Raw genomic sequence first — 54,568 nt, 5'->3', positions numbered from 1 at the left:
CTCCCCGGCGACCACGCCATCGCGCCCGTCATGATCGGTGACGCGGCCGAGGCGGCCCGCATGGCCGAACTGCTGCTGGAGCGGGGTGTGTACGTGATCGGCTTCTCCTACCCGGTCGTCCCGCAGGGCCAGGCCCGCATCCGCGTCCAGCTGTCCGCCGCGCACTCCACCGAGGACGTGGACCGGGTGGTCGACGCGTTCGTCGCGGCCCGCGCCGAGCTGGCGGTCTGACCAGCACGGACATGGGGCGATAATTGACCCCATGATCGAAGCGCGGCGGCTCCACATCCTCCGGGCGGTGGCCGACCACCGTACGGTGACGGCGGCGGCCGCCGCGCTCTATCTCACTCCCTCCGCCGTCTCCCAGCAGCTGACCGCGCTGGAGCAGGAGACCGGCCACCGGCTGGTCGAGCGGGGCGCCAAGGGAGTGCGGCTCACCCCGGCCGGCGAGATCCTGCTCAGCCACACCAACGCCGTCCTCGCCCAGCTCGAGCGGGCCGAGGCCGAGCTGGCCGCCTACGGCTCGGGGGAGGCCGGCACGGTCACCGTGGCCGCCTTCGCCACCGGCATCGCCGAGGTGGTGGCGCCCGCCGTGGCCCGGCTGGCCTCCTCGGCGCCGGGCATCCGGATCCGGGTCCAGGACGCCGAGGGCGACGCCAGCCTGCCGATGGTGCTGGACCGGCAGGTGGACGTCGCCGTCGCCGTGGAGTACCGGGGCGCCCCGGCCGCCGGTGACCCCCGGCTGACCCATGTGCCGCTGTACGCCGAGCCCTTCGACGCCGTCGTACCCGTCGGCCACCGCCTCGCCGACGCCGACGAGGTCCCCCTCGCCGAGCTGGCCAAGGACCCGTGGATCGGGCCGTACCCCGGCAACCCCTGCCACGACGTGGTCGTCCTGGCCTGCGAGAGCGCCGGATTCCAGCCCCGGCTGGAACACTCCTCCGACGACTTCCGCGCCGTGGTCGCCCTCGCCTCGGCCGACGCGGGCGTGGCCCTCGTACCCCGCTCCGCCCTGCGCGGCATGGACCTCGCGGGCGTCGTCGTCCGCCCGGTCGACGGGGTGGCCCCCACCCGCCGGGTCTTCGCGGCGGTCCGCCGGGGCGCCGAGGGACACCCGTTGATCCGCCCGGTGCTTGAGGCCCTGGGGCGGGCGGCGGGCGTGAGCCTTCCGTAACGCGGCCGTCTCGTATCCGGGATAACGTCCCGGATATGAGAACCGAAGCCCCCGACGTCGACGCCCGGATCGGCGCCCGGCTGGCCGAACTCCGCGCCGGGCACGGCTGGTCCCTGGGCGAGCTGGCCGAACGCAGCGGAGTGAGCAGGTCCACCCTGTCCCGGGCCGAACGCGCCGAGATCAGCGCCACCGCCTCCCTCCTCAACCGTCTCTGCCATGTCTACGGACGCACCATGTCCCAGTTGCTCAGCGAGGTCGAGGCGGCGCCGGCCCCGCTGGTCCGGGCGGCCGACCAGCAGGTCTGGCAGGATCCCGCCGCCGGCTTCGTACGGCGGTCCGTCTCCCCGCCGCACGGCGGCCTGCGCGGCGAACTGGTCGAGGGAAGGCTCACCCCGGGCGCCGACATCGCGTACGACCGCCCGCCCGTGCCCGGCCTCGAACAGCACCTGTGGGTCCTCGACGGCACGCTGGAGGTGACCGTCGAGGACGTGGGCCACGCCCTCGGCACCGGGGACTGCCTGCGGATGCGGGTCTTCGGCCCGACGCGGTTTCGCTGCCCCGGACCCGGAGAGGCGCGCTACGCGCTCGCGGTGGTGCGGCCATGACCGTGCTGCGCTGGAACGACGCCCAAGTACGCGAGCGGTGTCAGGAGTTGGCCGGCCTGCTGGCCGACACCGTGGCCGGGGGAGCCTCGGTCGGGTTCCTCGCGCCGCTCGGGCCGGCCGAGGCCGCCGCCTGGTGGCGGGAGCGGGCCGACGCCGTGGCGGCCGGACGGCTGGCGGTCTGGGTGGCCGTGGACGGCACGGACCGGGTGGCGGGCACGGTCGGCCTGGCCCTGCCCGACAAGCCCAACAGCCGCCACCGCGCCGAACTCGTCAAGCTGATGGTGCACCGCTCCGCGCGCGGACAGGGCCTCGGCCGCAGGCTCCTCGCCACCGCCGAGCAAGCGGCCGTCTCCGCCGGCGTCACCCTGCTCCACCTCGACACCGAGACCGGCAGCCCCGCCGAGCACCTGTACCGCTCGGCCGGCTGGACCCCGGCCGGCACCATCCCCGACTACGCGGCGAGCCCGTCCGGCGAACTGCGCCCCACCCCCCTCTACTACAAGCGGGTCGGTCCGCCCGCCGGGTGACTGTCAGTGGCGGGGGCTAGCGTGCGGGGCATGCCGGACGCAGAAGACGTACGCCGTGTCGCCCTGTCCCTGCCGGACACCACGGAGAGGACCGCCTGGAGCATGCCCACGTTCCGGGTGGCCGGGAAGATGTTCGCGACCCTCCCCGAGGACGAGACGTCCATCGCCGTGCGCTGCCCGAAGGAGGAGCGCGACGAACTGGTGCTGGCCGAACCGGAGAAGTTCTGGATCGCCGGCCACGAGGCCCAGTTCGCCTGGGTGAGAGCGAGACTCGCGGCGCTGGACGACGAGGCGGAGCTGCGCGACATACTCGCGGACTCCTGGCGCCAGGCCGCCCCGCCCCGACTCCTGGAGACCCACCCCGAACTGGGTGCGCCCGGCGCCCCCTGAGAACGGCCCGCGAAAACGGTTCGGCGGGCACCGGTGCGGCGTGGCATGATCCCGCGCGGCGCACGAGGTGAGGGCGGGGAGCCGAAAGGGGAGTACGCGGCATGACCGGTACGCGGGCACGGCGCGACGATGTCGCGGGGACGGGGCGGGGGCGCCGAGCCGGTGCCGAGGGCCACGCCGTCTGGTCGCGGGACTTCGCGTTGTTCTTCGTGGCCCGGGCCGTCGCCCGGCTCGGCGACACCATGCTGCCCGTGGCGCTCGCCGCCGGCCTGCTGCGGCACGGGTACGGCGCCGGCGCGGTCGGTCTCGCCATGGCCTCCGCGTCCGCCACCTTCGCGGGTCTCGTCGTCTTCGGCGGGGTGATCGCCGACCGGTTCAGCACCCGCGGGCTGATGATCGGCGCCGACCTGGTCCGGCTCGTCACCCAGTCCCTCGCCGCCGTCCTGTTCTTCTCGGGGCATGTGGTCCTGTGGCAGATCTGCGCCATCGGGATCGTGGGCGGCGTGGCCGCGGCCGTCTTCCAGCCGGGCGTGGCCAGCACCGTGCCCCGCCTCGCCCCCGACGTCCAGAGGGCGAACGGCGCGATCCGCGTCGCCGAGTCGGTGGCCCAGCTCGCGGGACCGGCCGCCGCCGGCCTCCTGGTCGGCTTCGCCTCGCCCGGCGGTGTGTTCGTCGCGCACGCCGCCACCTACGCGATCAGCGCCCTGTGCCTCCTGCTGCTGCGGCTCCCGCCACTGCCCGGGGGCGCCCGCGCCACCGGGCCCGGCCTGCGCTCCTTCCGGGCCGATCTGGGCGAGGGCTGGCGGGAGTTCCGGTCCCGGACCTGGCTGTGGGGCGTCATCGTCGTCTGGGGCGTGTACATGATCGCCACCTGGGGGCCGACGGTCCCGCTGGTGGCCGCCGAGGTCGTCCGGGACCACGGCCCGCGCGCCTACGGCCTGATCAACTCGGCCCTCGGCGCGGGCACCGTCGTCGGCGGCCTGTTCGCCCTCCGGCTGCGCCCGCGCCGCATGCTGCGCGCCGGGGCGCTCGCCCTGTTCGCCTTCTTCGGCTTCCCGGTCGCCGTCGGCGCCGGTCTCGGCGTGCCGGCCATGGCGGTGGGCGCGGCGGTGGCGGGGGCGGGCATGTCCTTCTGGGGCGTGATGTGGGCGACCAGCGTGCAGACCCAGGTGCCCGGCGACGTCCTCAACCGCATCCACGCCTACGACGTGGCCGGCTCCCTCGCGATGATGCCCGTCGGCCAGGCCCTCGCGGGACCGGCGGCCGCAGTCCTGGGCGCCGGCCACGTCCTGCTGATCGCCGGCGGGGTGAGCCTGCTGGTGGCCACGGCGCTGCTCTCGGTCCCGGCGATACGCGACCTCACCCGAGCCGACGCCCGGACCCCGGCGCGCTGAGCCGCCCCGGCGGTCACACGCGGGCCCCGGCCCCCTCCGCGGTGCGCGCGACCCCCGGTCGCCGTAATGGAGGCGCGACCACCGACCCGAGTGCGGTATTGTTTCCCTGCGCGTTTCGACCGGGGAAACCCCAGGTCAAACGGCACCGGGACGTGGCGCAGCTTGGTAGCGCACTTGACTGGGGGTCAAGGGGTCGCAGGTTCAAATCCTGTCGTCCCGACCAGCTTCTTGCGATGGTCGGAGGGTCGTCTTCTCAGGGATGAGGAGACGACCTTTGTCGTGTCCGGTGCTCTTCCGCTTGCGGGTCGGCCACCCCGGCCTCCTCCCCGGCCTTCTTGGCCCCCTCATTGAGCTCCCCGTCCCTCGTCGCGGCCTCTCCGTCGCCCGTCCCGGCCGCTCCGTCGCTCATCGTGGCTCCCCGTCGGCCTCCCCGGCGTCTGCGCCGGTCGTCCTGGTCGGCCCCCGGGTAAGGAGGGGGTGGTGGTCGCCGGTGGTGATCTTGGAGACCATATCGGCCAGTTGCCCGCAGGCCAGTTCGATCTCCCGCTGGGACTGGGCCCGTTCGCCGAGTATCGCGGAGAGCAGCAGCGCGGTCAGGGCGGCCGTACCGTTGAAGGCCTGCAGAGTGATCATGTTGGTGACCAGGTCGTGCCCGGCGAACGGACCCGACCTCCGCGCGGCGGCCAAGATCGCGAAGGTCGAGACGGCCAGCGCGCAGGGGGCGGCCCCCGTCAGCTGGAAGCGGAAGGCCGCCCAGAACAGCAGCGGGAAACCGAGGAACAGCAGCGGCGCGCGCCCGGTCTCCACGAAACCGACGCCGATGGCGGCCACCGCGAGCAGCAGCCCCTCCACCCACCGGACCGGCGGCACGCCACTCGGCCAGCGGGCCCTGCGCAGGACCAGCAGGACCGGGGTGACCACCAGGACGCCCATCGCGTCACCGGTCCACCACACCGACCAGGTCGGCCAGAATCGGTCGAGGCTCAGCGCACCGGAGAGCACCAGGGCCGCGCTGCCCGTCGTCGCGCTGATCAGCATCCCGGTGAACGCGCCCAGGAAGATCAGTGCCAGCGCGTCCCGCAGCCGGTCCAGTTCCTTGCGGAACCCCGTGCGGCGCAGCAGCGCGTAGGAGCACAGGGGCGCGAGGGTGTTGCCGGCCACGATGGCGAGCACGGCCGGGACCGACGGCCCCAGCGTGATGTTGACCAGAAACGCGCCGAGCGTGATGCCGGGCCAGAGCCGCGGGCCGCGCAGCAGCAGCGCCGCCACCGCGATCCCGCTCGGCGGCCACACGGGGGTGACCTGGCCGCGCACCAGTTGCTGGAGCAGGCCGAGCCTGGCCGAGCCGTAATAGAGCGCGGCGACGACGCAGACCTCCAGGGCGGCCAGGCCACCGCGCCGGAGCCGTTCGTGCCACGCCACAGTCATTGGGCGACCTCCGCTCGCCATCGCCTCGAAGCCATCATCCGTCCGATCCGCGGGTTCCGCCCGGCGGCGTGGTGAACCGCGGATCCGCTGGTCAGGCAGGCGGGGTGCGCAGGGCGAGGACGGCCATGTCGTCGTGGCCGTCGCTGGGGTGGTGGTCCGCCAGTGCCTGGACGAACTCCGGCAGCGGCAGGGCGGCGTGCGCGGCGGCGAGATCGGCGAGTTCGCGCAGGCTCTCGTCGATGGCATGGTCGGGATGCTCGACGAGGCCGTCCGTGAAGAAGATCACCGTGGCGGCCGGGGGCAGGAGACGGGAGTGCTCGGGTCTGGGCTGCCCGGTGTCCACGCCGAGCGGCAGCCCGGGCTCGGAGAACAGTAGTTCCGCCCGGTGCTCCGGGGCGATCAGCAGCGGCGGGACGTGACCGGCGGTGCTCCAGCGCAGCCGCCAGCCCGCCCCCTCCGGTTCGATGCGGGCCAGGGTGGTCGTCGTGACCGGGTTGTTGGTGATCGCCTCCAGGGTCCGGTCGAGCTGGGTGAGGACCGCCCCGGGCGGATTGCGATGGTCGAACAGCAGGGCTCGCATCATGTTGCGGGTGGAGGCCATGGCGGCCGCCGCCTGCAGATCGTGGCCGACCACGTCACCGATGACGACGGCCACGACGTGGTCGGGGAGCTGGATGGCGTCGTACCAGTCCCCGCCGAGCTGACTGGGCTCCGCGGCGGGCCGGTAGATGGCGGCGGCGGTGAAGGGCCGCAGGTCGGGGAGGGTGGGCAGCAGCAGCCGCTGGAACTGCTCGGCATCGATCCGGATCCGTTCGAACAGGCGGACGTTCTCGATCGCGATGCCGGCGGCGCTGGCCAGGGCGACCACGACGTTCTCGTCGTGCTGGTCGAAGGGCCGGCCGTCGAGCCGCTCGGAGAGGTACAGGTCGCCGTAGATCTCGCCGCGGACGCTGATCGCGACGCCCAGCAGCGTGCGCATGGGCGGATGGCCGGACGGGAAGCCGACGGAGGACGGGTGGCCGGGGATGTCGTCGACCCGCAACGGCTCCGGGTAGCGGATCAGATGGCCGAGGACGCCCCGCCCACGTGGCAGGCCGGTCTCGGCCAGCGCACGGCGTTCCGGCTCGGACAGGCCGTCCGTGATGAACTGCTCCAGGTCCGTCCCGGACCTGTTGAGCACGCCCAGGGCCCCGTAGCGGGCGCCGACCAGCTCCATGGCGGTGGTCACGATGCGGTGCAGCACCGCTGGCAGTTCCACCTCTCGGCTGATGGCCACCACCGCGTCCAGCAGGCCCTGCAGCCGGTCCATGGTGGACAGCAGGCCGCGTAGCTGCTCGTCGATCCGGCCCAGCTCGGAACGCAGGCGCGAGTGCAGGTCGGGCAGGGTCGGGTGTCTCGGCTGCCGGCCCTCCCGGTTCCCGGCCATCACGCGCGCCCGGTGGTCCGGTGTCCGGTCCCGGTGCCCGCCCGCCGGTCACGGCGGACCGGTTCGGACAGCCCCTGGATCGAGCGGTGCATACCGGCCTCCTGACACGATCCCCCGTGACGGCTGTGTCGTCCTTCGATTGTGGCATCGGCGGCCCCCGGCCTCAGCGGGAGCGGCCGGGTGCCGCGGCCGGAGGCGGCACCCGCCACCGGCGTCAGGACACCTGCCCCACATGGGCGAGGGCCTGCTTCAGCAGCACGCCGTGCCCGCCCGGCATCTCGCTCTGCAGGGCCGCCGAGGCGGCCTCCTGCGGGCTGAACCAGACCAGGTCGAGCGCGTCCTGCCGGGGGCGGCAGTCGCCGGTCACCGGCACGATGTACGCCAGCGACACGGCGTGCTGGCGCGGGTCGTGGTACGGCGTGACGCCGGCCGTCGGGAAGTACTCCGCGACCGTGAACGGCTGCAGGGAGGCCGGCACCCGGGGCAGGGCGACCGGGCCGAGGTCCTTCTCCAGATGGCGCAGCAGGGCGTCCCGCACCCGCTCGTGGTGCAGGACACGGCCGGACACCAGGGTCCGGCTCACCGTTCCGTCCGGGCCCATGCGCAGCAGCAGTCCGATGCTCGTGACTTCGCCGCTGTCGTCCACGCGCACGGGCACGGCCTCGACGTAGAGGATCGGCATCCGGGCCCTGGCCATCTCCAGCTCGTCCGAGGTCAGCCAGCCGGGCGTGGTTTCGGTCATGTCAGACATTGCTTGATCATACTTTCCGGGTGGGGCGTTCGCTGCGGTCGCGGGCCTCTTCGTTCGTGGGCAGTGCGTACAGTCGGCGGGCGTTGTCGCGGCCCGTCCAGGCCGTTACGCGCAGGGCGTCGGGCAGGCTCAGTTCGTCGGCGTCCACCCGGTCCTGGAGCAGTGCGCCCAGGGCGCGCCGGAAGGACAGCGCGCCCAGGTGGTGGAACTCGGCCACACCGTAGGCATCGGAGCTGTACAGCAGTTTGCGGAACGGGGTGATCTCCAGCGCCTCCTCCAGTACCGCCCGGCAGCGGGCCGGGCCGGTGTAGTGCAGGGCGAGGCCGACGTCCAGGTACACCTGTTCGAACACCGCCGACAGATAGGCGGCCTGGCGGTGGTACGGCCAGCAGTGCAGCAGCAGGACCGGGACCGTGCCGGCGGTCAGCCGCAGCCAGTCCGTGAGCAGCGCGGGGTCGGCGTGGTGCAGCCGCAGGTCGGCGTCGCCGAAACCGGTGTGCAGTTGCAGCGGCAGCCCCAGGTCGACCGCGGTCCACAGCAGATGCCGTACGAGGACCGGGTCGCCGAGGCGTCCGCCGCGCTCGAGCCACCGCCCGGCCGCCCGGGTCACCTCGCCGTCCGCGGGCCGCTCCGGGGCGAGGGCGAAGCCGGTGCGGTAGGCGGCCACCGACTTCACCGCGATCACCCCGGGCCGACGTACGGACTCCTCGGCGGCCGACCGGAACGCCTCGGCGTATCCGCCGGCCGTGACGCCCCGGGCCGCCACCTGCTCGGCCACCCGTTCGAGCCGTACCACCTCGTGGGCGGTGCCGCCCGAGGCCTCGGCCAGCTCGGCGGGGGAGGTGACGGGGTGCGGGGCGTAGCCGGTGTCGACGCAGAACGCCTCGGCGCCGGCGGCTGTCAGGAAGCGGCGGTTGACCTCCCGCCAGCCCAGCTCGCGGCGCCGGGCCAGGTAGTCGGCCGGTGGCGCGTGCCGGGGCAGGTCCAGCAGAGGCGCGCAGTGGCGGCGCACCGCCACGCCGACCGGGCTGTCGAAGGCCGACATGCCGGGCCAGACATCGCCCTCCGTGATCAGCGACTCGAACTCGGCGGGCGCGAGGTCGGCCGTGACGGCGCCGTGGCAGTGGTGGTCCACCAGCGGCAGAGCGGCGAGGGCCTCGTGGACCGGCCCGGGCGCTGCCATGGTCAGTACGTCCAGCGGTAGGCCGCCGCGACCCGCGCGTCGTCCAGGCCGTCCACCGCCGCCGCCTCCCCGAGCCGTACGGCGGTCACCGCGTCCGCGAGGACCGGGCCCAGCGCGGCCCGCAGCACCTCGTCGGCCCGGAACTCCTCGACGGCCCCCGGCAGCGACACCGGCAGGCGCCGCACGCCGAGAGCCGCCGCCTCGTCCGGGCCGTACCGGGCCGGATCCCCGGTGATCTCCTCGGGCAGCGTCCGGGACGCCGTCAGGCCGTCCAGCCCGGCGGCGATCACGCAGCCGAACGCGAGATACGGGTTGGCGGCCAGGTCGACCGGCTTGACCTCCATGTTCGCCTCCTGGGCCCGGCGGCCCGTCGTGCCGGTGACCATCCGCAGCGCGGCCTCCCGGGTCTCCCGGCCCCACGCGGCGAAGACCCCCGCCCACTGGGAGGGCCTGAGCCGCAGATAGCTGGCCGGGCTGGGCGTGGTCACCGCCGTCAGCGCGGGCAGACGCGCGAGCACCCCGGCCGCGAACGACTCCGCCTCGGCCGTCAGGCCGTACCGGCCGTCGCCGCCGGCGTGCAGGTTCACCCCCTCGCGCCAGCACGACAGGTGCAGATGGCCACCGTTGCCGACGCCCTCGGCGAGGACGGCGGGCGAGAAGGACACCCGCAGGCCGTGCCGCCGCGCCACCGCCCGGATCGTCTGGCGCACCAGCACGCTGCGGTCGGCGGCGGCCACCGGGTCCAGCGCGCCCACCGAGATCTCGAACTGCCCGGCGGCGTACTCGGGATGGATCTGGTCGACGTCCACGCCCTGGGCCGCGAACGCCGCGTACAGGTCGGCGGCGCAGTCGCTCAGCTCGACCTGCCGGACGGCGCCGTACGCCGGGCCGGAGGCCGCCGGGACGAACTCCCCGTCGGGCGCGTCACCGAGCCCGAACGCCCACTCGACCTCGATGGCCGCCCGGAAGGTGAGGCCGTGCTCCTCGGCGGCCCGCGCGACGATCCGGCGCAGGAAGGTGCGGGAGCAGCCGGGGTGGGACTCGCCCTCCTGCGTGATCCGGTCCACGGGCGCCCAGGCCCAGCCGGGCTGCCCGGCCAGCACCACCAGCCGGTCGAGATCGGGGTAGAGCCTCAGGTCGCCGTCCGGGGAGCCGAGGACGTCGGTGGTGACGATCGAGTCGTCGGCCAGGAACGTGTCGAAGACCGGCGACATGCCGACCCCCCAGGCCGCGGCCGCCTCCAGCCGGGCGGTCGGGATCGTCTTCACCCGGCCGACGCCCGCGGTGTCCACGTACGCGAGGACGATGCCGTGCACGCCCCGCGCGGTCAGCTCGGCGGTGAGCGCGGCGACCCGCTCCAGGTCGCCGGGCCGCCCGCCGGGCACCGGGTCGGCAAGGGTGGTCATACGTCCTCCTCGACGGGCTCGGCCCCGGCCGGCCGGGGCGGCGGGGCCGGGCTCGGCTCCGGTCCGCGGGTCCGCTCAGGGTTTCACGGCCACCGCGCCGAACTGCGGTACCGCGGCGGCGTCGGGTTCGGCGCGCCACTGCGAGCACGGCACCAGGCCCGGCTCGACCGGCTCCAGACCGTCGAGGAATTCGGCGATCCCGGCGCGGTCGCGGGCGGTGATCGGCGGGGTGGCGTTGGCGTTCCAGAACTCCATCGCGGCGATGTTGCCCTCGCCGCCCACCTCGGCGTCGAAGGTGGGGTGGGTGAGCACCAGGAAGCTGCCGGAGGGCACCGCCGCCATGATCCGCCGCACGATGTCCCGGGCCTCGTCCACGTCCAGGACGAAATTGAGGATGCCCAGCATCATCACCGCGACCGGTCGCTCCAGGTCCAGGGTCTCGGCCGCGCCGCGCACGATGGCTTCGGGGTCGTGCACATCGGCGTCGATGTAGTCGGTGACGCCCTCGGGGGAGCTGGTGAGCAGCGAGCGGGCGTGCACCAGGACGATCGGGTCGTTGTCGACGTAGACGATCCGGGAGTCGGGCGCGACACGCTGCGCGATCTCGTGGGTGTTGTCCACCGTCGGCAGGCCCGTGCCGACGTCGAGGAACTGGCGCACCCCGCGCTCGGCGGCCAGGTAGCGCACCGCCCGGCCGAGGAAGTCCCGGTCCGCCCGGGCCACCGCCCGGATCACCGGGAACATCCCGGCGACGTGCTCGCCGACCCGCTGGTCGACCTCGTAGTTGTCCTTGCCGCCGATCCAGTAGTTCCAGACCCGCGCGTTGTGCGCCACGGAGGTGTTCAGCCTCGCCGGTCCGGCGGTCGGGGAATGCCCCTCGCTCACGTATCCGCCCCTCTCACGTGCGGTTGCCCGCCGTCATTGTGCCGCCCCTTGATCGCGCTGTCCCGGGAAACCCCGGACCGTGACGGGCCGGGCACCCTCCGGTGTTCCCCGGCGCATGAGGAACACTGGCTCAGGTACCCCTCCCCGATCCGGAAGCAGGACATGCACGCCACGCCCGCGTCCCTCGCCGACGTCCCCGCGCCCGTCACCGGCTCCGCCGACATCCGGCTCGTCGTCACCGACATGGACGGCACGCTGCTGGACGACGCCAAGCGCGTCCCCGACGGCCTGTGGCCGATGCTCGCCGAACTGCGCCGCCGCGGCGTGCTGTTCAGCCCGGCGAGCGGCCGCCAGTACGCCACGCTGGCCCGGGAGTTCGCGGACGTCGCCGAGGGGATGGTGTTCATCGCGGAGAACGGCACCTACGTCGTCCGCGACGGCGTGGAACTCAGCTCCGACCCGCTGGAGCCGGCCGTCGCGGCGGACGTCGCCCGTACGGTACGCAGGCTCGGCGCGGACGGCGTCGACGTGGGCGCCGTCGTCTGCGGCAAGCGGTCGGCGTATGTCGAGCGGTCCGACGAGGCGTTCCTCGCGGAGGTGCGCAAGTACTACGTCGAGCACCGCGTCGTCGAGGACGTCACCGCCGTCGAGGACGAGGTGATCAAGGTCGCGCTGTTCGACTTCGGCTCGGCCGAGCACAGCACCGCCCCGGCCCTCGACGCGTTCGCCGCCACCCACCAGGTCGTCGTGTCCGGCGAGCACTGGGTCGACGTCATGAACCGCACCGCCAACAAGGGCGCCGCCCTGCGCGGCCTCCAGCGCGAACTGGGCATCACACCGGCGCAGACGATGGTGTTCGGCGACTACCTCAACGACCTGGAGATGCTGGACGCCGCCGAGTGGTCCTTCGCCATGGCCAACGCCCACCCGGAGGTCGTCCGCAGGGCACGCCGTCTCGCCCCGGCCAACAACGACAACGGCGTGCTGCGGACCATCGCCGAGGTGATCGGGATACCGCTCCAGCGGGCCTGAGTCAGCGCTTCAGCCCGACCGCGCCGTACAGCGAGACCGGTGCGGCGTCGTCGGACGCGTCCTTCGCGCGCCACCGGGCGACCGACACGATCCCGGGCGGCAGCAGTTCGAGTCCCTCGAAGAACACGCCGACCTCGGCCCGCGAGCGGGCCACCAGGGTGACCCCGCCCGCCGCGTACGCGGCGATGCCCCGTTGGACGTTCTCCGGCTCGAAGTCGGCCGTCATCATCGACAGCACCAGGCAACTGCCCGGGGCCAGCGCGTCGACCAGCGTGCGGACCAGGTCGTGGGCGCCGTCCTCGTCGGCGACGAAGTGCAGCAGGGCGATCAGGGAGAGGGCGACGGGGCGGCCCAGGTCCAGGACGCGGGAGGCCTGTTCGAGGATGGCGCGCGGATCGCGGGCGTCGGCCTGGAGGTACTCGGTCACGCCCTGCGGGGTGCCGCGCAGCAGCGCCTGCGCGTGGGCCAGCACGATGGGGTCGTTGTCCACGTAGACGACGCGGGCGTCCGGCGCCACGGACTGGGCGATCTGGTGCAGGTTGGGTTCGGTGGGTATGCCGGTGCCGATGTCCAGGAACTGGCGGATGCCCGAGTCCCCGGCCAGCGCTCGTGTGGCGCGGCGCATGAAGGCGCGGTTGGCGAGCGCCGCGCGCGGGGCGCCGCCGTCGATCGCCGCGATCTGCCGGCCGAGCCGTTCGTCGACGGGGTAGTTGTCCTTGCCGCCGAGGAACCAGTCGTAGACCCTGGCCGGATGCGGCCGGGTGGTGTCGATGGCCTGGGCGGCCGGCTCGGTCCCCGTCACGTGCTGCTCCTCCGCTCGACCGGCCCCCGTGGTCAGCCGGGGGATCGGGAGCAGTGTGACACGATCATGAGGCGCGGCGCAGACAGTCTTCGGCCACCTGTTCGTCCAGGGCCGCCCGCACCAACGCCGCCGCCAGCACGGCCGGTTCGGTGTCCCCGGCGAGCCGCGCCAGCCGGCCGGGGTCCTCCGGCAGGCCGAGCCGGCCGGCGCCGGACAGCGCCTTGCGGTCGAAGTACGGCGCGACATCCGGCCACACCCGCTGGGCCTCACGCAGGAAGATGTCGGCGCCGGCCGGCCCGATGCCCGGCTCCTCCTGGAGGAGCCGCTTGAGTTCGCCGGTGTCGCCGCCCGCCTCCTCGTGCAGCCGGCGCAGATCACCGCCCCAGCGGTCGGCCAGCAGCCCGGCGCCGTCGCCGAGTTGTGTTGCCGTGCGCTCGTCGTAGCGCCGGTAGCCGCCCCGCCCCAGCGCGTCCACCCGCTGCTGCCAGTCCGCCCCGGCCATGCGCCGGGGGCTGTCGAGGTGGTCCTCGTGCAGCGCGCGGGCCGCGGCCACGGCGACCGAGGCGCGGATCCGCGCGCTCAGCAGGAGGGAGAGCACGAGCAGCCGGTACAGCGGCTGCGGGGTGTCCCGCAGCCGGATGTCCGCCTCCTCGGCGTACGTCCGCCCGTACGCGGACACCAGCTCGGACACGACCCGTTCGTCGCGGTTCACGGCGCGTCCTACGGCTTGAGCGGGTCGTGCCCCAGCGTCATCAGCCGGTGCCGGCGGCGGGTGTCCTCCGGCGTCCGCTCCGGCTCGGGCTCGTTCTCCATGTCCACCAGGTCACCGACGGTGTCGACGACGCTGTGCATCACCCGGACGTCGTCGTCGGTCAGGTCGGTGCGCCGCTTCTGGAGGATGGCGAGGACGTGCTGTCCGGTGGGCGAACCCGCCTGGTCGGGCAGGGGCTCCACCTCTTCGTCGGCGTCCCGGACCCTGAGCCAGGAGGCGAGTTCCGCCGAGGTCATGTTCACCACGCGGTGGAAGTCCTCCCACAGCGCGTCCATCTCGAGTGCGTCCGCCATGGACTTCCCCTTCCGTGTGCGGGGGCCGGCTCACCTGCGGCGGGTCGGCCGTCCTGCGTCGGGCCGGTGCCGGATCACTTCTCGTCGCGGGGCCAGTTCTCGGCCTCGAACATCCAGCGCTGCTTCTCCAGGTCGGCCGTGATGGAGATCAGCAGGTCCTGGGTGACCGGGTCCGGCTCGTCGGTCGCGGCGATGTGCTCCCGCAGCCGGCCGATCGCCGACTCGAGGGCCGCCACCATCAGCGCCACCACCTCGGTGTCGCGCAGCCAGCCCTCCCTGGTGCCGGGCAGGGCGAGGGACGCGGCGACGGTCTCGGGCCGCCCGTCCGGCGGCAGGCCGAGAGCGGCGGCGCGCTCGGCGACCGTGTCGGAGTGGGCGCGGGCCGTATCGACCACCTCGTCCAGCTGGAGGTGGATCGAGCGGAACCGCGGCCCGACGATGTTCCAGTGGGCCTGCTTGCCGATCAGCGACAGACCCAGCAGGTCCACGAGAGTGTTCTGCAAGGCGGTACCGGTGATCTTGAGCGCCTCGTCGGACAGCGTGCTCTTCACCACGGTCATGGCGCTGTTCTCCCCTTCGTCGTCTTCATTCGTGACGTGCCGGTTGATGTCGTTCCGTCCGGCTTGATGCCGTGACATCCGGCTTCGTGGCGTCACGTCCGACGATGCGGGTGCCCGGCGTGTGCCGGGGCAAACGCGCCTGATCAGCGGGGGAGTGCCCGGTCCAGGAAGCGGATCAGCTCGGCGAAGACCTCCGCCCGGTTCGTCTCGTTGAACACCTCGTGCCGTGCCCCGGTGAAGATCCGTTCGGTCAGCCGGCCGCCGCTGAGCCGCTCCACGCCGACCCGGCTGCCCGGCAGCGGCACCAGCCGGTCCTCGTCACCGTGCAGCCACAGCAGCGGCAGCGGCCCGACGTCCCCGCCCTCGTCGACGGCCTCCAGGGTCCGGGTGAACGCCTTGAGCGTCGGCCGCTTCATCGGGCCGTGCCACACCAGCGGGTCGGCGGCGTAGGCGGCGCCCACGGCGGGGTCGCGGGAGAGCGCGGCGGGGCTGATCGGGGTGTCCGGGATCTCGTCCAGGGCGAGCAGCCGCCCGGGCAGCTCCCAGGCGCCGATCACCGGCCCGGACAGGACCAGCGCGCTCAGTTCGGAGCCGTACCGCTGGGCGTACCGGGCCGCGATCAGGCCGCCCATGGAGTGGCCGACCATGACGAGCGGCAGCCCGGGATGCGCGGTCCGGGCCAGTCCGGCCACCCGGTGCACGTCCGTGACCACGTCCTCGAAGTCCTCGATCACCACCCGCTCGCCCGCCGACCGCCCGTGCCCGACGTGATCGGGGCCGTACACGGCCGCCCCGTGCCCGGCCAGCACGCCGGCCAGCTCGTCGTACCGGCCCGCGTGCTCCCCGTACCCGTGCACCACGAGGGCCAGGTACCGCGGCTCCGGGTGCGGCCACTCGGTGACGGCGATGCCGCCGAGGTCGTGCTCTCGGACGTCGGTCATGTCTCCTCCAGCCGGTTCGGCGCGGGTCACGGGAGGATCTTCCCAGGGGGCGGGCGGTCGGGCTATAGTCCAAAACTAGCAGTGCTAATTAAGGGTGCTGCCGAACGGACCCAGGTCCGTGCTGATCCACATCGTCGTCGGTCAGGAGTCCCAGCCGTGCGTCCCGTCCACTTCGCGGCCGCCCGCCGCACCCCCATCGGCAAGCTGCGCGGAGCCCTCTCCACGGTGCGGCCCGACGACCTGGCGGCCACCGTGATCCGCCGTCTGGTGGCCGACCTGCCCGCCCTGGACCCGGCCCGCATCGACGACGTCTACTGGGGCGCCGCCAACCAGGCGGGTGAGGACAACCGCAACGTCGCCCGGATGGCCGCCCTGCTCGCGGGCCTCCCGGAGTCCGTGCCCGGCGCCACCGTCAACCGGCTGTGCGCCTCCGGCCTCGAGGCGGTCACCGCCGCCGCCCGCACCATCGCGGCCGGCGAGGCCGACATCGTGCTCGCGGGCGGCTCCGAGTCCATGAGCCGCGCCCCCTTCGTGCTGCCGCGCCCCGACGAGGCCCTGCCGCACCGCATCGAGACCCACGACACCCGGCTGGGCTGGCGTCTGGTCAACCCCGCCATGAAGGACCTGCACGGCCTGCTGGCCATGGGCGAGACGGCCGAGGAGGTCGCCGAGCGGTACGGCGTCTCCCGTGCCCGCCAGGACGAGTTCGCCCTGCGCAGCCATCAACTGGCCGCCGCCGCACGCAAGAACGGCCACTTCGACGACGAACTCCTGCCCGTGGAGCGCCCCGACGGCATCACCGTGGACCAGGACGAGTGCGTCCGCGAGGACACCTCGCTGGAGAAACTGTCCCGCCTCAAGCCGGTGTTCCGCGCGGGCGGCACGGTCACGGCGGGCAACGCCTCCCCGATGAACGACGGCGCGGCCGGACTGCTGCTGGTCAGCGAGGAGGCCCTGAACGAGCTGGGCCTGGAGTCCCTCGGCCGGTACGTCGCCGGTGCCTCGGCGGGCGTCCCCCCCGACGTGATGGGCATCGGCCCGGTCCCCGCCACCCGCAAGGCGCTGGCCCGGGCCGGCTGGACCATCGGCGACCTGGGGGAGGCCGAGTTCAACGAGGCGTTCGCCGCCCAGGCCCTCGCCTGCGTCGACGAACTGGGCATCGACCCCGACCTGGTGAACCCCACCGGCGGCGCGATCGCCCTCGGCCACCCGCTCGGCTGCTCCGGCGCCCGCATCCTCACCACCCTGCTGCACCGGATGCGGCGCACGGGCGCCGAGCGCGGGCTCGCGACCATGTGCGTGGGCGTCGGGCAGGGCAGCGCCATGCTGGTCGAGAGGCACTAGCAGGGCCGCGACGGGGGCAACGGGGGTCCCTGGCAAGGGGATCGGAAACAAGAGCCGCAGCAAGAACGGAGCACCACTGGCATGGCAACCCTGTCCGTCGCCGCCATCCTCGCCGAGAACGCCCGGCGCCGCCCCCACCGTACGGCCCTCGTCGAAGGAGACCTGCGGCTGTCCTTCGAGGAGGTGTGGCAGCGGGCCCGGGCCCAGGCGGGCGCGCTCGCCGAACTCGGCGTCCGACCGGGGGACCGGGTCGCCCTGATGGCGCCCAACACCGCCGACTTCCCGATCGCCTACTACGCGATCGCCGCGACCGGCGCGGTCGTCGTCCCCGTGCACCTGCTGCTGTCGCCGCCGGAGGTCGAACACGTCCTGAAGGACAGCGGGGCCACGCTGCTCCTGGTGCACCCGGCGCAGGCGGCGACCGGGCGGGCCGCCGCGCGGGCCCTCGGTGTCCGTGTGGCCGAGCTGGGCGACGAACTGGACGCCCTCGCGGCCGGGGCCGAGCCCCTGCCCTCGTACGTCTCCCGTGCCGCCGACGACCCGGCGGTGATCTTCTACACCAGCGGGACGACCGGCGTGCCCAAGGGCGCCGTGCTCAGCCACTTCAACCTGGTGATGAACGCGACGGTCAACGCCTTCGACGCCAACGACATCCGCGCCGACGACATCGCGCTCGGCGCGCTGCCGCTGTTCCACGCCTTCGGCCAGACGGTGTCGCTCAACTCCACCTGGCGGGCGGGCGCGACGCTCGTGCTGCTGCCCCGCTTCGACGCGGCCCGCGCCATCGAGCTGATGGTCAAGGAGGGCGTGAACACCTTCCACGGCGTGCCCACCATGTTCGTCGCGCTCGCCGCGGCGGCCGCCGACGCCGACGCCCTGCCCGAGCTGCGCGTGTGCGTCTCCGGCGGCGCGTCGCTGCCGGTCGCCGTGCTGGAGCGGTTCGAGGCCGCGTTCGGGGCCCACATCTACGAGGGGTACGGGCTGTCGGAGACCTCGCCCACGGCCACCGTCAACCAGCCGGTGTTCGGCACCAGGCCGGGCACCATCGGCCACCCGCTGTGGGGCGTCGAGGTGGAGATCGCCCGCGCCGAGGTGGAGGGGCGGATCGAACTTCTGCCGCCGGGCGAGCTGGGCGAGCTGGTCATCCGCGGCCACAACGTCTTCTCCGGCTACCTCGGCCGTCCCGAGGCCACCGCCGAGGCGCTGGTCGACGGCTGGTTCCGCACCGGCGACCTAGGCACCAAGGACGACGAGGGCTTCCTCAGCATCGTCGACCGCAAGAAGGACGTCATCATCCGCGGCGGCTACAACGTGTACCCGAGGGAGGTCGAGGAGGTCCTCATGCGCCACCCCGGCGTCGCCCAGGTCGCCGTCATCGGCCTGCCCGACGAACTGCACGGCGAGGAGGTGTGCGCCGTGGTCGTACCGGCCGGGGACGCCGCGCCCGACGCCGCCGGGCTCACCGAGTGGTCCAAGGAGCACCTCGGCCGGCACAAGTACCCGCGCCGCGTGGAGTTCAGCGACGCGCTGCCGCTCGGGCCGAGCATGAAGGTGCTCAAGCGGGAACTGCGGACCCGGTACGCCGGCCGCTGAGGCCGGCCGGACCCCGGTTTACCGGCCGTGGGGACCACCCCGCGGAAACGGTCCGACGCCGCCGGACGCGTGCACATAGCATCGGTCGCCGTATGAACACGATGACGCTCTGGCACATATCCGGCTGGGGGTTCGCCGCCCTCGCCCTCGCGGCCCTGCTGGTGGGCTTCTCCAAGACCGCCGTCAGCGGGGCCAACACGGTCAGCCTCGCGGTCTTCGCCGCCATCCTGCCCGCCCGTGCCTCCACCGGAGTGCTGCTGCCGGTCCTGATCGCCGGTGACGTGCTCGCCGTGCTCACCTACCGGCGGCACGCCCACTGGCCCACGCTGTGGCGGCTGTTCCCGGCCGTCGCGGCCGGCGTGGTGGCGGGCACCCTGTTCCTGGTCCGGGCGGACGACGCGGTCGTACGGACCTCGATCGGCGTGATCCTGCTGCTGATGGCGGGCGTCACGCTGTGGCGGCGGCGCCGGGCCGGGGCGGAGGCCGAGCCGGACGCGGTCACCAGCCGGGCAGGCCGGATGAAGGCGCGCTCGTACGGTGTCCTCGGCGGGTTCACCACGATGGTCGCGAACGCGGGCGGCCCGGTGATGTCGATGTATCTCCTTTCGGCGGGCTTCCGCAAGCTCGGCTTCCTCGGCACATCGGCCTTCTTCTTCCTCATCGTGAACGTGTCCAAGGTGCCCTTCAGCGCGGGACTCGGTCTGATCGACGGCCGTTCGCTGCTCCTCGACGCCGCGCTCGTGGTGTTCGTCGTGCCCGGCGCGTTGATCGGCAAATGGGCTGTGAACAGGATCAACCAGCGGCTCTTCGAACAACTGGTGATCGCGGCGACGATCGTCGGCGGTGTGCAGCTACTGCTGCGCTAGGCCCAGCAGCGCCGGGACGTCCGCGAAGGAGTCCACGACGTGGTCGGGAGTGCCGCTCGCGTTCTCGTGCGTCTCCGGCCGGTACTTCCCCGTCCGCACCAGGACCCCAGTGAGCCCGGCCCGCTGCGCCGCGAGGACGTCCGACTCGACGTCGTCGCCCACCATCAGCGCCTGGTCCGCACCCGCGCCGAGCCGGGACAGCGCGGCCTCGAAGAACGCCCGGGACGGCTTTCCCGTGACCTCCGCCTCGACCCGCGCCGCCCGCTCGAGCCCGAGCAGGAAGGCACCGGAGTCCAGTTGCAGCCCGGAGTCGGTCCGCCAGTACAGATTGCGGTGCATCGCGACCAGCCGCGCCCCCCGCTGCAACTGCCCGAACGCCCGGTTCAGCGCCGCGTAGTCGAACTCCGGCCCCGCACCGCCCACGACGACCACGTCCGCACGGTCGTCGTCGACCACGGTGATGTCACCCAGGTCCGCCCCCACGTCCCCGCTGTTGAGGAGGGCGCAGCGGGCGCCCGGGTAGTGCTCGGCGAGATGGACGGCCGTGGCGGCGGGCGCGGTCAGCACGTCCTGCGCGTCCACCTCGAAGCCGGCCCCCGACAGCGTCCGGGCGATCGACGCCCGGGAACGGGACGTCGTGTTGGTCACCAGGGCCACACCGATACCGGCCCCGCGGATCCTCGCCAGCGCCCGCACCGCACCCGGCAACGGCTTCCAGGAGACGGTGAGGACACCGTCGATGTCGATCAGGACGGCACGCACGGATTCCATGGCCCGACGGTAGCCGTCCACGCGGCGGACCGGCCCCCGCGACCTCGGTAGGCTCACCCCCATGTCCCCGCACGTCCTGATCCTCGGCGGCACCGCCGAGGCCCGCCGGCTCGCCGCGGACCTCGCCGCCCGCCCCGGTGTCCGGGTCACCACCTCGCTGGCCGGCCGGGTCGCCCGTCCGGCACCGGTGGCGGGCGAGGTGCGGATCGGCGGCTTCGGGGGGCCGGAGGGCCTCGCCGACTGGCTGCGCGCGCACCGGGTGGACGTCCTCGTCGACGCCACCCACCCCTTCGCCGAGTCGATCACGGTCAACGCGGCCCGTGCGGCGGCGGCCACCGGAGTCCGCGCCCTGGTGCTCCGCCGCCCCGGCTGGCGGCCGGAGCCCGGTGACGACTGGCACTTCGTCGACTCGCTCGACGCGGCCGCCGAGGCGCTGCCCCGCCTGGGCCGACGGGTGTTCCTCAGCACCGGCCGCCTGGGGCTCGCCGCCTTCCGCCACCTGACGGACCTGAGCTTCGTCGTCCGGTCGGTGGATCCGCCCGGGCCGCCGCTGCCCCCGGACACCCGGGTGGTCCTCGCCCGCGGCCCGTTCACGGTGACCGACGAGACGCGGCTGCTGCGCACCCACCGGATCGACGTCCTGGTCACCAAGGACAGCGGAGGCGAGGCGACGGCCGCGAAACTGACGGCCGCACGGGACCTCGGGCTGCCCGTGGTCGTCGTACGCCGCCCCGAACCGCCGGCCGGCGTCACGGTGGTGCCCGACGTGGCCGGCGTACTGGCGCGGCTGGGCCTCAGCTCTCCCCGGGGTTCCGGCGCAGCAGATACGTGTCCATGATCCAGCCCTTGCGCTCCCGGGCCTCGGCACGCACCCGCTCGATGCGGGGGCCGGCCTCGGCCAGCGGGCCGGAGACGAGGATCTCGTCAGGGGTGCCTATGTACGCCCCCCAGTAGATGTCGATGTCCTGCTCCGCGTACCGCCGGAAGGCCTGGTGCGCGTCCAGCATCACCACGACGTCGTCCACCCCCTCCGGGAACCCCTCGGCCAGCCGCCGCCCGGTGGTGATCTGCACCGGCCGGGCCACCCGGTTCAGCCCCGTGCGGTGCCGGGCCACCAGGGAGGAGACGCTGCTGATGCCGGGCACCACGTCGTACTCGAAGTGCACCGTGCCCCGCTCCAGCACCTCCTGGAGGATGCCGAGCGTGCTGTCGTACAGCGACGGGTCACCCCACACCAGGAACGCGCCGGTGCCGTCCTCGCCGAGCTCCTCGGTGATCAGCCGCTCATAGATGCCCGCGCGCGCGACTCGCCAGTCCTCCACGGCCGGGGAGTACGACGTCCCGCCCGCCGTACGGTCCCGCTCCGGGTCACGGGCCGTCACCACCCGGAATCCGCCCTCGGGCAGATGCGCGTCGAGTATGTCCCGGCGGAGCTGGGTGAGGTCGCTCTTCACCTCGCCCTTGTCGAGCAGGAAGAACACGTCCGTGCCCCGCAGCGCCTTGACCGCCTGAAGGGTCAGCTGGTCGGGGTCGCCCGCACCGATACCGATGACATGAATCTTTCGCACGCCCAGAGTCTGCCGCATGCCACTGACAGTGATCCCACCGCCTCCGCGGCGGCCGTGGGGGAGGCGGTCAGGAAACCAGCCGCGGCGCCTCGGCCGCCGCGTCGACGGGCCCCGGCCCCCGCTCCACCCGCCCGGCCAGCTCCCGTGCCCACACGGCGAGCCCGGCCAGATCGATCCCGTAGGGCCGGTCCTCACCCCGCGCGACCTCCCACTCCTCGACCGCGCCCGCACCGCGCCGCAACAGCCGCGCCCCGCCGGCGACGTTGCCCCGGCCCGCGTGCGTGAGCCCCACGGCGAGCTGGGCGAGACCGCGCCACAGTGTGCGCTCGTCCTCGGGCCCCGACTTCCAGGCGTCCTCGAACACCTCGTGGGCATGGAACGGACGGCCCGCGTCCAGCAGCGCCTGCGCCTCGGCGACCGTCTCCCGCGCGGTCCGTACGACCCCCTCCGGCTGCCGTTCGACCCCTTCCGCCCCGTACGGCAGCGGCCGCCCCAGCCCGTCCCGAGGCCGGGCGTTGCGCGCCCGCCCGTCCGCGTCCCGGTCCCGGCCGCCCGCCGTCGTACCCGCGTCTGTCATACGACCCATTGTCCCGGCCCCGCCCCGGGGCCTCTTCGGCGCACCCCCGCACGTGGGGTAAAGTGCTGTTCGCGCGATCACGCGGGTCACCGCGAGTGAGCGCATCGGGACGTGGCGCAGCTTGGTAGCGCACTTGACTGGGGGTCAAGGGGTCGCAGGTTCAAATCCTGTCGTCCCGACTTGCTGAACAGCAGGTCAGGGGTCGTTCGAGAGCAATCTCGAACGACCCCTTCGCCATGTCCCGGACCTGCGCGCCCCGCCTGCCGCGGCCCGGTCAGGCCGTCCGCTGCCGCCGGGCCGCCATCACCGCGTAGACGACGATCCCCGCGAACAGGAACAGCACTCCCTGGTACACCGCCGCGTAGCCGGCGCCCGCGACGAGCCACATCGAGAAGGCGGCCGCCACCGCGGTGACCACGGCGTCCCGCGCCAGCCGCGCCCGGTCGACCGACCCGCGCCGACCGGACACCAGGTGGAACACCTGGGCCGCGGTGGCCAGCAGGTACGGCACGGTCGCGGTGAACGTGGTGACGAGCACCAGCATGTCGAAGACCTTCGCCGAGCCCGCCGTGTAGTTGTACACGGTGAGCAGCGAGGCGAGGACGACGGTGACACCGACGCCGACGGTCGGCACGCCCCGGCGGCGGCGCGCGAAGGCGGCGGGGAACAGGCCGTCCCGCGCCGCGGCGTACGGGGTCTGGGCGCTCAGCAGCGTCCAGCCGTTGAGGCAGCCGGTCATCGAGACCAGGGCGGCGAGGGCCACGGCCCAGCCGCCCCAGCTCCCGCCGAACATGGCGTTCACGGCGTCCGAGAACGGCGCGGTGGACGTCACCAGACGGCCGTGCCCGACCGTGCCGAAGACCGCCAGGGTGCCCAGCAGGTACACCAGGGCGGCGCCGGCGGTGCCGATGACCGTGGCGCGCCCCACGTTGCGGCGGGCGTCCCTGACCTCGCCCGCGCTGACGGCGGCGGACTCCACCCCGAGGTAGGAGAAGAGCAGCAGGGCGGCGCACGCGGACACCGCGCCGATGGCGCCGCCGCCGGTGGCGTTGAACGGCCCGAGCTTCGCCGGGTCGAAGAAGAACAGTCCGCCGACCGCGACGAGCAGCAGCGGGACGAACTTCAGCGCCGTGGAGACGAGCTGTACGGCGCCCACGTAGCGGGTGCCGGCGAAGTTGGCGAGCGCGGGCAGCCACTGCAGGACCAGGGCGGCCAGGCACGCGCTCCAGCGGTGGTCGCCCACCGGGATCAGCACGTCGAGGTAGCCGACGGCGGCGACGGCGAGCGCGGCGTTCGACACCCAGGTGGTGATCCAGTACGCCCAGGCGGCGAGGAAGCCGGCGAAGTCGCCGAAGGCCTCGCGGGCGTAGATATAGGGGCCGCCGGTGCGCGGGTCGCGTTCGGCGAGCCGGCCGAAGACCAGGGCGAGCGCGATGGCGCCCACCGTCAGGACAGCGAAGGCGACCAGGCTCACGGTGCCGTAGGGGGCGACGGAGGCGGGGAGCAGGAAGATGCCCCCGCCGATGATGTTGCCCATGACCAGCGCGGTGGCGACGGGCAGCCCGAAGCGGCGGGCGTGCCGTCCGGTGTCGCCGTTCGGGTCCTCGGCGGGAACGGGGTGGGTTCCCGAGGGCGCCGGAGCGGACCGCTCGGCGGTCCCGGTGACGTGCATGGGTGGGTGTGCCTCTCATCGAACGGGTGTTCCCGGGATCGCCGGGACCACGCCATGGTCGGGGATGCCCAGGCCTGACGCAAAATCGCCGTTTTTTATCTCGTTGGACCCGTTCGATGACGAAAAAAACTGCTCGTATGAGGCCTTCGTACCGCCGGTCGTCCGTCAGCCCTTGTTGGAGCCCAGGGTCAGGCCGCTGACGAACTGGCGCTGCAGCGCGAAGTAGACGACCAGGGTCGGGACGGCGGTGAGCAGGGCGCCGGCGGCGACCAGGTTGGGGTCGGTGAAGTACTGGCCGGACAGGTTGTTCAGGGCCGAGGTGATCGGCATGTTCTCCCCGGTGGAGATCAGCACCAGGGCCCAGAAGAAGTCGTTGTAGATCCAGATCGACAGCAGGGTCGCCAGGGCCGCCATCGCCGGCTTGCACAGCGGCAGCGTGATCTGCCAGTACAGCCGCCACACCGAGGCGCCGTCGACCAGCGCGGCCTCGGTCAGCTCGTGCGGCAGCGAGCGCATGTAGTTGCTCAGCACGAACGCGCAGAACCCGGACTGGAACGCCACGTGGATGAGGACGAGGCCGAGCGCGGAGTCGTACAGCTTGCCGCTCGCGGTGACGCCGGGCAGATCCGTCAGCAGGTACATCCGGTAGAGCGGCGTGATGATGACCTGCTGCGGTAGCAGGTTGCCCGCCGTGAAGACCAGCAGCAGCGCCAGGTTGACCCGGAAGTCGAACCGGCTGACGTAGAAGGCGACGCACGAGGACAGGAACAGCGTCACCAGCACGGCCGGCACGGCGATGACCAGCGTGTTGACGAAGTAGTGCGTCATGTCCGACTGCTGGTACGCGTGGGTGAAGTTGTCCAGGCTGAGCTTGTCCGGCCAGGACACGTACCCCTTGGCGCTGGTCTCGCTGTACGGGCGCAGGGCCGAGAAGACCGCCCACAGCAGGGGCGCCAGCCACGCCAGGGCCGTGACCGCCAGGAAGACGTGCAGCAGGACCCGGGCCGGGCGCAGGGGGGCGCGCCGTCTGAGTGCGACGGTGGGGGCGCTCACGATCGCCGCTCCTTCCGGAAGGTGGCCACCAGGTACGGGATGATCACCGCGAGGGAGATCACCAGGAGGACCACCGCGATGGCGGAGCCGTAGCCGATGCGGCTGGACTCGCCGATGATGTTGTTCGTCACCAGGATCGACAGCAACTCGGTGCCCTGGGCGCCCTTGTTGAAGACGAAGACCAGGTCGAAGGCGCGCAGTGCCTCGATGATGGTGACGACGAGGACGACCGTGTTGGTCGGGCGCAGGGTGGGGAAGACGACGTGCCGGAACGACTGCCACTCGTTGGCGCCGTCCAGCGCGGACGCCTCCCGCAGGGACGGGTCGACGCTCTTCAGGCCGGCCAGGTACAGGATCATCATGTAGCCGGTGTGCCGCCAGGACGCGGCGACGAGCACCGCCCACAGGTTGAGATGGGGGTCGCCGATCCAGTCGATGTAGTGGCCCGGCTCGTTGGCCCCGACGACGCTGTTGATCAGGCCGGTGTCCGGGTTGTAGACGAGCTGCCAGACGAAGCCGATGCATGCCATCGAGATGACGACCGGCAGGAAGAACGCGGTCTGGTAGACCCGGCTGAACCGGATCCGCTTGTCCAACTGCACGGCCAGGAACAGCCCGAACGGCGTCGGGACGAGGATCAGGGCCGCGAACCAGATGACGTTGTGCTGGACGGCGGGCCAGAACTGCGGGTTGTCGCTGAAGAGTTGTTTGAAGTTCTCCAGCCCCACCCACTGGATCGAGTCGAACCCGATGCCGTCCCAGGTGGTGAAGGCGAGGAGGATCGAGGCGAGGGCGGTGACCCAGACCAGGGCCACGTGCAGGACCGTGGGGACGCCCGCCATGAAGGCGAGCGTGATCCGGTCGCGGCGGGTCAGCAGGCGCCGGTGACCCCGTGCGGCCCGCGTCGTCCCGGGCGCGGCGCCCGGAGGCGGCACGGTGGCCGCCTCCGGCGTCTTCGTCGTCGTGTCGGTCGTCATCGGGGCGCTCACGAGGACGCGAAGATGGTCTTCTTCTGGCGCTCGATCGACGACAGCAGGCCGTCCACGCCCTTGGGATTCTGGATGAACTTCTGCAGCGCGGGCTGCATCACCGTGGAGGTGAAGTCCGGCCGGCTGTCGCGGTCCATGAACTGGGTGAGACTCTTGGCGCCGCTGATCATCGTGTACGCCTTCTTCTGCAGCGCGGTGTACGAGGAGGTGTCCGCCTCGCTGGAGGCGGCCACCACGCTGGAGTCGGCCTTGAGGTAGACCGCCTCGGCCTCCGGGGTGCCGAGGTACTCCAGCAGCTTCACCACGCCCGCGTGGTTCTTCGGGGCCTTGCTGACCATGAAGCCGTCGGTCGGCGCCTCGACGGTGTCCTGGCCGTGGGCGGGGTTGATCTCGGGGAAGGCGAAGAAGTCGAGGTCGTCCAGGTCGGCCTTGTCCGTGAACTGCTGTCCCACGAACGAGCCGAGGAGGTACATGCCCGCCTTCTTGGCCACCAGGGTCTGCGCGGCGTCCTGCCAGGTGCGGCCCATGGCGCCGTCCTGGTGGTACGGGAGCAGCTCGCTCCAGTGGTCGAACACGGACTTCACCTTCGCGTCGGTCCAGGAGGCCTTGCCGGCCATCAGCTCGACATGGAAGTCGTAGCCGTTGAGCCGGAAGTTGATCTGGTCGAAGGTGCCCATCGCCGGCCAGGCGTCCTTGTCGCCGAAGGCGATCGGGACCAGGCCGTCCTTCTTCATCCGCTTGCACAGGGCGACCAACTCGTCCCAGGTGGTGGGGACTTCATAACCGTGCTGCTGGAAGACGCTTTTGCGGTAGAAGAGCGCCCACGGGTAGGTGTACAGGGGCACGAAGTAGTACTTGCCGTCCTCACCCTTGCTGAGCTTCCTCATGGCCTCGGGGAAGTTGCCCTCGATCTTCGCCCAGACGTCGTCGATCGGCGTCGCCAGCTTCTTCGCCGCGAAGAACTGCATGCGGTATCCGGCGAACCAGTTGAACACGTCGTCCGGGGTGCCCTGGAGGTAGGAGTTGATCTGCTCCTGGAAGGTGTTGTGGTCCTTCGTGTTCACGTCGACCGTGATGCCCGACCGCTTCCTGAACGTCGCGTAGATCTCCGCGAAGGCCTTCTTCGGCACGGCGTCGGAGGCGTTGGAGCCGAGGGTGACGGTCTTCGGGTCGGCGGCGGAACCGCTGCCGCCGCAGGCGGACAGCAGGGGTATGCCCGCACCGGCGAGGAGCGCGGCACCACCCGCTCCGCTGAGCAGCGAGCGACGGCTGGGCCCGGGGAGGGAAAGGCCTGAGGGGGAGAGGCGCATGGCGGCTCCTGAGGATTGCGGGGTCCGGCCAAGGGGATGAGTCGATCACCGAAAGGTCCTCGAAACCGCTCAGAAATCAACTCGACCGAACAGCGTGGGCGTAATAACAGCCCCCACGTCCGCTGAGCGTCAATAGGTCCCGCTCGCGCCGACCGGTCTCTTGCCCGAAACGTAATCGCCCCGGAGCGGCTTTTTGAAATGATGTCTTGACAAAGGATTGACAGCGGGCTTCGCAGGGGGGTTGGATCGCGTGCCAACGCAACAGCGTCCTTTCCCCGTAGCACAGTGAGGTGCACGAACGATGGACCGCTCTGCTCACTTCCGCTCCCGCCGACCGGCCCTCGTCGTGGCCATGGCCGTGGTCGCCGCGGCAGCCCTCACCCTCGCCGGCTGCTCCAGCGGGTCCGGGGGGAAGAAGGCCGAGGAGGGCGGATCGAACGCCTCCGCGGGCAAGGCGAACACCCCCCGGATGACCGTCGCCCTGGTCACCCACCAGTCGGCGGGCGACACCTTCTGGGACATCGTCCGCAAGGGCGCCGAGGCGGCCGCCGCCAAGGACAACATCAAGCTGGTCTACTCCGCCGACCCCAACGCCGGCCAGCAGGCCGGGTTCGTCCAGAACGCCGTCGACCAGAGGGTCGACGGAATCGCCGTCACCCTGGCGAAGCCGGACGCCATGAAGGACGTCGTCGGCAAGGCGAAGGCGGCCGGCATACCCGTCGTGGGCCTGAACTCGGGCCTCAGTGACTGGAAGAAGCTCGGCCTGCTGCAGTTCTTCGGGCAGGACGAGACGGTCGCCGGCGAGGCGTTCGGCAAGAAGCTGGACGAGGTCGGGGCCAAGAAGGCCGTGTGCGTGATCCAGGAGCAGGGCAACATCGGTCTCACCCAGCGCTGCGACGGCGTGAAGAAGACGTTCTCCGGCACCACCGAGACGCTGTACGTGAACGGCGCCGACATGCCGTCCGTGAAGTCGACGATCACGGCCAAGCTGAAGCAGGACAAGTCCATCGACTACGTGGTCACGCTGGGCGCCCCCTTCGCGCTGACCGCCGTGCAGTCGGTGGGTGACGCGGGCAGCAAGGCCCGGATCGCCACCTTCGACCTGAACAAGTCCCTGGCCGGCGCCGTCGAGAAGGGCACCATCCAGTTCGCCGTGGACCAGCAGCCGTATCTCCAGGGCTACTTGGCGATCGACTCCCTGTGGCTGTACAAGAACAACGGCAACTACAGCGGCGGCGGCGAGCAGCCGGTGCTGACCGGCCCGGCCTTCGTCGACAAGTCCAACGTCGACAAGGTGGCCGAGTTCGCCGCGAAGGGCACCCGCTGATGAGCGTGACCCGGGCCGCCGGGCCGGCCGCGGGCACACCCCCGGCGCCCGGCCCCGGGGCCGCGGACGGCCGCACCGCACGGCGCCCGCTGCCGCTGCGGCTGCTGGCCCGCCCGGAGGTGGGCGTCTTCCTGGGCGCCCTGGCCGTGCTGGTCTTCTTCCTGATCGCGGCGCCCTCGGTCCGCCAGGGCAGCTCGATGGCCACGGTGCTCTACCAGTCCTCGACGATCGGCATCATGGCCCTCCCGGTGGCCCTGCTGATGATCGGCGGCGAGTTCGACCTGTCCTCGGGCGTCGCCGTGATCACCTCCGCGCTCACCGCGAGCATGCTCAGCTACCAGCTGACGATGAACGTGTGGACCGGAGTCGTCGTCGCCCTCGCCCTGTCGCTGGGCATCGGGGCCTTCAACGGCTGGCTGGTGATCAGAACGGGGCTGCCGAGCTTCCTGGTCACCCTCGGCACCTTCCTGATCCTCCAGGGCGTCAACCTCGCCGTCACCAAACTGGTCACCGACAACGTCGCCAGCGACGACATCAGCGACATGGACGGCTTCGGCCAGGCCAAGAGGATCTTCGCCTCCTCCGTCGGCATCGGCGGCGTCCAGGTGAAGGTCACCGTCTTCTACTGGCTCGCCTTCGCCGCACTCGCCACCTGGGTGCTGCTGCGCACCAGGTACGGCAACTGGATCTTCGCCGTCGGCGGCAGCCAGGAGAGCGCCCGGGCCGTCGGCGTCCCGGTCACCTTCACCAAGATCACCCTGTTCATGCTGGTCGGCCTCGGTGCCTGGTTCATCGGCATGCACAACCTGTTCTCCTTCAACACCGTGCAGTCCGGCGAGGGCGTCGGCCAGGAGCTGATCTACATCTCCGCCGCGGTCATCGGCGGCTGTCTGCTCACCGGCGGCCACGGCTCCGCGATCGGACCCGTCTTCGGCGCCTTCATGTTCGGCATGGTGAACCAGGGCATCGTCTTCGCCGGCTGGAACCCCGACTGGTTCAAGGCCTTCCTCGGCGCGATGCTGCTCGGCGCCGTCCTGATCAATCTGTGGGTCCGGCGCACGACAACCCGGAGGTGACCTTCGATGACCACGAACGGAACCGGAACCCACGGCACGGCCCGGAAGGGCACCGTGCCCGCCACGGACGGCCCGGTCGTCGAGCTGCGCGGCGCGGGCAAGTCCTACGGCAACGTCCGCGCCCTGCACGGTGTCGACCTCGAGGTGCACGAGGGCCGGGTGACCTGCGTCCTCGGTGACAACGGCGCCGGAAAATCCACCCTCATCAAGATCATCTCCGGGCTGCACCGGCACACCGAGGGCGAGTTCCTGGTGGACGGCCGGCCGGTGCGCTTCAGCACCCCGCGCGAGGCCCTCGACCGCGGCATCGCCGCCGTGTACCAGGACCTCGCCACCGTCCCCCTCATGCCGGTGTGGCGGAACTTCTTCCTCGGCTCCGAGCGGACCAAGGGGCCTTGGCCGGTCCGGCGCCTGGACATCGCCCGCATGAAGGCGACGTGCGACCGGGAACTGCGCAACATGGGCATCGTCCTGGACGACCTTGAACAGCCCATCGGCACCCTGTCGGGCGGCCAGCGCCAGTGCGTGGCCATCGCCCGGGCCGTCCACTTCGGCGCCCGCGTGCTGATCCTGGACGAGCCGACGGCGGCCCTCGGCGTCAAGCAGTCGGGTGTGGTCCTGAAGTACATCGCAGCCGCTCGCGACCGCGGCCTCGGCGTCATCTTCATCACCCACAACCCGCACCACGCCTTCATGGTCGGCGACCACTTCAGCGTGCTGCGCCTCGGCACCCTCGAACTCAGCGCCGGGCGCGCCGGGATCACCCTCGAGGAGCTGACCAACCACATGTCGGGCGGTGCCGAACTCGCCGCGCTCAAGCACGAACTGGCGCAGGTGCGCGGCGTGGACGTCGACGGGCTGCCGGACGAGGAGGACCTCACCGCACCGGCGGCCGGCTCGCCGGAGGACACCTGCTGACAGCGCCGGCACACGCAACCGACGGACCGGACCCGTACGTCCAAAGGGGTGTACGGGTCCGTACGAGCCCACGGGGAGGCCGAGTTGACGAATGAGGCGCACCAGCCGAACGAGACGGACGAGAGCAGCGAACGGCGGGCGGCGGAACGGGAGCCGGCGCCGGACACCGCCGCGACGGCGCGCCGTGCCCGGTTCGGCACACTCCCGGAGCGGGTCCGGCCCGAGGACACGGTGGAGACACGGCCCGCCGCGCCCAGGGACCCGGCGCGCGACGCCTACGACCCCGACGAATGGCTGGTCCGCCACTGCCTCTGAGCCGCGGGCGACCTGTCAGCGAGCCTGAGCGGGCACGGCGCGGTCAGCCGGCCCGCACCTCCGCGACCGTCACCGGGCGGTGCTCACGGACGGACAGGGTGCACGCCTCGGCGATCCAGCCCGCCTCCAGGGCGTCCTCGATCGTGCAGGGGGAGGGGCGGGCGCCGGCCACCACCTCGGTGAACGCGGCGAGTTCGGCGCGGTAGGCGGCGGCGAAGCGGTCCATGAAGAAGTCGTGCGGGGTGCCGGACGGGAAGGTCACTCCGGGCTCGGCCGAGCGCAGCGGCAGCTTGTCCTCCAGGCCGACCGCGAGGGAGTCCTTGAAGCCGAGCAGCTCCATGCGGACATCGTAACCCCGGGCGTTGTGACGGGAGTTGGAGACCACCGCGAGCGTGCCGTCGTCCAGTGTGAGGATCGCGCCGATGGTGTCCGCGTCGCCCGCCTCCCTGATGTGAGCGGCACCCCGGTTGCCGCCGGCCGCGTACACCTCGGTGACCTCGCGGCCGGTCACCCAGCGGATGACGTCGAAGTCGTGGACGGAGCAGTCGCGGAAGATGCCGCCCGAGGCGGCGATGTACGCGGCGGGCGGCGGCGCGGGGTCCAGGGTCGTGCAGCGGACCGAGTGCAGCTTGCCCAGCTCACCACTGCGCACCGCCGCGCGGGCGGCCGTGAACCCCGCGTCGAAGCGGCGGTTGAAGCCGATCTGCACCGGCACCTCGCCGCCTCGGACGGCCTTGAGCACCTCCAGGCCCTCCGCCATGGTGCGGGCGACGGGCTTCTCGCAGAACACCGGGACGCCGGCCTCCACCCCGGCCCGGATCAGCGCCGGATGGGCGTCCGTCGCCGCCGCGACGACCAGACCGTCCACCCCGGCCGCGAACAGCGCGTCCGGCGAGTCCGCGATCCGGGCGCCGAACCGCTCGGCGGCGGCTCTGGCCGCATCGGCGAACGGGTCGGCGACGACGAGCGATTCGACGGCGTCAAGCCCCGAGAGGGTCTCGGCGTGGAAGGCGCCGATGCGGCCGAGGCCGAGGATTCCGATGCGCATGAGGGGGCAGCTCCTTGAGTGCGGTGGTGCGAGGGGGACGTGCCGGCCGGGGCCGCCCCGGTGCGTTCCGGTTCCGGTCTCAGCCGATCACCGGCCCGGGCGGCAGGTCGACCCACGTCCGGCTCCCGGCCGACAGCACCATGGCGTCCAGCACCGCGGCGCCGCGCACCGCGTCCGCGAGGGTGGTGCCGTACGGCCTGCCCTCCGCGATGGAGCGCAGGAAGCGGTAGGCCTCGATGACCTTCAGGTCGTCGTAGCCCATCGCGTTGGCGGCGCCCGGCTGGAACGCGGCGAACTCACCGGCGTCCGGGCCGACGTACACCGTGCTCACCGGCTGGTCCTGGTACGTCGTGCCGCGGCTCACCGCCAGCTCGTTCATCCTGCGGAAGTCCCAGAAGACCGCGCCCCGGGTGCCGTGCACCTCGAAGCCGTAGTTGTTCTGCTCGCCGACCGAGACCCGGCAGGCCTCCAGCACCCCGCGGGCACCGGAGGCGAACCGCAGCAGACAGCCGACGTAGTCCTCGTTCTCGACCGGCCCCGGCTCGCCGCCGAGGGCCCGCGCGTGCCCGGCGGTGGCGCCCGCCGGACGGGCCCGCTCGGGCACGAAGACGGCCGTGTCGGCGATCAGGGAGGCGATGTCGCCGAGCAGGAAGCGGGCCAGGTCCGCGCCGTGCGAGGCCAGGTCGCCGAGCACTCCGCTGCCGCCGCGCGCACGCTGGTAGCGCCAGGTCAGAGCACCGTCGGGGTGGGCGGCGTAGTCGCTGAACAGACGGATGCGGGCATGGGTGACCGTGCCGATCTCGCCGCCGGCGATCAGGTCCCGGGCGGCCTCCACGGCCGGCGCGTTGCGGTAGTTGAAGCCGACCGCGCCCTGGACGCCGGCCCCCGCGACCGCGTCGGCGACGGCACGGGCGTCCGCACCGGTCAGCCCCACCGGCTTCTCGATCCACAGATGCTTGCCGGCCTCGGCCATCGCCACCCCGATCTCCCGGTGCAGGAAGTTCGGCACGGTGACGCTCACGGCCCGCACCCGCGGGTCGGCGGCCACCTCGCGCCAGTCGCGGGTGGCGCGGGCGAACCCGAACCGTGCGGCGGCTTCCTCGGCCCGGCCCGGCACCTCCTCGGCGACTGTCAACAGCTCAGGGTGCAGCGGCAGTTGCGGATAGTGGTGCCCGACACGGGCGTAGGCCTGGGTGTGCACCCGTCCCATCCAGCCGAAACCGACGACGGCGACACCGAGCGCATCCACCATGAAAGCACCTCTGCTCATGCCTGGACCGGTTCAACCCCTGTCCAGGTCACCTTTGTGCGGACATGGCGAGCGTGTCAATCCGAACGCGGCCGCCCAGCCCGCACGGCGTCCCTCACAGAGTGATCGCGTAGGCCTTGCGCAGCGTCTCGTGCACGGTCCACGTCGTGCGGTCGCCCGCACGCAGCACGGCCAGGTCGCCGGGTCCCACCCGCAGCGTGGGGCCGTCCTCGACCTCGATCGTCGCGGACCCGCTGATGACCACGAACAGCTCGTCCGCCTCGGTGTCGGTGACCACGCCCGGCGTGATCTGCCAGACCCCGCGGAGCTGCCGGCCGTCCGCCGACTCCCACACCACCTTGCCCGTCACCTCCGGGTTCCCGGAGACGATCCGCTCCGGGTCGAGCGGCTCGGGTTCGAGTTGGGCGTCGGGGATGTGGAGTGCGAAGCTGTGCGTCATGCGGCGACCCTAACCAGCGGGGCCGCCGCGCGGCCGTCGACAGTGTGTGCGGCATCGGGCCCGGCGGACGGACACTTCGTCGCGCCACCCGTGGCCGACGCGACCACGGCAGCCCCCGGTCGGACGCGGGCGGCGAGGTCGGTGAGTGCACCCGCCCGGGTGCGGTAGGGTTGACCTGCGTGATCACGCGGCAGGGCCGCGTGGAAGGGCAACGGGACGTGGCGCAGCTTGGTAGCGCACTTGACTGGGGGTCAAGGGGTCGCAGGTTCAAATCCTGTCGTCCCGACTTGTGAGCACGCAGGTCCAGGGGCCGTATCGGAGTGATCCGATACGGCCCCTTGATCGTTTTTGAGGGCCCTGGCTGATCCGAACGCCGCACTTCCGTGCGTGTTGGTGCCGCGCGGTCCGAGGGGACGCGGTGCACGGGTTGGCGTCGACCGGCATGTGACGCGAAAACACGGGAGGCATCGCGTTGTCGACGGTCGGGGCACGCACCAACGCGACGACCCTGCCGATCGTCCTCGGCCTCTCCCTCGCTTTCGCGGTCACGGCCATCGATCCTCTGGTGCTCAGCCTCAATCTGCCGCAGGTGAGCCGGTCCCTTCACGTACCGCCGCAGCTCCTCGGCCTGCTGACCGGAGCGGCGACACTGTGTATGACCGCGGGAATCGGCGCGGCGGCCGGTCCCGTGCTGGGCGGCCTGATCACCAACTACCTCGGCTGGCGGGTGTCGCTCCTCATGGAGGCCGTCATCACCCTGGCCGTGGTGCTGTTCATGCGGCGGACGGTCGCTCCGGGGCGCACCCGTGCGCATCCCGGACAGCGCTTCGACGTCCTCGGGGCGCTGCTGTCGGCCACGGGATTCGGGCTGCTCGTCGTCGCCTGGGCGCGCTGGCCCCCATGGGGTTCGCGCTCGCGCTGCGCATTCCCCGCGCCGGCGGTCCCGGGCGCTGACAGGAGCGCTCCGGTGGCCTCGGGGACGGTGACGGTCGGTCGTCCGGTGAGGCGGACCTCGTCATGCGCTGCCGTGGCAGGGCCCTCCTCGGGTCCGAGGGCCGGCGCGGTCAGTCCCCGGCCGCCCACAGGCCGCGCACATGACCGAGGTGCCGGGTCATGACCTCGCGTACGGCCTTCTCGTCCCGCTCCAGCAGTGCGTCCAGGAGTTCGAGGTGTTCCTCGGCGGAGGCGAGCAGCCGGCCCGCCTCGACCAGGGACGTCAGGCCGTAGAGCCGGGAACGGCCGCGGAGGTCGGCGACCACCTCCACCAGGTGGGAGTTGCCGGCCAGGGCGAGCAGACCGAGGTGGAAACGGCTGTCCGCCTCCACGTAGGCGATGAGATCACCGGCCGCAGCCGCGGCGACGATCTCCCGGGCCGCCGGGCGCAGCGCCTCCAGGGAGATCCGGTCGGCCGTACGGGCCAGGTCCACCACGGTGGGTGTCTCGATCAGCGCGCGGATGTGCGTGTACTCGTCGAGCTGTTGCTCGGAGACGGCGGTGACCCGGAAGCCCTTGTTCGGTACGGTGTCGACCAGGCCCTCCTTGGCCAGGTCCAGCATGGCCTCGCGCACCGGCGTCGCCGACACTCCGAAGCGGGCCGCCAGCGAGGGCGCCGAGTAGACCTGCCCCGGCCGCAGTTCGCCCGCGATCAGGGCGGCCCGCAGCGCGTCGGCGACCCGCTCGCGGTAGCTGCTCCGCCGGCCGCTCAGGCGGGGAAGCACGGGTGCGTCCGCGTCCTGCGATCTCTGTGCCATGTCACGCATCATCGGAGTCTAGAGGACGAACCCCTCCGGGAAGGGATCGGAAGGATCGAGCAGGTACTGGGCGGTGCCGGTGATCCAGGCGCGGCCGGTGAAACTCGGCAGCACGGCGGGGAGTCCGGCGACCCGGGTGGTGCCGAGCAGCCGGCCCGTGAAGTGGGTGCCGATGAAGGACTCGTTCACGAACTCGGTGTGCAACGGCAGTTCGCCCCGCGCGTGCAACTGCGCCATGCGCGCACTCGTCCCCGTACCGCAGGGGGAGCGGTCGAACCAGCCCGGGTGGATGACCATCGCGTGCCGCGAGTGGCGGGCGGTGGCGTCCGGGGCGTGGAGATGGACGTGGTGGCAGCCGCGGATCGACGGGTCCTCGGGGTGCACCGGCTCCGACTCCGCGTTGATCGCCCGCATCAGCGCGAGGCCGGCCGCCAGGATGTCGTCCTTGCGGGCGCGGTCGAAGGGCAGGCCGAAGGCGTCGAGCGGGAGGATGGCGTAGAAGTTGCCGCCGTAGGCGAGGTCGTAGGTGACGGTGCGGCCGTCCGGGAGCGTGGCCTCGCGGCCCAGGGCCACCGCGAAGGAGGGCACGTTGCGGAGGGTCACGTCGCGCGCCGCTCCGTCCTCCACCGCCACCTCGGCGACCACGACCCCCGCCGGAGTGTCCAGGCGGATGGTGGTCACCGGCTCCACCGCCTCCACCATGCCGGTCTCGACCAGCACGGTCGCCACGCCGATCGTGCCGTGTCCGCACATCGGCAGATAACCGGAGACCTCGATGTAGATGACGCCCCAGTCGCAGTCCGGCCGGGTCGGCGGCTGGAGGATCGCGCCGCTCATCGCGGAGTGCCCGCGCGGCTCGTTCATCAGCAACCGCTTGATGTGATCGCGGTGTTCCCGGAAGTACAGCCGCCGCTCGTTCATCGTCGCACCGGGTACGGTGCCGATCCCGCCGGTGATCACGCGGGTCGGCATGCCCTCGGTGTGCGAGTCGACGGCGTGCAGGACGAGCTTGCTGCGCATACTCCGGCCTCTCTGTCGTGGCGTCGGGCTGGTCGGGCTTCTCGCCGCGGCGTGTGCGTCAGGCGAGCCCCGCGGCCACGGCCTTCTCGGTGGCGGCGCGGACGGCCGCCTCCTGCTCCGGCAGCAGCGGAACGCGCGGCGGGCGCACCGGTCCGCCGTACCTGCCGACCACGTCCATGGACAGTTTGATCGCCTGCACGAACTCCACCCGCGAGTCCCAGCGCAGCAGCGGGTGCAACTGCCGGTACAGCGGGAGCGCGGTGCCGAGGTCCCCGGCCGTCGCGGCGCGGTACAGCTCGGCCGAGGCCCGGGGGAGCGCGTTGGGGTAGCCGGCCACCCAGCCCTTGGCGCCGGCCACGGCGAGCTCCAGCAGGACGTCGTCGGCACCGATCAACAGGTCCAGTTCCGGCGCGAGTTCGGTGATCCGGTAGGCGCGGCGGACGTCACCGGAGAACTCCTTGACGCCGTGGATGTGGCCCTCGCCGTGCAGCCGGGCGAGGAGTTCGGGCACGAGGTCCACCTTGGTGTCGACCGGGTTGTTGTACGCCACCACCGGCAGGCCCGCCCGCGCGACCTCGGCGTAGTGCGCCAGTACGGACCGCTCGTCGGCGCGGTAGGCGTTGGGCGGCAGCAGCATCACGGCCGCACAGCCCGCCTCGGCCGCCTGCTCCGCCCACCGCCGGGCCTCGGCCGAGCCGTACGCCGCGACGCCCGGCATGACCCGCGCACCGCCGATCGCGGCGACGGCCGTCTCCACGACCCCGGCCCGCTCCTCGGGGGTGAGCACCTGGTACTCGCCGAGGGAGCCGTTCGGCACGACGCCGCCGCAGCCGTTCTCCACCAGCCAGGCGCAGTGTTCGGCGTAACGGTCGTGGTCCACCGAGAGGTCCGCGCGGAGTGGGAGCGCGGTGGCCACGAGGATGCCGCGCCAGGGGCGGCTCTGCTGGAGGGTCATGAGTGGTCCCCGATCCAATAGGGTGTGACATTTTACTGAGTCGCGGGGTCGCGGCAGGGGCCGCGGGAGTGGCGGCGGGTTGGCGGGCCGGTCAGTGCGGTTGTGGTTCCGGCGGTTCGGCCAGTACGCCGAGCGGTACCGGCCGGGCGAACGGCCGGCGGCCCGGTGTGAACGGGCAGCCGGTCAGTCCGGCCACCGCGGGGCCGCACATCCGGCCCTGGCACCAGCCCATTCCGGCGCGGGTCAGCAGCTTCACGGTGCGCGCGTCCCCGGCTCCGAGGGTGCCGGCCGCCTCGCGGACCTGCCCGGCGGTGACCTCCTCGCAGCGGCACACCGTCGTGTCGTCCGTCATCCGGTCGGCCCAGTCCACGGGCGGCGCGTAGACCGTGTCCAGTGCGGTGGAGAACGCCCGCAGCCGGGTGCGGGCCCGGGCGGCCGCGGCCCATGTGCGCGGGTCCGGGGTGGTGCCGTGCAGGCGGGCGGCGATCGAACGGCCGGCGATGTGTCCCTCGACGAGCGCGAGGTCCGCGCCACCGATGCCGGTGGCCTCCCCGGCCGCCCAGACGCCCGGCACGTCGGTGCGCTGCTCGGTGTCGACGCGGACGTCGGTCCCGGACAGGGTGCAGCCGAGCGTCTCGGCCAGGTCGGTGTGGGGCAGCATCCCGTGCCCGACCGCGAGGGCGTCACACGGAACGCGGCGGGTGGTGCCGGGCGCGAGCCGCCCGTTCCGGTCCAGCGCGGCCACGGTGACCGCCTCGATCCGGTCGGCGCCGTGCGCCTCGACCACGGTGTGCCGGGTCAGGGGCCGCACCCCGTACCTCAGCAACCGGGCCGCGTACCAGGCGCCTTCGGCGAGCTTTCCGGGGTGCCCGGCCAGTGCCGGAGCCATCCGCAGCAGTGCCCTCGGACCGGCGGACTCCACCAGCGCGGCCACCCGGGCGCCCGCCTCCGCGAGCCCCGCCGCCACGGGGAGCAGCAACGGACCGGTGCCGGCGACGACGACCGTACGGCCGGGCAGCACCAGTTGGCCCTTGAGCATGGCCTGTGCGCCGCCCGCGGTGACGACTCCGGGGAGTGTCCAGCCGGGGAAGGGCAGCACCCGCTCGTAGCCGCCGGTGGCGAGCAGCACCGCGTCGGCCCGGACGGTGACCCCCTCCTCCTGCGCCGGGCCGCGCAGGCAGTGCACCGCGAACCCTCCGGAGGCGGGGAGCCGCTCCACGCACCAGACATGATGATCGGTCAGGTGAGTGACGTTCCCGCCGGCGCGGTGCCGGTCCAGCGCGTCCCGCAGCCGGTCCCAGGTGCGCGCCCGAGGGCGCGGTGCGGGCGGGCGGCGCGCCGCCAGGGCGGCGGCGGGCCGCCGGTGGATCTGGCCGCCCGCCTGCTCGGCCGCGTCGACCAGGGTCACGCGCACACCGCGCGCGGCCGCGGCCAGAGCGCCGGCCAGCCCCGCCGGACCCGCCCCGACGACGGCGAGATGGGGTCGTTCAGCCATCCGCGTGTCCCGTCCCCTCCTGTGTCCGGATCACATCGCCCGGTTCGAGCGGGACCAGACAAGCCCGCTGGTTGGGACGCCCGTTGACGGTCACCAGGCAGTCGAAGCACACCCCGATCCCGCAGAACACCCCGCGTGGCCGGCCCCCGCCGCGCGTGCCGCGCCAGGAGGTCACGCCCGCCGCCCACAGTGCTGCCGCGACCGTCTGTCCCGGCAGCGCCGCCACGGGCCGGCCGTCGAAGGTGGCGCTGAACGCGGCGGCGGGATGCGCCCCGGCCGGCTGCGAAGGGGTCACGGCGTCTCGCCTCCACGCGTCGTCGGGGGAGTCCCGGGTGTCCCGAACCGGTCCGGGCGGAACGGGCCGAGATCCAGCTCCACCGCCTTCCCGGTCAGAGCCTGCGCGATCAACCGCCCGGTTCCGGTGGCCAGTCCGATGCCCGCGCCCTCGTGCCCGCAGGCATGCAGCAGACCGGGCACGCGCGGATCGGGGCCGATCGCAGGGAGGTGGTCGGGCAGGTACGGCCGGAAGCCCGCGTACGTCCGCAGCGCGCGCACCCGCTCCAGGAAGGGGAACAGGCCGATCGCACCGGCCGCGAGCGCTCGTACGGCCGGCAGGGACAAGGTGCGGTCGAAGCCCACCCGTTCGCGGGTCGCCCCGATCAGGACCGGCCCGGCGGCGGTGCCCTCGACCACCGGTGAGGTCCGGAGCGCGGCCGAGTCGCTCGCCACGTCGGCCACGTAGTCGGCGGCGTACACCTTGTGCCGGACCATCCGCGGAAGCGGCTCGGTGACCAGTACGAAGCCGCGCCGGGGGAGCACCGGAAGGTGAACGCCGGCCAGGGCGGCGAGTTCGCCGCCCCAGGTGCCGGCCGCGTTCACCACGGCCGGGGCGTGGATGTCGCCCTGGGTGGTACGGACCCCGCGTACCGCGCCGTCCCGCCCGCGCAGTACGCCGGTCACGGTCAGGCCCGCGTGCAGCCGGGCTCCCGAGGCGCGGATCAGGTGAGCGGCGGCGAGGGCCGGCATGACCTGCGCGTCCTGGGGATAGAGCACCCCGCCCGCGAGGCCGGGGGCCAAGTGGGGTTCCAGTTCCCTCAGTTCCCGGGAGTCGGCCCCGTCGGCCTCGACGCCGGCGGCCCGTTGGCGTTCGGCGAGGTCGTGCAGTGCGGAGAGTTCATCAGACGTCGAGGCGACGACGAGGCCGCCCTTGGGCTCGTACTCGATCGCCGGACCGAACTCGTCCGCGAGCCGCGCCCACAACCTGGCGGAAAGCAGAGCCAGTTCGAGTTCGGGACCGGGGTCCTTGTCGGAGACCAGCAGATTTCCCTCGCCGGCTCCCGTGGTGCCCCCGGCGACCGGACCACGGTCCACCACGTTCACGTCGAGACCCGCCCGCGCGGCGTACAACGCGCAGGCCGCACCCACCGCACCGGCCCCGACGACCACGACATCACAGGTCAGTCGCATCGCCACGCCAGTAATATGTCACATGACGCTCTCTCGGGACAGGCCTCCGGCGAAGGCGCGGTCCCGCCACGGGCCGTCAGTCCAGCGTGGTCGGGGTCGGGGAAGGGGTCTTGCCGGCGAGCACCTGCTGCAACCGCTGGGTGCCCTGCTGGACCGCCGTCTCCGTGCTGTCGTGATCGACGCCGGACGGGCCGCCGTTGGTCACCAGGATCCCCGACGAGCCGACCCGGACGGCGGCCACGTCCAGCTTGAGCGTGACGGGTTCTCCGTTCGAGGTGCCCTGCACCGTCAGGGTGAGGCCCTGCCTGCCGTCCCCCACGGCCGGCAGCGAACTGCTCACGACCTGTACCGTCCGCTTGCCGCCGTCCGAGCCGGTCACGGTGAACTGGTCGCAGGTGTCCGCGAGGCTCTTCATCCAGTCCAGGGACTTCTCCAGCGATCCCTTGCCGTAGTCGCCCACCTGGTACAGCAGCCGGGCGTCGCCCTGGGTGAAGCCGGTGAGCGCCGACGCTCCCGCCGGCCGGCCCAGCAGGGTGTCCGAGTACAGGCTGTCGAGCAGCTTCTGACAATCCTGGGAGCTGGTTTCGCCGTTCAGGAACGAGGCGACGTCGACCTTGCCGACCAGGAGCTTGTCGCGCCAGCTCGCCGCGTTGTTCACCTGCGTCCACGCGTCCTCGATGTCGGCCTCGGTGATCAGCGCGGCCTTCGCCCCGTTCGTGGTCAGCGCCCGCGTGGCCGACGCGGACGGGGAGGACGGCGAAGGGGAGGACGAGGACAGGGAGGACAGTGACGGGGAGGACGGAGACTGCTTCGCCGCCGGGGAGGCGGGCGCGGCCTCCGGGGACCCGGTGTCGCCCGCGCAGGCGGCGGTGACCAGCAGAGTCCCCGTCGCCAGCGCCAAGGTGAGAACACGTGCGGGGCGGGACGGACGGTGCATCGCGGCGGCCTCCTCAGAGCGCGGTACGTCCCTCCACATCAGCACCGGCCCGGCCGGCCGACGAGCGCAGTGCGGCGTTCGAGTGAACCCGTACCGGTCCGCCGTGTGGACGTCGCCTTGACGCCGCGGCACGCCCGATCGACACTCCAGGGAAAGGGAATCCCAGCGAACGGGTAGGGAATCATGGCGCGCCTCGAGACGGTGGCCGGCCGAGCGGGCCGCACGCCGCCCCGCGCACCCCTTCTCACCTCCCGCCTGCACATCGACCTGCTGCGCGTCTGCAGCGCGATCGGCCTGCACGGCTGACAGCAGGCGGCAGAGAGCTGACGGCCGACGGCCGACGGCTCAGTTGACAGCCGACCTCCGATCGCTGTCCGCCGACCGCTGCCCGTCGAAGGTTGTCCGCCGACCGCTGGAGGCCAAGCCGGTCCGCCCGCGCCCTCGTCGCACCCACGCCGTATTCGCCGCGCCCGCCTCCGCGCGCCCGCACCAGGGGAGACACATGTCCATCGCTCCGCTCGCCGCCGTCCCGTCGCTCCGCCGCCCCGCCCCCGTCTTCCGAGGCCGGATCGGCCAGGACGCGCGCAGCGGCCACTACGCCGTGCCGCACCGCTACCGGCTCCATCTCTCGACCGCCACTCCCGACGGGCTGCGCCTCGCCGTCGGCCACCGCCTGCTCGGGCTCGACGGCAGTTGTCCGGTGACATTCCTGCCCGCCGTGCCGGACCAACCCGACGGCGGCCACTCGGCGTTGCATCCGCTGTACGAGGCGAGCGCGCACCACTACACCGGGCCCGCTCTCGCTCCGGTGCTCAGCGACGACTGGTCCGGACGCATCGTCAGCACGCACGCCCCGGAGATCCTCCGCGACCTGGACCGCTTCCGCCCGAACGGCCGTGCCTCGCTGTACCCGAGCGGCGCCGAGAGCGAGATCGAGGCCGTGGAACGGCTCTGTGCCGAGGACATCCAGCGGGCGGCGCAGCGCGCCGGGCGGGCCGGCGCCGATCCGGCCGACCGAGCCGCCGCACTGGAACACCTGCTGGACACGCTGGGCCGGCTGGAACGGTACCTGGCGGGGGAGGAGTTCCTGGTCGCCGGCCGGCTGACCGCCGCCGACGTCGAACTGTGGGTGGCACTGGTCCAGTTGGACACCGTGCACCGCCATCGCATCGACGCCTCGGCCGTGCAGCGCGTCGCCGGCCATCCGGCGCTGTGGAGTCACGCCCGGCGGCTGGCCGCCCACCCGGCCTTCGCCGCCCACCTCGACCCCGACGGGATCGCCGCCTCGGCCGACCGGGCCGTACCGCCGCTTCGGGAGCGGGACTTCCTGGCCGGTCGCCTCACGAGGCTCCTCGCCGGGGACACGACGGCGAGGCCGGAGGACGTCTCCCTCCCCCGAAGGTGACGTCCCCCGACCGCTCCCCCTGGGCCCGACTGTGGCCTGGACCGCCAGAATGCCCTCCCCGATGGCCGAGCGCCTGAGTCGGGGGGTACTCAAGTCGCCCTGTATCAGAACTGAGTAGGCGCGCTCCTGTTCGTGTGACGACTGACGAACAGGACGCGAAGACGCTTGAACTGCCCTGGCCGTTCACCGGGCGGGAGGACGAACTGGACCGGGTCCGGCGGGCGCTGGCGGCCGGGCGGCCGGGCATCGTGGTGACCGGGCCGGCCGGCCGGGGCAAGACCCGGCTGATCAAGGAGGCGGTCCGGGGCCTGGACTGCGCCCGGGTGACCGGAACCCCCGAGACCCGGAGCATGCGCTTCGCGGCCTTCGCGCACCTGCTGCCCGACACGGTCTCGCTGCACCGCGCGGTGCGGCTCCTGTCCGGAGTGCGCCTCCTCGTCGTCGACGACGCCCATCTGCTCGACGAGGCCTCCGCCGCGCTCGTGCACCAGCTCGCCGTGCACGGAGGCACCCGGCTGGCGGTGACCGCCACCGACGGCGCGCCCGTGCCCGCCGCCGTCTCCAGACTGTGGACGGGGGAGCTGCTGCCGCGCCTGCCGTTGCCGCCGCTGCCCCGCGAGGACACCGACCGGCTCCTCGCCGCGGTGGGACTCGAGCCGCTCACCATGGGCCGGATGCACCGGCTGTGCCAGGGCGATCTGCGGCTGCTGCGCGACCTGCTGGGGGCGCTGCGCCGCTCCGACGCCCTGAGCGCCGTCCCGGGCGGTGGCGGATGGGCGTGGCGCGGACCGGTCCCGGTCACCGCGACCGTCCGTGAGCGCCTGGCCGCCGTCCTCGACCGGCCCGACCCCGACGAGCGCGAGACACTGCACCGGCTCGCGTTCGCCGAGCCCCTGCCGCTCGCCCTGGACGGCCTCGACCTGGACGTCCTCGAACGCCTTGAGCAGGAAGGGCTGATCGACGTCGGTGGCCACGGCTCGGTCACCCTCGCCCACCCGCTGCACGGCCCGGCCCTGCGCGCCACCGCAGGCCCGCTGCGGGCACGCCGGCTGGCCCGCACCCCGGACCGGTACGGGCCGGCTCTCTCGGCCGAACGGGCGGCGCTGGAGCGCAGGCTGGCGCGACACGACGTACGGGCCGTGCCGACGCCGGTCGGCGACTGGCTGCTGGCCGAGGGGCGGCCGGTCCCGGGCGGATACGCCGCCGTACGTGCCCGGTACGCCCGGTTGCGCGGAGAGCTGCGCGAGGCGGCCGCATGGGCACGCGAGGGTCTGCGCGCGGAACCGGAGGACACCGGCTGCCGTACCGAACTCGACTTAGCGGCAGACCAATTCGGCGACACCACGGGGACGGGGATGCGGGCCGCGGCGGCACGAGGCGACCTCGGGGGCGCCCTGGACCGGATCGCCGGGGACGAGGTGTTGGCGCTCTACGACGCCGTGCGGCTGGGGGCACCGGAGCGGGTCGCCGGGCGGCTGCCGGGCGACGGTGTGTTCGCCCGGCACGCCGACGCGCTCGCCCGCGGCGACGGCCCCGCCCTGGACCGGGCCGCCGAGGCGCTGGCGGAGCGCGGCTTCCTGCTGTTCGCGGCCGAGGCGCACGCACAGGCCGTACCGGCCCACCGCGACCCGCGCGCCGCCCGCCTCTCCCGCACCCGGGCGCTCGCATTGGCCCGCCGCTGCCAGGGCGCCCGCACCCCGGCGCTCTCCGGACTCGTCCTCGGCGAACTCACCGCGCGGCAACGGCAGATCGTCGCCCTCGCGGCGTCCGGCCTCAGCAACCGCCAGATCGCCGAGCGACTGACGCTCTCCGTCCGGACGGTCGGCAACCACCTGTACGGGGCCTACGCCCGCCTCGGCGCGAGCGACCGCGGAGCGCTGCCGTGGCTCACGGACCTGCCGGCGGCGGAACCCGCGTGACCCGGGGCCCGCACAGCGTGCGGGCTCCGCCTCACGCCGGTCCGAACGCCCTGAACCCCCTTGTCCGCGGGGTTGTTCACGGCGTGCGCCCCCGCCTCAAGCCCTCCCGAGTGCCACGGAACGGAACCCGCGCGACCGCAACGCTTTCACCACGGGCGGCCCGCCTCACGCCGCCCCGAACGCCGCGAACGCCCACCCCGTCGCCTGGTGGACCGCGTCGCCCGGCTGGGTGGCGCGGGCGTCGCGCAGGGACTCGGCCAGGGAGAGTCCCGCGTCCAGTCCCTTGTGCAGGGCGAGCATCAGCGGCACCACGGCCGCGTCGTTGACCGGCGCGCTGCTCGCCACCACCCCGGCCGTGCCCAGCGGCAGCAACGCGGTGACCAGCCCCAGCAGTTCGTCCGCGCCGACCGAGGCGAGCCGGGCGGTGTCGCAGCTGGAGAGGATGATCCGGTAGGGGCTGCGGGCCAGGCGCTCGAAGTCGTGCACGATCAGCGGGCCGTCGGCCATCCGCAGCGCGGAGAACAGCGGGCTGTCCGCGCGGAACGTACCGTGCGCGGCGAGATGCGCGAGGGCCGCGCCGTCCAGGTGCTCCAGCACCCGGGGCACCTGCGCCGCCGGTCCCTCCAGCACCGTAGCCGCGCCGTACCGGCCGGCCAGCTCGGGCACCTCCGCGCCGCCCGTGGCCAGGCCCGGGCCGCGGACCAGTACATGCCGGCCGCCGCGCGGCGGCGCGGTCTCCCGGGCCCGCAGCCAACTGCCCGCCGACGGCGACACACTGAGCACCCGCTCCCGCAGCGCGGGCAGCAGCGCCCACGGCACCCGGTGCAGCGCGCCCGGCGGCACGATCACCACAGGGCCGGACCCGAGATGCGCCGCGGCACCGCCCAGCAGCAGCTCCTCCAGACGCCGGCCCGCCGCCTCCACCAGCGGCAGCCGCGCCTCGCCGCCCGGATGCGCGAGCCGGCGCAGCCCGGCCTGCACATGCTCCGCCTCGGCCACCGCCTCCGCGAGCGCCCCGCCCGCGAACCGCCGGACCCGGCCCTGCCCGCAGAGCAGGATGTGCACCCGGCCGTCCACCACGGCGAGCTCGACCAGCCGAGCGTCCCCGAGACGGGCCAGCAGCCGGGCCGCGTCGAAGCGGTCGCCGTCGCCGGGCGCGTCGCCGCGCATGTGGTGGGTGCGGGAGCGGATCTCCCGTTCCAGCCGCCGCTGTTCGCGCTCCAGGGCGGGCACCGGGCGGCCCTCCATCCGCGCCTCCTCCGCGCGGGCCGCTATCTCCCGGTAGGCGGTGATGCCGCCGAGCAGCGCCGGATCGGCGGGCGGCCGGGCGGGCGGCGCGGCCAGCACGGTCGCCCGCCAGCGCTCGCTCCATTCCAGCAGCCGCCGCGGGCCGCCGTGCGCCAGGCTCACCTCCTGTGCGAGCGCGGCCAGTTCCGCCCCCTGCGCGGTGGCACGGGCCCGCAGCTCGGAGGCGCCGAGCGTCATCCGGTGGTCGTCGAGCACGCCCAGGCCGTGCCGGCAGGCCTGCAGCACACCGCGCCCGGAGCCGGCCGCCCGGGCACGCAGCGCCTGCGCCACCCAGCCCGTCACCCTGGCCCGCGGCGGACCGGAGTGCCGGCTGCGCGCGGCGGCCGCCAGATGCCGTTCCGCGTCCGCCGTCCGGCCCAGCGTCAGCGCGATCCGCCCGGCGAGCAGCGAGGCCTCCGGCGCGGCCGGCGAACCGAAGGAGGCCAGCCGCTCGGCGACCCGCGCCGCGTCCGCGACCAGCCGGCCCGACCCGGGCCCCGCCGCCGCCCGCGCCTCGGTCAGCACCAGCCGGGCGTGCGTCTCCCACCAGGTCCGCCGCTGCCTGGCGAACAGCCGTACGGCATGGGCGGCACGGTCGGTCGCGATGTCCGGCTTCCCGGCCGAGCGGGCGGCGTGCGCGGCGGCCAGCAGGAGCTCGGCCTTACGGGTGGACTGCCCGCCGATCCGGTCCAGCAGCGCGATCGCGGTGTCCGCCTCGGCGAGCGCCTCGGGGGCGAGCCCGGCGGCCATCAGCACCTCGCAGCGCCGCACGGACAGCATGAAGGTGGGCGTGCCGAGCTTTGCGTACCGCTCCTCGGCCTCGTCCAGCAGCCGCAGCGCGGCCGGGATGTCCCCGGAGCGGAACGCGGCGAGGCCCCGGCTCTCCACCGCGTCCGCCTTGTCGTGCTCCTGGCCGGTGGTGTCCCACAGCCGCTCCGCCGCCGTGAAGTCCGCGACCGCCCGGTCCACCGCGCCCAGCGCCAGATGCACCGTGGCCCGCAGGGTCAGCGCCCGCGCGGTCCAGATCCCGTCGCCGGCCTGCCGCAGTGCCGGAAGGGCCCGCCGTACGTCCTCCAGTGCCTCCCGGTGATGCCCCAGCACCCACCACACATAGGCCCGCCGGTACCGCACCCGTGCCCTGGTGTGTCCGCTGCCCCGCGCGACCCCCTGCTCGAACGACGCCAACCCCTGCCGGGTGCGCCCCGCGTGCACCAGTGCGACCCCCAGGGTCGCGAGGACGTCCGCCTCCCGCTCCGCCGACTCGGCGCGCGCGGCGAGGTCCCGGGCCCGGCGCAGATGCCTGAGGGCGATCCGCAGATCGCCGAAGTCCCGCTGCCAGATGCCGAGCACCTGGTGCGCGACGCTGGCGTGCAGCGGCGGCGGGCCGGTGTGCAGCAGGTGTTCCGCGCGTGCCCGGGCCTCGCCCGGGTCGGCGAACACCATAGGCAGCAGTTCGAGGACCGACTCGCTTCCCGCTGTCACCCCTCGCATGGTAGTGGCCTGCGCGAACCCGCCCCACGGGTTCGCCGTTGTCACTTGCGGCCGTACCCGCCGCACCCGCGGGCTGTATCAAGCTGTATCAATCGGTCGTCGGACGACTCTGACTGTCGGACACCGTCTCAGGGGGAGGACACACCATGGCACCTCAGCGATTCCACGAGCAGTTCGACCACATCCAGCGCGCGATGCCCGGCACCGCTCTGGCCATGGGGCCGGACGACGCCGCGGAGTTCCTCTACGAGAAGGGCGTCGTCCTCGCCCGCGACGGTGAGGAGGCCCGGCTGGTCGAGGACACCGTGCGCGGCCACTTCACCGACACCCAGGGCCTGGTCCCGGACCATGTGCGCCGGGCCGGCCCGGAGACCAACCGCACCGGCATCACCCGGATCCGGGTCGGCGACCCCGCCCTCGGCGAGGACGTCGTCCCGCACGCCCTGGGCGCCCTGCGGGAGGCCGAGGGCCGCCAGGGCCGCCGCCTGGTCAGCCGCAACCACGTCGTGCACATCGCGGTCAACGCCTGCCCCGGCGACGAGCCGGTCCCCGCGCCGCGCAGCGAGCCGCCCAACCCGGCTCCGGTGGACGCCCCGTACGACCCGGACACCGCCGTCGGCGTCCTCGTCATCGACACCGGCCTGGTGCACGACCACGGCTCCTACCCGCTGCTCGCCCACACCACCGGCGACCCGCAGGTCAGCGAGACCGGCCCCGACGGTGTGCTGCGGCAGTACGTCGGACACGGCACGTTCATCGCCGGAATCGTCGCCGCCGTCGCCCCCAACACCGACGTCACCGTGCGCGGCACGCTCGCCGACGCGGGCGCCGTCCTGGAGTCCGAGTTCGGCGCCAGACTCTTCGAGGCCGTCGACCAGGGAGGCTGGCCCGACATCATCAGCCTCTCGGCCGGCACGTCCAACGGCCGCACCGACGGACTGCTCGGCCTCGACGCGTTCATGCGGGAACTGCGCGAGCAGGGAACCCTGTTGGTCGCCGCCGCCGGCAACAACGCCAGCGACAACCCGTTCTGGCCGGCCGCCTACGCCGCCCTGCCCGAGTACGAGGACTGCGTGCTGTCGGTCGGCGCGCTCCGCGGGGACGGCGAGTCCGGCGCCTGCTTCAGCAACCACGGCCACTGGGTGCGGGTCTACGCCCCCGGCGAGCGGCTCACCAGCGCCCTCACCGGCTTCCGCACACCCGTGCCGTACGTCTACCAGCACTCCACCTACGACGCCTGCCGGTACGGCTTCGAATACGTCTGCACCTGCCAGTACCCGCGGCACACGGGCGTGCTGAGCGAGGCGCGGGAGAGCACCGCCGGCAAACCCGACCAGGTGATGTTCGACGGCCTCGCGCAGTGGAGCGGCACGTCCTTCGCCACCCCGGTCGTCGCCGGGCTCGTCGCCGCCCACATGACGGCGCACAAGGAGCGCGAACCGCGCGCGGCCCGGGCCCAACTGCTCCGCTCGGTCACCGAGTCCACCGAGGTGCGCGGGGCGCACGTGCCGGTGCTCCGGCCGTCCACCTGGCGCCCGACCCCCGTCGCGATCCCGGTCCGGCCGGTATGAGGGCCGGAACGCTCCACTCCACGGCGTACGATGACGTGCCGTACACGAGGGGTGGAGTTGTGGACCGAACAGAGGTCGGCGCGCTGGTCCGGTCCGCGGTCGACGGCGACGCGGCGGCCTGGAAGGCGCTGGTGGAGGGACTGAGTCCGCTGGTGTGGTCGGTGGTGCGCGCACACCGGCTCTCCGACGCCGACGCGCACGAGGTCTACCAGACCGTGTGGTTCCGCTTCGCCCAGCACCTCCACCGCCTCCGCGAACCGGACAAGGCGGGTTCCTGGCTGGCCAGTACGGCCCGGAACGAGTGCCTGAAGGTGCTCAAGGGGCTGACCCGGCTGACGTTCACGGACGATCCGCAGGTGCTGGACCGGGCCAGTGAGGAACGGACACCGGAGCAGTCGCTGATCGACTCCGAGGAGGAGGCCGCGCAGGCCGAGCGGATCCGCCGGCTGTGGCAGGAGTTCGAGGCGCTCGGCGAGCGGTGCCGGCAGTTGCTGCGGGTGCTGATGGCCTCGCCGCCGCCGAGCTATCTGGAGGTCTCGGCCGCGCTGGGCATCGCGGTCGGCAGTATCGGCCCGCTGCGCCAGCGCTGTCTGCGCCGGCTGCGGGCCCGGATGGACGCACGGGAGGCGGCATGAGCGGCACACACGACGACGAAGCCTTCCCCGAAGAGGGATGCGACGACGCCGGGTTCGACGGGGACCTGCTGGAGGAGGAACTGCGCCAGGCGGCCGCCGTGCTGGACCCGGTCCCGGCCGAACTGCGCCAACTCGCGCTGGGCGCCTACGCGCTGCACGACCTGGACGCCGACATCGCCGAGCTGACCTTCGACTCGCTGGTGGACGCGCTGCCCGTCAGGGGAGTGCCGGACGCGCCACGGATGCTGACCTTCCGCGCGGGCGGCCTGACCGTCGACATCGAGGTCACCGGGGAGGGCCTGATCGGCCAGGTGCTGCCCCCGGGCCCGGCCCGCGTCGAGGTCCTGGGCGGCCCCCGGGCGGCCCGCCCCGTCACGGTCGACACCCTCGGCCGCTTCACCAGCGACACCCCACCCACCGGCCCGTTCGCCCTGCGGCTCCGCGCCGGCGGGCAGGTGGTCGTGACGGAGTGGCTGCGGGCGTAGGGACGCGTCCGGCCGGCCCCGCTCCGGGTCACCAGGTGACGGGCAGGGTGCGTGGTCCGCGGATCATCGTCTTGTGCCGCCATTGGACCTGGTCCGGTGGGACGGCGAGGCGCAGGGCGGGCAGTCGGTCCAGGAGTGTGTCGACGAGCAGTTCGGTCTGCAGCCGGGCGAGGACGGCGCCGGTGCAGTAGTGCGGGCCGTTGCCGAAGGCCAGGTGCGGGTTGGGGCGCCGGTCCGGGTCGATGCGGTCGGGGTCCGGGAAGACGGCCGGATCGCGGTTGGCGGCGAGGTAGGAGACGTAGACCGGTTCGCCCGCCGCGATCCGGTGACCGCCGACCTCGACGTCCTCCAGGGCGATCCGGGCGAGCCCGACCGTGCTGCGGTGCGGGATGTGACGCAGGAGTTCGTCGAGCACCGGGCCGCGCGCCTCGGGGCGGGTGCGTACGCGCTCCATCAGCTCCGGCCGGGTCAGCATCAGGAACAGCATCTGGCCGCAGTTGTGGGTGACCGCCTCGCCGCCGATCTGCAGCGGTCCGGCGAGGCCGACGGCCTCCTCCTCGCTGATCTCGCCCCGGGACACGGCGGCCCCGAGGAGTGAGTAGACGTCCTCGTCCGTGCTGTACGCGCGGGACCGGACGGCCGTGGTGATCCAGCCGTACAGGCCTGTCTTCGCGGCCTGGGCGGCCTCGGCGCCGCCGGAGGTGGAGATGATCTGCCGGGTCCAGGCGTGCACCTGCTCCCGGTCGGCGGGCGGCACGCCCATCACCTCGCTGACGACCGTGATCGGGAACGGCTCCAGCACCCGCTCGACCAGGTCCGCGGGCGGCCCGTCCCGTACGACGCCGTCCATCAGCTCGTCCAGAATCCGCTGCGCGCGGGGCCGCAGCCGCTTCATGGCGCTCGCCGTGAAGGCGCAGGCGACCGGCCTGCGCAGCCGGTTGTGCTCGGGCTGGTCGGCCCAGGCCAGCGAGCCCGGGCGGGGCGCGAAGTTCGGGGCCAGCCGGGTCACCTGACGGCGGGTCACCTCGGCGCGGCCGAAGCGCGGATCGTTCGTGACCAGCTTCACGTCCTCGTAGCGGGTGGCGAGCCACGCCCACCCCTCGCCGAACGGCAGCCGGATCCGGGTCAGCGGGCCCTCGCGCATCAGGCCGGCGAGGACCGGGTCGAAGTCCGTCCCGTCCAGGTCGAGCGGCAGCCAGTCCCGCACGGGCGGCGGCCAGTCCCGCTCGGGCGGTGCGGCCCGGCCGGTGAGCGTGATCTCCTCCGTCATGCCCACCACCTTCGTACGCGCCCCGCCCGCTGTCCTGCGGGAGTGCTCCAGCCGGAGGGCCCGGGGCTCCGAGCCGGAGGCGGCCCCGCCGCTACACGGCGTCCACGAGCGCGGCCAGAGCTCCGGCGAGGTCCTCCAGACCAGGGCCGGCGGGGCCGCCGGGCTCGGTCATGTAGGTGTCCCGGCGGATCTCCACCATCAGCGCGCTCACCCGCGCCTCGCGGCCGTAGTACTCCAGCGGCACGTAGGTCCCGCTGAACGGGCTGTCCAGCCCCGTCTCCCCGCACTCGGCGAACGCCTCCAGGGCCGCCTCGCGCAGCCGGGACGGCGTGTGGAAGGCGTCCGTGCCCAGGCACACGGGCGGCCGCGGGCCGGCACCGTGCAGCTCGTACGGCAGGGCCTCGCGCGGATAGGAGTGCACGTCGATCACGATCGCGCGCCCGGTCGCGGCGAGCCGCCCGGCCACCGCCTCGGTCATCGCGCGCGCGTACGGCCGGAAGTACCGCTCGACCAGCGGCTCGGGATCGGTGTCCGTGGCCCGCAGCGCACCGCGGTGCGTGGTCCCGGTGTACACGGCTCCCATGCCCACGGCCAGCATCTCCTCCCGCTCGTCCGGGAACCGCTCCGGGTCCACGACCAGCCGGGACAGCCGGTTGACGAACCGCCAGGGGGCTGTCCCGGCGAGGGCCGCCGCCCGCTCCGCGATCCGCGCGGTGTGCGCGTCGGTGATGTGGTCCAGTTCCCGCTCGAGCGCCGCGTCGTCCAGCACGATCCCCTCGCGGACGTCACCCGGTATCGCCCGCGACGAGTGCGGCACGTGCAGCAGCACGGGCGACTCGGCGGCACCGGGCAGGAGTTCGAACGAGGGGGCGTACGGGGGCACGGGCTGCTCCATGGGCGTCGGTCGGACGGTGCACGATCAAGGTGCCACACGGCACTGACAGCAATAGGAGCATCAACGCCACGGCCGTCACCGCCCTCCGTACCGCCGGCGGGCCGGGACGGACACACGGCGCACCGGCCCCCGGCATGCCTCCGCCCCGGCCGGGGGCACCGACCGGGGCGGAGGATCACTCACGGCGGCGGCTGACCCGCCGCGTACCTCAGCTCAGGGACGCGAGGAGCGAGTTCCAGGTGGCCGACGGGCGCATGACCGCGTCCGCCTTGGCCTTCTCCGGCTGGAAGTAGCCGCCGATGTCGGCCGGGCTGCCCTGCACGGCGATCAGTTCCTCGACGATCTTCTGCTCGTCGGCCGCGAGGGTCTCGGCGAACGGGGCGAACGCCTTCGCCAGGTCGGCGTCGTCGGTCTGGCCGGCCAGCTCCTGCGCCCAGTACAGGGACAGGTAGAAGTGGCTGCCGCGGTTGTCGATGCCGCCGAGGCGACGGGTCGGGGACTTGTCCTCGTTGAGGAAGGTCGCCGTGGCGCGGTCCAGCGTGTCGGCGAGGACCTTGGCGCGGGTGTTGCCGGTGGCCGCCGCGTACTGCTCGAGGGACGGCACCAGGGCGAAGAACTCGCCGAGGGAGTCCCAGCGCAGGTAGTCCTCCTTGACGAGCTGCTGCACGTGCTTCGGCGCGGAGCCGCCGGCACCGGTCTCGAACAGACCGCCGCCCGCCATCAGCGGGACGACCGACAGCATCTTGGCGCTGGTGCCCAGCTCCAGGATCGGGAACAGGTCGGTCAGGTAGTCGCGGAGCACGTTGCCGGTGACCGAGATGGTGTCCTGGCCGCGGCGGATGCGCTCCACCGACAGCTTGGTGGCCTCGACCGGAGACAGGACCCGGATGTCCAGGCCCTCGGTGTCGTGCTCCGCCAGGTACTGCTCGACCTTGGCGATCAGGTTGGCGTCGTGGGCGCGGGTGGCGTCCAGCCAGAAGACGGCCGGGTCGCCGGTGGCGCGGGCGCGGGTGACGGCCAGCTTCACCCAGTCCCTGATCGGCGCGTCCTTGGTCTGGCAGGCGCGGAAGATGTCGCCGGCGGAGACCGTCTGCTCGATCACGACGTTGCCGGCCTGGTCGACCAGGCGGACGGTGCCGGTGACCGGGATCTCGAAGGTCTTGTCGTGGCTGCCGTACTCCTCGGCCTTCTGCGCCATCAGACCGACGTTCGGGACCGAGCCCATGGTCGACGGGTCGTAGGCGCCGTTGGCGCGGCAGTCCTCGATCACGGCCTGGTAGACGCCGGCGTAGGAGGAGTCCGGCAGCACCGCGAGGGTGTCGGCCTCCTGGCCGTCCGGGCCCCACATGTGACCGGAGGTGCGGATCATGGCCGGCATCGAGGCGTCGACGATGACGTCGGACGGCACGTGCAGGTTGGTGATGCCCTTGTCGGAGTCGACCATGGCCAGCGTCGGGCCCTCGGCCAGCTCGGCGTCGAAGGAGGCCTTGATCTCGGCGCCCTCGGGCAGCGACTCGATGCCCTTGAGGATGCCGCCCAGGCCGTCGTTCGGGGTCAGACCGGCGGCGGCGAACGTCTCGCCGTACTTCGCGAACGTCTTCGGGAAGAAGGCGCGCACCACGTGGCCGAAGACGATGGGGTCGGAGACCTTCATCATCGTGGCCTTCAGGTGCACGGAGAACAGGACGCCCTCCTCCTTGGCGCGGGCGACCTGCGCGGTCAGGAACTCGCGCAGCGCGCCGACGCGCATCACGGAGGCGTCGACGACCTCGCCCTCGAGGACGGGTACCGACTCGCGCAGGACGGTGGTCGAGCCGTCGTCGCCCTTGAGCTCGATGCGCAGCGCACCGGCCTCGGAGATCACCACGGACTTCTCCGTGGAGCGGAAGTCGTCCACGCCCATCGTCGCCACGTTCGTCTTGGAGTCGGAGCTCCAGGCGCCCATGCGGTGCGGGTGGGTCTTGGCGTAGTTCTTCACGGAGGCGGGGGCGCGGCGGTCGGAGTTGCCCTCGCGCAGGACCGGGTTCACGGCCGAGCCCTTGATCTTGTCGTACCGGGCGCGGATCTCCCGCTCCTCGTCGGACTTGGGGTCGTCCGGGTAGTCCGGCAGCGCGTAGCCCTTGCCCTGCAGCTCGGCGACGGCGGCCTTGAGCTGCGGGATGGACGCCGAGATGTTCGGCAGCTTGATGATGTTGGCGGCGGGCGTCTTGGCCAGCCGGCCCAGCTCGCTCAGCGCGTCGGGGATGCGCTGGTCCTCGTTCAGGTACTCCGGGAAGACGG

54 protein-coding genes and 3 tRNA genes (2 of these 57 running past the window's edge) are annotated in these 54,568 nt (G+C 73.1%); 25 read left to right on the top strand and 32 right to left on the bottom strand.

Annotated features, from left to right (window positions below):
• The 7 genes from ACFVVO_RS18405 to ACFVVO_RS18375 form a co-directional block, all read left to right on the top strand.
• A protein-coding gene (locus ACFVVO_RS18405; RefSeq protein WP_390056089.1) for a glycine C-acetyltransferase crosses the window boundary here: on the top strand, window positions 1-231 show its final stretch. The gene continues 969 nt to the left of window position 1, outside the view; the window shows 231 of its 1,200 coding nt (coding positions 970-1,200); the start codon falls outside the window, past its left edge; its stop codon occupies window positions 229-231.
• Between the two features lie 31 nt (window positions 232-262).
• Window positions 263-1,174 (top strand): LysR family transcriptional regulator, encoded by a 912-nt coding sequence (locus tag ACFVVO_RS18400; protein WP_390056088.1) that lies wholly within the window; start codon window positions 263-265, stop codon window positions 1,172-1,174.
• A gap of 35 nt (window positions 1,175-1,209) precedes the next feature.
• Window positions 1,210-1,779, top strand: a complete 570-nt coding sequence (locus ACFVVO_RS18395) for a helix-turn-helix domain-containing protein (RefSeq protein ID WP_390056086.1) — start codon at window positions 1,210-1,212, stop codon at window positions 1,777-1,779.
• On the top strand, window positions 1,776-2,306 hold the full coding sequence (locus ACFVVO_RS18390) for a GNAT family N-acetyltransferase (RefSeq protein ID WP_390056085.1): 531 nt from the start codon (window positions 1,776-1,778) through the stop codon (window positions 2,304-2,306). The genes ACFVVO_RS18395 and ACFVVO_RS18390 overlap by 4 nt, the downstream gene beginning before the upstream one ends.
• Window positions 2,307-2,336: 30 nt before the next feature.
• Complete coding sequence (locus ACFVVO_RS18385) at window positions 2,337-2,696, top strand: MmcQ/YjbR family DNA-binding protein (RefSeq protein WP_390056083.1); 360 nt, start codon at window positions 2,337-2,339, stop codon at window positions 2,694-2,696.
• 101 nt (window positions 2,697-2,797) lie between these two features.
• Window positions 2,798-4,090, top strand: coding sequence for an MFS transporter (locus tag ACFVVO_RS18380; protein WP_390056081.1), 1,293 nt, complete (start codon window positions 2,798-2,800; stop codon window positions 4,088-4,090).
• Window positions 4,091-4,236: 146 nt separating this feature from the next.
• Window positions 4,237-4,313 (top strand) — tRNA-Pro (locus ACFVVO_RS18375).
• 182 nt (window positions 4,314-4,495) lie between these two features.
• Here the strand turns inward: ACFVVO_RS18375 and ACFVVO_RS18370 are convergent.
• The 6 genes from ACFVVO_RS18370 to ACFVVO_RS18345 all read right to left on the bottom strand — a co-directional run bounded on the left by ACFVVO_RS18370 (window position 4,496) and on the right by ACFVVO_RS18345 (window position 11,169).
• Entirely contained in the window at window positions 4,496-5,518 is a 1,023-nt protein-coding gene (locus tag ACFVVO_RS18370; protein ID WP_390056079.1) for an MASE1 domain-containing protein, read from the bottom strand.
• A gap of 91 nt (window positions 5,519-5,609) precedes the next feature.
• On the bottom strand, window positions 5,610-6,944 hold the full coding sequence (locus tag ACFVVO_RS18365) for a PP2C family protein-serine/threonine phosphatase (protein ID WP_390056077.1): 1,335 nt from the start codon (window positions 6,942-6,944) through the stop codon (window positions 5,610-5,612).
• A 214-nt stretch (window positions 6,945-7,158) separates the two neighbouring features.
• Window positions 7,159-7,686: an NUDIX hydrolase family protein gene (locus tag ACFVVO_RS18360; RefSeq protein ID WP_390056264.1), complete on the bottom strand. Its 528-nt coding sequence runs from the start codon at window positions 7,684-7,686 to the stop codon at window positions 7,159-7,161.
• A 16-nt stretch (window positions 7,687-7,702) separates the two neighbouring features.
• The gene (locus ACFVVO_RS18355; protein ID WP_390056076.1) at window positions 7,703-8,878 is read right to left on the bottom strand and encodes an amidohydrolase family protein; all 1,176 of its coding nucleotides are present in this window, start codon (window positions 8,876-8,878) and stop codon (window positions 7,703-7,705) included.
• 2 nt (window positions 8,879-8,880) lie between these two features.
• Window positions 8,881-10,284, bottom strand: coding sequence for a glutamine synthetase (locus ACFVVO_RS18350; RefSeq protein ID WP_390056074.1), 1,404 nt, complete (start codon window positions 10,282-10,284; stop codon window positions 8,881-8,883).
• 75 nt (window positions 10,285-10,359) lie between these two features.
• Window positions 10,360-11,169, bottom strand: a complete 810-nt coding sequence (locus tag ACFVVO_RS18345) for an SAM-dependent methyltransferase (RefSeq protein WP_390056072.1) — start codon at window positions 11,167-11,169, stop codon at window positions 10,360-10,362.
• Between the two features lie 162 nt (window positions 11,170-11,331).
• Between ACFVVO_RS18345 and ACFVVO_RS18340 the strand changes: the two genes are divergently transcribed.
• Window positions 11,332-12,201, top strand: a complete 870-nt coding sequence (locus ACFVVO_RS18340) for a Cof-type HAD-IIB family hydrolase (protein WP_390056070.1) — start codon at window positions 11,332-11,334, stop codon at window positions 12,199-12,201.
• 1 nt (window position 12,202) lies between these two features.
• Here the strand turns inward: ACFVVO_RS18340 and ACFVVO_RS18335 are convergent, their stop codons facing one another.
• The 5 genes from ACFVVO_RS18335 to ACFVVO_RS18315 form a co-directional block, all read right to left on the bottom strand.
• Window positions 12,203-13,003, bottom strand: coding sequence for an SAM-dependent methyltransferase (locus tag ACFVVO_RS18335; protein ID WP_390056068.1), 801 nt, complete (start codon window positions 13,001-13,003; stop codon window positions 12,203-12,205).
• A 64-nt stretch (window positions 13,004-13,067) separates the two neighbouring features.
• The gene (locus tag ACFVVO_RS18330) at window positions 13,068-13,715 is read right to left on the bottom strand and encodes an endonuclease (protein ID WP_390056066.1); all 648 of its coding nucleotides are present in this window, start codon (window positions 13,713-13,715) and stop codon (window positions 13,068-13,070) included.
• Between the two features lie 8 nt (window positions 13,716-13,723).
• Window positions 13,724-14,068 carry a DUF3140 domain-containing protein gene (locus ACFVVO_RS18325; RefSeq protein ID WP_390056064.1) on the bottom strand — a complete coding sequence of 115 codons (345 nt, stop codon included), beginning with the start codon at window positions 14,066-14,068 and terminating at the stop codon, window positions 13,724-13,726.
• 74 nt (window positions 14,069-14,142) lie between these two features.
• Window positions 14,143-14,628, bottom strand: a complete 486-nt coding sequence (locus ACFVVO_RS18320; protein ID WP_390056062.1) for a Dps family protein — start codon at window positions 14,626-14,628, stop codon at window positions 14,143-14,145.
• A gap of 143 nt (window positions 14,629-14,771) precedes the next feature.
• Window positions 14,772-15,569: an alpha/beta hydrolase gene (locus ACFVVO_RS18315; protein ID WP_390056061.1), complete on the bottom strand. Its 798-nt coding sequence runs from the start codon at window positions 15,567-15,569 to the stop codon at window positions 14,772-14,774.
• A 156-nt stretch (window positions 15,570-15,725) separates the two neighbouring features.
• Here ACFVVO_RS18315 and ACFVVO_RS18310 point away from each other — a divergent pair, with 156 nt between their 5' ends.
• The 3 genes from ACFVVO_RS18310 (at window position 15,726) to ACFVVO_RS18300 (ending at window position 19,372) form a co-directional block, all read left to right on the top strand.
• On the top strand, window positions 15,726-16,913 hold the full coding sequence (locus ACFVVO_RS18310) for a thiolase family protein (RefSeq protein ID WP_390056059.1): 1,188 nt from the start codon (window positions 15,726-15,728) through the stop codon (window positions 16,911-16,913).
• Window positions 16,914-16,994: 81 nt separating this feature from the next.
• Window positions 16,995-18,506, top strand: coding sequence for a long-chain fatty acid--CoA ligase (locus ACFVVO_RS18305; RefSeq protein WP_390056057.1), 1,512 nt, complete (start codon window positions 16,995-16,997; stop codon window positions 18,504-18,506).
• A 92-nt stretch (window positions 18,507-18,598) separates the two neighbouring features.
• Complete coding sequence (locus ACFVVO_RS18300; protein ID WP_390056056.1) at window positions 18,599-19,372, top strand: sulfite exporter TauE/SafE family protein; 774 nt, start codon at window positions 18,599-18,601, stop codon at window positions 19,370-19,372.
• Here the strand turns inward: ACFVVO_RS18300 and ACFVVO_RS18295 are convergent.
• The gene (locus ACFVVO_RS18295) at window positions 19,358-20,143 is read right to left on the bottom strand and encodes a TIGR01458 family HAD-type hydrolase (protein ID WP_390056055.1); all 786 of its coding nucleotides are present in this window, start codon (window positions 20,141-20,143) and stop codon (window positions 19,358-19,360) included. The genes ACFVVO_RS18300 and ACFVVO_RS18295 overlap by 15 nt on opposite strands.
• A gap of 61 nt (window positions 20,144-20,204) precedes the next feature.
• On the opposite strand from ACFVVO_RS18295, the gene ACFVVO_RS18290 reads away from it, so the two are divergent.
• Window positions 20,205-20,981: a cobalt-precorrin-6A reductase gene (locus ACFVVO_RS18290; protein ID WP_390056054.1), complete on the top strand. Its 777-nt coding sequence runs from the start codon at window positions 20,205-20,207 to the stop codon at window positions 20,979-20,981.
• Here ACFVVO_RS18290 and cobF read toward each other — a convergent pair.
• The gene (gene cobF, locus ACFVVO_RS18285; protein ID WP_390056052.1) at window positions 20,938-21,711 is read right to left on the bottom strand and encodes a precorrin-6A synthase (deacetylating); all 774 of its coding nucleotides are present in this window, start codon (window positions 21,709-21,711) and stop codon (window positions 20,938-20,940) included. The two genes, ACFVVO_RS18290 and cobF, sit on opposite strands and share 44 nt — an antisense overlap.
• Before the next feature lie 67 nt (window positions 21,712-21,778).
• Entirely contained in the window at window positions 21,779-22,288 is a 510-nt protein-coding gene (locus tag ACFVVO_RS18280) for a DUF309 domain-containing protein (protein ID WP_390056051.1), read from the bottom strand.
• A 105-nt stretch (window positions 22,289-22,393) separates the two neighbouring features.
• Between ACFVVO_RS18280 and ACFVVO_RS18275 the strand changes: the two genes are divergently transcribed.
• Window positions 22,394-22,467, top strand: a tRNA-Pro gene (locus tag ACFVVO_RS18275).
• Between the two features lie 95 nt (window positions 22,468-22,562).
• Here the strand turns inward: ACFVVO_RS18275 and ACFVVO_RS18270 are convergent.
• The 4 genes from ACFVVO_RS18270 to ACFVVO_RS18255 all read right to left on the bottom strand — a co-directional run bounded on the left by ACFVVO_RS18270 (window position 22,563) and on the right by ACFVVO_RS18255 (window position 27,312).
• Window positions 22,563-23,960 carry an amino acid permease gene (locus ACFVVO_RS18270; protein WP_390056049.1) on the bottom strand — a complete coding sequence of 466 codons (1,398 nt, stop codon included), beginning with the start codon at window positions 23,958-23,960 and terminating at the stop codon, window positions 22,563-22,565.
• 165 nt (window positions 23,961-24,125) lie between these two features.
• On the bottom strand, window positions 24,126-25,013 hold the full coding sequence (locus ACFVVO_RS18265) for a carbohydrate ABC transporter permease (RefSeq protein WP_390056047.1): 888 nt from the start codon (window positions 25,011-25,013) through the stop codon (window positions 24,126-24,128).
• Entirely contained in the window at window positions 25,010-25,990 is a 981-nt protein-coding gene (locus tag ACFVVO_RS18260; protein WP_390056046.1) for a carbohydrate ABC transporter permease, read from the bottom strand. Before ACFVVO_RS18260 ends, ACFVVO_RS18265 begins: the two co-directional genes overlap by 4 nt.
• 8 nt (window positions 25,991-25,998) lie before the next feature.
• Entirely contained in the window at window positions 25,999-27,312 is a 1,314-nt protein-coding gene (locus tag ACFVVO_RS18255) for an ABC transporter substrate-binding protein (protein ID WP_390056044.1), read from the bottom strand.
• 301 nt (window positions 27,313-27,613) lie between these two features.
• Here ACFVVO_RS18255 and ACFVVO_RS18250 point away from each other — a divergent pair, with 301 nt between their 5' ends.
• The 4 genes from ACFVVO_RS18250 to ACFVVO_RS18235 all read left to right on the top strand — a co-directional run bounded on the left by ACFVVO_RS18250 (window position 27,614) and on the right by ACFVVO_RS18235 (window position 30,948).
• Window positions 27,614-28,639: a sugar ABC transporter substrate-binding protein gene (locus ACFVVO_RS18250; protein WP_390056043.1), complete on the top strand. Its 1,026-nt coding sequence runs from the start codon at window positions 27,614-27,616 to the stop codon at window positions 28,637-28,639.
• The gene (locus ACFVVO_RS18245; RefSeq protein ID WP_390056041.1) at window positions 28,639-29,715 is read left to right on the top strand and encodes an ABC transporter permease; all 1,077 of its coding nucleotides are present in this window, start codon (window positions 28,639-28,641) and stop codon (window positions 29,713-29,715) included. Before ACFVVO_RS18250 ends, ACFVVO_RS18245 begins: the two co-directional genes overlap by 1 nt.
• A gap of 6 nt (window positions 29,716-29,721) precedes the next feature.
• Complete coding sequence (locus ACFVVO_RS18240) at window positions 29,722-30,633, top strand: ATP-binding cassette domain-containing protein (protein ID WP_390056039.1); 912 nt, start codon at window positions 29,722-29,724, stop codon at window positions 30,631-30,633.
• 84 nt (window positions 30,634-30,717) lie between these two features.
• Complete coding sequence (locus ACFVVO_RS18235; protein WP_390056037.1) at window positions 30,718-30,948, top strand: hypothetical protein; 231 nt, start codon at window positions 30,718-30,720, stop codon at window positions 30,946-30,948.
• A gap of 43 nt (window positions 30,949-30,991) precedes the next feature.
• Here the strand turns inward: ACFVVO_RS18235 and ACFVVO_RS18230 are convergent, their stop codons facing one another.
• From ACFVVO_RS18230 to ACFVVO_RS18220, 3 genes are all read right to left on the bottom strand, one after another.
• Entirely contained in the window at window positions 30,992-31,996 is a 1,005-nt protein-coding gene (locus ACFVVO_RS18230; protein WP_390056035.1) for a Gfo/Idh/MocA family oxidoreductase, read from the bottom strand.
• A gap of 79 nt (window positions 31,997-32,075) precedes the next feature.
• The gene (locus ACFVVO_RS18225; RefSeq protein ID WP_390056033.1) at window positions 32,076-33,248 is read right to left on the bottom strand and encodes a Gfo/Idh/MocA family protein; all 1,173 of its coding nucleotides are present in this window, start codon (window positions 33,246-33,248) and stop codon (window positions 32,076-32,078) included.
• Window positions 33,249-33,360: 112 nt separating this feature from the next.
• Entirely contained in the window at window positions 33,361-33,705 is a 345-nt protein-coding gene (locus ACFVVO_RS18220) for a cupin domain-containing protein (protein WP_390056032.1), read from the bottom strand.
• Window positions 33,706-33,917: 212 nt separating this feature from the next.
• Here ACFVVO_RS18220 and ACFVVO_RS18215 point away from each other — a divergent pair.
• Together ACFVVO_RS18215 and ACFVVO_RS18210 are read left to right on the top strand one after the other, a co-directional pair.
• Window positions 33,918-33,991: transfer RNA gene (locus ACFVVO_RS18215), tRNA-Pro, on the top strand.
• Window positions 33,992-34,177: 186 nt separating this feature from the next.
• A complete protein-coding gene (locus ACFVVO_RS18210) occupies window positions 34,178-34,822 on the top strand; it encodes a hypothetical protein (RefSeq protein ID WP_390056030.1) in 645 nt (214 codons plus the stop codon).
• Here ACFVVO_RS18210 and ACFVVO_RS18205 read toward each other — a convergent pair.
• From ACFVVO_RS18205 to ACFVVO_RS18175, 7 genes are all read right to left on the bottom strand, one after another.
• Complete coding sequence (locus ACFVVO_RS18205) at window positions 34,770-35,468, bottom strand: GntR family transcriptional regulator (protein WP_390056028.1); 699 nt, start codon at window positions 35,466-35,468, stop codon at window positions 34,770-34,772. The two genes, ACFVVO_RS18210 and ACFVVO_RS18205, sit on opposite strands and share 53 nt — an antisense overlap.
• 6 nt (window positions 35,469-35,474) lie before the next feature.
• A complete protein-coding gene (locus tag ACFVVO_RS18200; protein WP_390056026.1) occupies window positions 35,475-36,476 on the bottom strand; it encodes a proline racemase family protein in 1,002 nt (333 codons plus the stop codon).
• Window positions 36,477-36,534: 58 nt separating this feature from the next.
• Window positions 36,535-37,431, bottom strand: coding sequence for a dihydrodipicolinate synthase family protein (locus ACFVVO_RS18195; protein ID WP_390056024.1), 897 nt, complete (start codon window positions 37,429-37,431; stop codon window positions 36,535-36,537).
• A 91-nt stretch (window positions 37,432-37,522) separates the two neighbouring features.
• Window positions 37,523-38,926, bottom strand: a complete 1,404-nt coding sequence (locus ACFVVO_RS18190) for an NAD(P)/FAD-dependent oxidoreductase (protein ID WP_390056022.1) — start codon at window positions 38,924-38,926, stop codon at window positions 37,523-37,525.
• Window positions 38,919-39,221 carry a (2Fe-2S)-binding protein gene (locus tag ACFVVO_RS18185; RefSeq protein ID WP_390056020.1) on the bottom strand — a complete coding sequence of 101 codons (303 nt, stop codon included), beginning with the start codon at window positions 39,219-39,221 and terminating at the stop codon, window positions 38,919-38,921. The genes ACFVVO_RS18190 and ACFVVO_RS18185 overlap by 8 nt, the downstream gene beginning before the upstream one ends.
• Window positions 39,218-40,399: an NAD(P)/FAD-dependent oxidoreductase gene (locus tag ACFVVO_RS18180; RefSeq protein WP_390056018.1), complete on the bottom strand. Its 1,182-nt coding sequence runs from the start codon at window positions 40,397-40,399 to the stop codon at window positions 39,218-39,220. The genes ACFVVO_RS18185 and ACFVVO_RS18180 overlap by 4 nt, the downstream gene beginning before the upstream one ends.
• Before the next feature lie 70 nt (window positions 40,400-40,469).
• The gene (locus ACFVVO_RS18175) at window positions 40,470-41,330 is read right to left on the bottom strand and encodes a hypothetical protein (protein WP_390056016.1); all 861 of its coding nucleotides are present in this window, start codon (window positions 41,328-41,330) and stop codon (window positions 40,470-40,472) included.
• 183 nt (window positions 41,331-41,513) lie between these two features.
• On the opposite strand from ACFVVO_RS18175, the gene ACFVVO_RS18170 reads away from it, so the two are divergent.
• From ACFVVO_RS18170 to ACFVVO_RS18160, 3 genes are all read left to right on the top strand, one after another.
• On the top strand, window positions 41,514-41,636 hold the full coding sequence (locus tag ACFVVO_RS18170; protein WP_390056014.1) for a putative leader peptide: 123 nt from the start codon (window positions 41,514-41,516) through the stop codon (window positions 41,634-41,636).
• Between the two features lie 196 nt (window positions 41,637-41,832).
• A complete protein-coding gene (locus ACFVVO_RS18165) occupies window positions 41,833-42,735 on the top strand; it encodes a glutathione S-transferase C-terminal domain-containing protein (protein WP_390056012.1) in 903 nt (300 codons plus the stop codon).
• Window positions 42,736-42,869: 134 nt separating this feature from the next.
• Window positions 42,870-44,654 carry a LuxR C-terminal-related transcriptional regulator gene (locus ACFVVO_RS18160; protein WP_390056011.1) on the top strand — a complete coding sequence of 595 codons (1,785 nt, stop codon included), beginning with the start codon at window positions 42,870-42,872 and terminating at the stop codon, window positions 44,652-44,654.
• Window positions 44,655-44,819: 165 nt separating this feature from the next.
• Here the strand turns inward: ACFVVO_RS18160 and ACFVVO_RS18155 are convergent, their stop codons facing one another.
• On the bottom strand, window positions 44,820-47,432 hold the full coding sequence (locus ACFVVO_RS18155; protein WP_390056009.1) for a CHAT domain-containing protein: 2,613 nt from the start codon (window positions 47,430-47,432) through the stop codon (window positions 44,820-44,822).
• A gap of 146 nt (window positions 47,433-47,578) precedes the next feature.
• Here ACFVVO_RS18155 and ACFVVO_RS18150 point away from each other — a divergent pair, with 146 nt between their 5' ends.
• The 3 genes from ACFVVO_RS18150 to ACFVVO_RS18140 are packed head-to-tail and all read left to right on the top strand — an operon-like array spanning window position 47,579 to window position 50,123.
• The gene (locus ACFVVO_RS18150; RefSeq protein WP_390056007.1) at window positions 47,579-49,003 is read left to right on the top strand and encodes a S8/S53 family peptidase; all 1,425 of its coding nucleotides are present in this window, start codon (window positions 47,579-47,581) and stop codon (window positions 49,001-49,003) included.
• On the top strand, window positions 49,000-49,638 hold the full coding sequence (locus tag ACFVVO_RS18145) for an RNA polymerase sigma factor (protein ID WP_390056005.1): 639 nt from the start codon (window positions 49,000-49,002) through the stop codon (window positions 49,636-49,638). The genes ACFVVO_RS18150 and ACFVVO_RS18145 overlap by 4 nt, the downstream gene beginning before the upstream one ends.
• The gene (locus tag ACFVVO_RS18140) at window positions 49,635-50,123 is read left to right on the top strand and encodes a hypothetical protein (RefSeq protein WP_390056003.1); all 489 of its coding nucleotides are present in this window, start codon (window positions 49,635-49,637) and stop codon (window positions 50,121-50,123) included. The genes ACFVVO_RS18145 and ACFVVO_RS18140 overlap by 4 nt, the downstream gene beginning before the upstream one ends.
• A 28-nt stretch (window positions 50,124-50,151) precedes the next feature.
• On the opposite strand, the gene ACFVVO_RS18135 is transcribed toward ACFVVO_RS18140, so the two are convergent.
• The 3 genes from ACFVVO_RS18135 to ACFVVO_RS18125 form a co-directional block, all read right to left on the bottom strand.
• A complete protein-coding gene (locus ACFVVO_RS18135) occupies window positions 50,152-51,393 on the bottom strand; it encodes a cytochrome P450 (protein WP_390056002.1) in 1,242 nt (413 codons plus the stop codon).
• A 91-nt stretch (window positions 51,394-51,484) separates the two neighbouring features.
• Window positions 51,485-52,276, bottom strand: coding sequence for an N-formylglutamate amidohydrolase (locus tag ACFVVO_RS18130; RefSeq protein WP_390056000.1), 792 nt, complete (start codon window positions 52,274-52,276; stop codon window positions 51,485-51,487).
• Window positions 52,277-52,496: 220 nt separating this feature from the next.
• Window positions 52,497-54,568, bottom strand: partial view of an NADP-dependent isocitrate dehydrogenase gene (locus ACFVVO_RS18125; RefSeq protein WP_390055998.1) — the 3' portion only. 148 nt of this gene lie beyond the right edge of the window; only the last 2,072 of its 2,220 coding nucleotides appear in the window; its start codon lies beyond the right edge, outside the window; its stop codon occupies window positions 52,497-52,499.

The organism is Streptomyces sp. NPDC058145, from assembly GCF_042884245.1.
Lineage (GTDB): Bacteria > Actinomycetota > Actinomycetes > Streptomycetales > Streptomycetaceae > Streptomyces.
The sequence above is the reverse complement of the archived record's forward strand: the minus strand, read 5'-3'. Positions and strand labels throughout refer to the sequence as shown.

Excerpts from the sequence above, each read along its gene's own strand:
- ACFVVO_RS18400 (WP_390056088.1), top strand. The coding sequence starts at position 263 with ATGATCGAAGCGCGGCGGCTCCACATCCTCCGGGCGGTGGCCGACCAC.
- ACFVVO_RS18395 (WP_390056086.1), top strand. The coding sequence starts at position 1,210 with ATGAGAACCGAAGCCCCCGACGTCGACGCCCGGATCGGCGCCCGGCTG.
- ACFVVO_RS18390 (WP_390056085.1), top strand. The coding sequence starts at position 1,776 with ATGACCGTGCTGCGCTGGAACGACGCCCAAGTACGCGAGCGGTGTCAG.
- ACFVVO_RS18385 (WP_390056083.1), top strand. The coding sequence starts at position 2,337 with ATGCCGGACGCAGAAGACGTACGCCGTGTCGCCCTGTCCCTGCCGGAC.
- ACFVVO_RS18380 (WP_390056081.1), top strand. The coding sequence starts at position 2,798 with ATGACCGGTACGCGGGCACGGCGCGACGATGTCGCGGGGACGGGGCGG.
- ACFVVO_RS18370 (WP_390056079.1), bottom strand. The coding sequence starts at position 5,518 with ATGACTGTGGCGTGGCACGAACGGCTCCGGCGCGGTGGCCTGGCCGCC.
- ACFVVO_RS18365 (WP_390056077.1), bottom strand. The coding sequence starts at position 6,944 with ATGGCCGGGAACCGGGAGGGCCGGCAGCCGAGACACCCGACCCTGCCC.
- ACFVVO_RS18360 (WP_390056264.1), bottom strand. The coding sequence starts at position 7,686 with ATGACCGAAACCACGCCCGGCTGGCTGACCTCGGACGAGCTGGAGATG.
- ACFVVO_RS18355 (WP_390056076.1), bottom strand. The coding sequence starts at position 8,878 with ATGGCAGCGCCCGGGCCGGTCCACGAGGCCCTCGCCGCTCTGCCGCTG.
- ACFVVO_RS18350 (WP_390056074.1), bottom strand. The coding sequence starts at position 10,284 with ATGACCACCCTTGCCGACCCGGTGCCCGGCGGGCGGCCCGGCGACCTG.
- ACFVVO_RS18340 (WP_390056070.1), top strand. The coding sequence starts at position 11,332 with ATGCACGCCACGCCCGCGTCCCTCGCCGACGTCCCCGCGCCCGTCACC.
- ACFVVO_RS18325 (WP_390056064.1), bottom strand. The coding sequence starts at position 14,068 with ATGGCGGACGCACTCGAGATGGACGCGCTGTGGGAGGACTTCCACCGC.
- ACFVVO_RS18320 (WP_390056062.1), bottom strand. The coding sequence starts at position 14,628 with ATGACCGTGGTGAAGAGCACGCTGTCCGACGAGGCGCTCAAGATCACC.
- ACFVVO_RS18315 (WP_390056061.1), bottom strand. The coding sequence starts at position 15,569 with ATGACCGACGTCCGAGAGCACGACCTCGGCGGCATCGCCGTCACCGAG.
- ACFVVO_RS18305 (WP_390056057.1), top strand. The coding sequence starts at position 16,995 with ATGGCAACCCTGTCCGTCGCCGCCATCCTCGCCGAGAACGCCCGGCGC.
- ACFVVO_RS18300 (WP_390056056.1), top strand. The coding sequence starts at position 18,599 with ATGAACACGATGACGCTCTGGCACATATCCGGCTGGGGGTTCGCCGCC.
- ACFVVO_RS18295 (WP_390056055.1), bottom strand. The coding sequence starts at position 20,143 with ATGGAATCCGTGCGTGCCGTCCTGATCGACATCGACGGTGTCCTCACC.
- ACFVVO_RS18290 (WP_390056054.1), top strand. The coding sequence starts at position 20,205 with ATGTCCCCGCACGTCCTGATCCTCGGCGGCACCGCCGAGGCCCGCCGG.
- ACFVVO_RS18280 (WP_390056051.1), bottom strand. The coding sequence starts at position 22,288 with ATGACAGACGCGGGTACGACGGCGGGCGGCCGGGACCGGGACGCGGAC.
- ACFVVO_RS18270 (WP_390056049.1), bottom strand. The coding sequence starts at position 23,960 with ATGCACGTCACCGGGACCGCCGAGCGGTCCGCTCCGGCGCCCTCGGGA.
- ACFVVO_RS18260 (WP_390056046.1), bottom strand. The coding sequence starts at position 25,990 with ATGACGACCGACACGACGACGAAGACGCCGGAGGCGGCCACCGTGCCG.
- ACFVVO_RS18255 (WP_390056044.1), bottom strand. The coding sequence starts at position 27,312 with ATGCGCCTCTCCCCCTCAGGCCTTTCCCTCCCCGGGCCCAGCCGTCGC.
- ACFVVO_RS18250 (WP_390056043.1), top strand. The coding sequence starts at position 27,614 with ATGGACCGCTCTGCTCACTTCCGCTCCCGCCGACCGGCCCTCGTCGTG.
- ACFVVO_RS18245 (WP_390056041.1), top strand. The coding sequence starts at position 28,639 with ATGAGCGTGACCCGGGCCGCCGGGCCGGCCGCGGGCACACCCCCGGCG.
- ACFVVO_RS18240 (WP_390056039.1), top strand. The coding sequence starts at position 29,722 with ATGACCACGAACGGAACCGGAACCCACGGCACGGCCCGGAAGGGCACC.
- ACFVVO_RS18230 (WP_390056035.1), bottom strand. The coding sequence starts at position 31,996 with ATGCGCATCGGAATCCTCGGCCTCGGCCGCATCGGCGCCTTCCACGCC.
- ACFVVO_RS18225 (WP_390056033.1), bottom strand. The coding sequence starts at position 33,248 with ATGGTGGATGCGCTCGGTGTCGCCGTCGTCGGTTTCGGCTGGATGGGA.
- ACFVVO_RS18220 (WP_390056032.1), bottom strand. The coding sequence starts at position 33,705 with ATGACGCACAGCTTCGCACTCCACATCCCCGACGCCCAACTCGAACCC.
- ACFVVO_RS18205 (WP_390056028.1), bottom strand. The coding sequence starts at position 35,468 with ATGATGCGTGACATGGCACAGAGATCGCAGGACGCGGACGCACCCGTG.
- ACFVVO_RS18200 (WP_390056026.1), bottom strand. The coding sequence starts at position 36,476 with ATGCGCAGCAAGCTCGTCCTGCACGCCGTCGACTCGCACACCGAGGGC.
- ACFVVO_RS18195 (WP_390056024.1), bottom strand. The coding sequence starts at position 37,431 with ATGACCCTCCAGCAGAGCCGCCCCTGGCGCGGCATCCTCGTGGCCACC.
- ACFVVO_RS18190 (WP_390056022.1), bottom strand. The coding sequence starts at position 38,926 with ATGGCTGAACGACCCCATCTCGCCGTCGTCGGGGCGGGTCCGGCGGGG.
- ACFVVO_RS18175 (WP_390056016.1), bottom strand. The coding sequence starts at position 41,330 with ATGCACCGTCCGTCCCGCCCCGCACGTGTTCTCACCTTGGCGCTGGCG.
- ACFVVO_RS18170 (WP_390056014.1), top strand. The coding sequence starts at position 41,514 with ATGGCGCGCCTCGAGACGGTGGCCGGCCGAGCGGGCCGCACGCCGCCC.
- ACFVVO_RS18165 (WP_390056012.1), top strand. The coding sequence starts at position 41,833 with ATGTCCATCGCTCCGCTCGCCGCCGTCCCGTCGCTCCGCCGCCCCGCC.
- ACFVVO_RS18155 (WP_390056009.1), bottom strand. The coding sequence starts at position 47,432 with ATGCGAGGGGTGACAGCGGGAAGCGAGTCGGTCCTCGAACTGCTGCCT.
- ACFVVO_RS18150 (WP_390056007.1), top strand. The coding sequence starts at position 47,579 with ATGGCACCTCAGCGATTCCACGAGCAGTTCGACCACATCCAGCGCGCG.
- ACFVVO_RS18145 (WP_390056005.1), top strand. The coding sequence starts at position 49,000 with ATGAGGGCCGGAACGCTCCACTCCACGGCGTACGATGACGTGCCGTAC.
- ACFVVO_RS18140 (WP_390056003.1), top strand. The coding sequence starts at position 49,635 with ATGAGCGGCACACACGACGACGAAGCCTTCCCCGAAGAGGGATGCGAC.
- ACFVVO_RS18135 (WP_390056002.1), bottom strand. The coding sequence starts at position 51,393 with ATGACGGAGGAGATCACGCTCACCGGCCGGGCCGCACCGCCCGAGCGG.